The 57,671-nt window shown below is 60.9% G+C and carries 51 protein-coding genes and 1 pseudogene; 26 read left to right on the top strand and 26 right to left on the bottom strand.

Annotated elements, in window-relative coordinates; translation table 11 throughout:
• Positions 1–71 precede the first annotated feature (71 nt).
• From J2W40_RS16395 to J2W40_RS16380, 4 genes are all read left to right on the top strand, one after another.
• The gene (locus J2W40_RS16395; protein ID WP_310226815.1) at positions 72–2,270 is read left to right on the top strand and encodes an acyl-CoA dehydrogenase family protein; all 2,199 of its coding nucleotides are present in this window, start codon (positions 72–74) and stop codon (positions 2,268–2,270) included.
• A gap of 6 nt (positions 2,271–2,276) precedes the next feature.
• Positions 2,277–3,071 carry an enoyl-CoA hydratase/isomerase family protein gene (locus J2W40_RS16390; RefSeq protein WP_310226813.1) on the top strand — a complete coding sequence of 265 codons (795 nt, stop codon included), beginning with the start codon at positions 2,277–2,279 and terminating at the stop codon, positions 3,069–3,071.
• Between the two features lie 23 nt (positions 3,072–3,094).
• A complete protein-coding gene (locus tag J2W40_RS16385) occupies positions 3,095–4,201 on the top strand; it encodes an amidohydrolase family protein (RefSeq protein WP_310226811.1) in 1,107 nt (368 codons plus the stop codon).
• Positions 4,202–4,281: 80 nt separating this feature from the next.
• Positions 4,282–5,049: an SDR family oxidoreductase gene (locus J2W40_RS16380; RefSeq protein ID WP_310226809.1), complete on the top strand. Its 768-nt coding sequence runs from the start codon at positions 4,282–4,284 to the stop codon at positions 5,047–5,049.
• 46 nt (positions 5,050–5,095) lie between these two features.
• On the opposite strand, the gene J2W40_RS16375 is transcribed toward J2W40_RS16380, so the two are convergent.
• From J2W40_RS16375 to J2W40_RS16350, 6 genes are all read right to left on the bottom strand, one after another.
• Complete coding sequence (locus J2W40_RS16375; protein ID WP_310226808.1) at positions 5,096–6,253, bottom strand: acyl-CoA dehydrogenase family protein; 1,158 nt, start codon at positions 6,251–6,253, stop codon at positions 5,096–5,098.
• On the bottom strand, positions 6,246–7,367 hold the full coding sequence (locus tag J2W40_RS16370) for an acyl-CoA dehydrogenase family protein (protein ID WP_310226806.1): 1,122 nt from the start codon (positions 7,365–7,367) through the stop codon (positions 6,246–6,248). The genes J2W40_RS16375 and J2W40_RS16370 overlap by 8 nt, the downstream gene beginning before the upstream one ends.
• A gap of 1 nt (position 7,368) precedes the next feature.
• Positions 7,369–8,157, bottom strand: a complete 789-nt coding sequence (locus J2W40_RS16365; RefSeq protein WP_310226804.1) for an SDR family oxidoreductase — start codon at positions 8,155–8,157, stop codon at positions 7,369–7,371.
• A gap of 79 nt (positions 8,158–8,236) precedes the next feature.
• Positions 8,237–9,466, bottom strand: a complete 1,230-nt coding sequence (locus J2W40_RS16360; protein ID WP_310226802.1) for a CaiB/BaiF CoA transferase family protein — start codon at positions 9,464–9,466, stop codon at positions 8,237–8,239.
• Positions 9,467–9,651: 185 nt separating this feature from the next.
• On the bottom strand, positions 9,652–10,701 hold the full coding sequence (locus J2W40_RS16355) for an NAD(P)H-dependent amine dehydrogenase family protein (protein WP_310226799.1): 1,050 nt from the start codon (positions 10,699–10,701) through the stop codon (positions 9,652–9,654).
• 161 nt (positions 10,702–10,862) lie between these two features.
• Positions 10,863–11,687: an SDR family oxidoreductase gene (locus J2W40_RS16350; protein WP_310226797.1), complete on the bottom strand. Its 825-nt coding sequence runs from the start codon at positions 11,685–11,687 to the stop codon at positions 10,863–10,865.
• A 63-nt stretch (positions 11,688–11,750) separates the two neighbouring features.
• Here J2W40_RS16350 and J2W40_RS16345 point away from each other — a divergent pair, with 63 nt between their 5' ends.
• The gene (locus tag J2W40_RS16345) at positions 11,751–12,683 is read left to right on the top strand and encodes an SDR family NAD(P)-dependent oxidoreductase (RefSeq protein WP_310226795.1); all 933 of its coding nucleotides are present in this window, start codon (positions 11,751–11,753) and stop codon (positions 12,681–12,683) included.
• Positions 12,684–12,782: 99 nt separating this feature from the next.
• On the opposite strand, the pseudogene J2W40_RS16340 reads toward J2W40_RS16345, so the two are convergent.
• From J2W40_RS16340 to J2W40_RS16300, 9 genes and pseudogenes are all read right to left on the bottom strand, one after another.
• Positions 12,783–13,037, bottom strand: a pseudogene (locus J2W40_RS16340) (SDR family oxidoreductase); the annotation flags it as partial.
• A 12-nt stretch (positions 13,038–13,049) separates the two neighbouring features.
• The gene (locus tag J2W40_RS16335) at positions 13,050–13,625 is read right to left on the bottom strand and encodes an SDR family NAD(P)-dependent oxidoreductase (protein ID WP_310226793.1); all 576 of its coding nucleotides are present in this window, start codon (positions 13,623–13,625) and stop codon (positions 13,050–13,052) included.
• 77 nt (positions 13,626–13,702) lie between these two features.
• Positions 13,703–14,767 carry an NAD(P)H-dependent amine dehydrogenase family protein gene (locus J2W40_RS16330; RefSeq protein ID WP_310226791.1) on the bottom strand — a complete coding sequence of 355 codons (1,065 nt, stop codon included), beginning with the start codon at positions 14,765–14,767 and terminating at the stop codon, positions 13,703–13,705.
• Between the two features lie 44 nt (positions 14,768–14,811).
• Positions 14,812–16,593: an FAD-binding protein gene (locus tag J2W40_RS16325; protein ID WP_310226789.1), complete on the bottom strand. Its 1,782-nt coding sequence runs from the start codon at positions 16,591–16,593 to the stop codon at positions 14,812–14,814.
• Positions 16,594–16,712: 119 nt separating this feature from the next.
• A complete protein-coding gene (locus tag J2W40_RS16320) occupies positions 16,713–17,819 on the bottom strand; it encodes a phosphotransferase (protein ID WP_310226787.1) in 1,107 nt (368 codons plus the stop codon).
• 43 nt (positions 17,820–17,862) lie between these two features.
• Complete coding sequence (locus J2W40_RS16315; RefSeq protein ID WP_310226785.1) at positions 17,863–18,465, bottom strand: TetR/AcrR family transcriptional regulator; 603 nt, start codon at positions 18,463–18,465, stop codon at positions 17,863–17,865.
• Between the two features lie 53 nt (positions 18,466–18,518).
• The gene (locus J2W40_RS16310) at positions 18,519–19,307 is read right to left on the bottom strand and encodes an SDR family NAD(P)-dependent oxidoreductase (RefSeq protein ID WP_310226783.1); all 789 of its coding nucleotides are present in this window, start codon (positions 19,305–19,307) and stop codon (positions 18,519–18,521) included.
• 12 nt (positions 19,308–19,319) lie between these two features.
• Positions 19,320–20,747 (bottom strand): aromatic ring-hydroxylating oxygenase subunit alpha, encoded by a 1,428-nt coding sequence (locus J2W40_RS16305; RefSeq protein WP_310226781.1) that lies wholly within the window; start codon positions 20,745–20,747, stop codon positions 19,320–19,322.
• A 328-nt stretch (positions 20,748–21,075) separates the two neighbouring features.
• Positions 21,076–21,898, bottom strand: a protein-coding gene (locus J2W40_RS16300) for an IS5 family transposase (protein WP_310226780.1) whose coding sequence is annotated in 2 segments (ribosomal slippage) — positions 21,076–21,720 and positions 21,722–21,898 — 822 coding nt in all. Because the reading frame shifts where the segments join, the coding sequence is not laid out codon by codon here.
• A 104-nt stretch (positions 21,899–22,002) separates the two neighbouring features.
• Here J2W40_RS16300 and J2W40_RS16295 point away from each other — a divergent pair.
• The 5 genes from J2W40_RS16295 to J2W40_RS16275 are packed head-to-tail and all read left to right on the top strand — an operon-like array spanning position 22,003 to position 25,820.
• On the top strand, positions 22,003–22,500 hold the full coding sequence (locus tag J2W40_RS16295; protein ID WP_310226778.1) for a VOC family protein: 498 nt from the start codon (positions 22,003–22,005) through the stop codon (positions 22,498–22,500).
• 26 nt (positions 22,501–22,526) lie between these two features.
• Positions 22,527–22,940 carry an MBL fold metallo-hydrolase gene (locus J2W40_RS16290; RefSeq protein ID WP_310226775.1) on the top strand — a complete coding sequence of 138 codons (414 nt, stop codon included), beginning with the start codon at positions 22,527–22,529 and terminating at the stop codon, positions 22,938–22,940.
• A complete protein-coding gene (locus J2W40_RS16285; protein ID WP_310226773.1) occupies positions 22,831–23,748 on the top strand; it encodes an alkyl sulfatase dimerization domain-containing protein in 918 nt (305 codons plus the stop codon). Before J2W40_RS16290 ends, J2W40_RS16285 begins: the two co-directional genes overlap by 110 nt.
• Positions 23,745–25,037, top strand: coding sequence for a sulfotransferase family protein (locus J2W40_RS16280; protein WP_310226771.1), 1,293 nt, complete (start codon positions 23,745–23,747; stop codon positions 25,035–25,037). The genes J2W40_RS16285 and J2W40_RS16280 overlap by 4 nt, the downstream gene beginning before the upstream one ends.
• A 6-nt stretch (positions 25,038–25,043) precedes the next feature.
• Entirely contained in the window at positions 25,044–25,820 is a 777-nt protein-coding gene (locus tag J2W40_RS16275) for an SDR family NAD(P)-dependent oxidoreductase (RefSeq protein ID WP_310226769.1), read from the top strand.
• A gap of 30 nt (positions 25,821–25,850) precedes the next feature.
• Here the strand turns inward: J2W40_RS16275 and J2W40_RS16270 are convergent, their stop codons facing one another.
• The 6 genes from J2W40_RS16270 to J2W40_RS16245 all read right to left on the bottom strand — a co-directional run bounded on the left by J2W40_RS16270 (position 25,851) and on the right by J2W40_RS16245 (position 33,202).
• On the bottom strand, positions 25,851–26,252 hold the full coding sequence (locus tag J2W40_RS16270; RefSeq protein ID WP_310226767.1) for a nuclear transport factor 2 family protein: 402 nt from the start codon (positions 26,250–26,252) through the stop codon (positions 25,851–25,853).
• A 49-nt stretch (positions 26,253–26,301) separates the two neighbouring features.
• Positions 26,302–27,774 (bottom strand): aldehyde dehydrogenase family protein, encoded by a 1,473-nt coding sequence (locus tag J2W40_RS16265; RefSeq protein WP_310226765.1) that lies wholly within the window; start codon positions 27,772–27,774, stop codon positions 26,302–26,304.
• A 35-nt stretch (positions 27,775–27,809) separates the two neighbouring features.
• The gene (locus tag J2W40_RS16260) at positions 27,810–29,006 is read right to left on the bottom strand and encodes a cytochrome P450 (RefSeq protein ID WP_310226763.1); all 1,197 of its coding nucleotides are present in this window, start codon (positions 29,004–29,006) and stop codon (positions 27,810–27,812) included.
• 132 nt (positions 29,007–29,138) lie between these two features.
• Positions 29,139–29,933, bottom strand: coding sequence for an SDR family NAD(P)-dependent oxidoreductase (locus J2W40_RS16255; RefSeq protein WP_310226760.1), 795 nt, complete (start codon positions 29,931–29,933; stop codon positions 29,139–29,141).
• Positions 29,934–30,013: 80 nt separating this feature from the next.
• Complete coding sequence (locus J2W40_RS16250; protein ID WP_310226758.1) at positions 30,014–32,323, bottom strand: arylsulfatase; 2,310 nt, start codon at positions 32,321–32,323, stop codon at positions 30,014–30,016.
• 84 nt (positions 32,324–32,407) lie between these two features.
• Complete coding sequence (locus J2W40_RS16245; RefSeq protein WP_310226755.1) at positions 32,408–33,202, bottom strand: SDR family oxidoreductase; 795 nt, start codon at positions 33,200–33,202, stop codon at positions 32,408–32,410.
• Between J2W40_RS16245 and J2W40_RS16240 the strand changes: the two genes are divergently transcribed.
• From J2W40_RS16240 to J2W40_RS16190, 11 genes are all read left to right on the top strand, one after another.
• Positions 33,090–35,525, top strand: coding sequence for a 3-hydroxyacyl-CoA dehydrogenase NAD-binding domain-containing protein (locus tag J2W40_RS16240; RefSeq protein WP_310226753.1), 2,436 nt, complete (start codon positions 33,090–33,092; stop codon positions 35,523–35,525). The two genes, J2W40_RS16245 and J2W40_RS16240, sit on opposite strands and share 113 nt — an antisense overlap.
• A complete protein-coding gene (locus J2W40_RS16235) occupies positions 35,518–37,641 on the top strand; it encodes an acetate--CoA ligase family protein (RefSeq protein ID WP_310226748.1) in 2,124 nt (707 codons plus the stop codon). Before J2W40_RS16240 ends, J2W40_RS16235 begins: the two co-directional genes overlap by 8 nt.
• Positions 37,642–37,716: 75 nt before the next feature.
• Positions 37,717–38,559: an SDR family NAD(P)-dependent oxidoreductase gene (locus J2W40_RS16230; RefSeq protein WP_310226746.1), complete on the top strand. Its 843-nt coding sequence runs from the start codon at positions 37,717–37,719 to the stop codon at positions 38,557–38,559.
• 6 nt (positions 38,560–38,565) lie between these two features.
• Positions 38,566–39,363 (top strand): enoyl-CoA hydratase/isomerase family protein, encoded by a 798-nt coding sequence (locus tag J2W40_RS16225; protein WP_310226744.1) that lies wholly within the window; start codon positions 38,566–38,568, stop codon positions 39,361–39,363.
• A 61-nt stretch (positions 39,364–39,424) separates the two neighbouring features.
• Complete coding sequence (locus J2W40_RS16220) at positions 39,425–40,459, top strand: glycerol dehydrogenase (protein ID WP_310226742.1); 1,035 nt, start codon at positions 39,425–39,427, stop codon at positions 40,457–40,459.
• A 77-nt stretch (positions 40,460–40,536) separates the two neighbouring features.
• Positions 40,537–41,397 carry a MaoC/PaaZ C-terminal domain-containing protein gene (locus J2W40_RS16215; RefSeq protein WP_310226740.1) on the top strand — a complete coding sequence of 287 codons (861 nt, stop codon included), beginning with the start codon at positions 40,537–40,539 and terminating at the stop codon, positions 41,395–41,397.
• A gap of 25 nt (positions 41,398–41,422) precedes the next feature.
• Complete coding sequence (locus J2W40_RS16210) at positions 41,423–41,800, top strand: Zn-ribbon domain-containing OB-fold protein (RefSeq protein WP_310226738.1); 378 nt, start codon at positions 41,423–41,425, stop codon at positions 41,798–41,800.
• Positions 41,797–42,954 carry a thiolase gene (locus tag J2W40_RS16205; protein WP_310226736.1) on the top strand — a complete coding sequence of 386 codons (1,158 nt, stop codon included), beginning with the start codon at positions 41,797–41,799 and terminating at the stop codon, positions 42,952–42,954. Before J2W40_RS16210 ends, J2W40_RS16205 begins: the two co-directional genes overlap by 4 nt.
• Before the next feature lie 13 nt (positions 42,955–42,967).
• Positions 42,968–43,738 (top strand): enoyl-CoA hydratase/isomerase family protein, encoded by a 771-nt coding sequence (locus tag J2W40_RS16200; protein ID WP_310226735.1) that lies wholly within the window; start codon positions 42,968–42,970, stop codon positions 43,736–43,738.
• Positions 43,739–43,855: 117 nt separating this feature from the next.
• Positions 43,856–44,602, top strand: a complete 747-nt coding sequence (locus J2W40_RS16195; RefSeq protein ID WP_310226732.1) for an enoyl-CoA hydratase/isomerase family protein — start codon at positions 43,856–43,858, stop codon at positions 44,600–44,602.
• Between the two features lies 1 nt (position 44,603).
• A complete protein-coding gene (locus J2W40_RS16190) occupies positions 44,604–45,365 on the top strand; it encodes an SDR family NAD(P)-dependent oxidoreductase (RefSeq protein ID WP_310226730.1) in 762 nt (253 codons plus the stop codon).
• 22 nt (positions 45,366–45,387) lie between these two features.
• Here the strand turns inward: J2W40_RS16190 and J2W40_RS16185 are convergent, their stop codons facing one another.
• The 3 genes from J2W40_RS16185 to J2W40_RS16175 form a co-directional block, all read right to left on the bottom strand.
• Positions 45,388–46,635: an MFS transporter gene (locus tag J2W40_RS16185; protein ID WP_310226727.1), complete on the bottom strand. Its 1,248-nt coding sequence runs from the start codon at positions 46,633–46,635 to the stop codon at positions 45,388–45,390.
• A gap of 82 nt (positions 46,636–46,717) precedes the next feature.
• On the bottom strand, positions 46,718–47,428 hold the full coding sequence (locus tag J2W40_RS16180) for an SDR family NAD(P)-dependent oxidoreductase (RefSeq protein WP_310226724.1): 711 nt from the start codon (positions 47,426–47,428) through the stop codon (positions 46,718–46,720).
• A gap of 86 nt (positions 47,429–47,514) precedes the next feature.
• The gene (locus J2W40_RS16175; protein WP_310226721.1) at positions 47,515–48,351 is read right to left on the bottom strand and encodes an acyl-CoA thioesterase; all 837 of its coding nucleotides are present in this window, start codon (positions 48,349–48,351) and stop codon (positions 47,515–47,517) included.
• A gap of 202 nt (positions 48,352–48,553) precedes the next feature.
• On the opposite strand from J2W40_RS16175, the gene J2W40_RS16170 reads away from it, so the two are divergent.
• Positions 48,554–49,363 carry a crotonase/enoyl-CoA hydratase family protein gene (locus tag J2W40_RS16170; RefSeq protein WP_310226719.1) on the top strand — a complete coding sequence of 270 codons (810 nt, stop codon included), beginning with the start codon at positions 48,554–48,556 and terminating at the stop codon, positions 49,361–49,363.
• 19 nt (positions 49,364–49,382) lie between these two features.
• Positions 49,383–50,828: an aldehyde dehydrogenase family protein gene (locus J2W40_RS16165; protein ID WP_310226716.1), complete on the top strand. Its 1,446-nt coding sequence runs from the start codon at positions 49,383–49,385 to the stop codon at positions 50,826–50,828.
• Here J2W40_RS16165 and ribB read toward each other — a convergent pair.
• Positions 50,813–51,925 carry a 3,4-dihydroxy-2-butanone-4-phosphate synthase gene (ribB, locus tag J2W40_RS16160; protein ID WP_310226713.1) on the bottom strand — a complete coding sequence of 371 codons (1,113 nt, stop codon included), beginning with the start codon at positions 51,923–51,925 and terminating at the stop codon, positions 50,813–50,815. The two genes, J2W40_RS16165 and ribB, sit on opposite strands and share 16 nt — an antisense overlap.
• Before the next feature lie 7 nt (positions 51,926–51,932).
• The gene (locus J2W40_RS16155) at positions 51,933–54,161 is read right to left on the bottom strand and encodes a molybdopterin-containing oxidoreductase family protein (protein WP_310226711.1); all 2,229 of its coding nucleotides are present in this window, start codon (positions 54,159–54,161) and stop codon (positions 51,933–51,935) included.
• Positions 54,162–54,366: 205 nt separating this feature from the next.
• On the opposite strand from J2W40_RS16155, the gene J2W40_RS16150 reads away from it, so the two are divergent.
• From J2W40_RS16150 to J2W40_RS16140, 3 genes are all read left to right on the top strand, one after another.
• Complete coding sequence (locus J2W40_RS16150; protein WP_310226709.1) at positions 54,367–55,245, top strand: IclR family transcriptional regulator; 879 nt, start codon at positions 54,367–54,369, stop codon at positions 55,243–55,245.
• 93 nt (positions 55,246–55,338) lie between these two features.
• The gene (locus J2W40_RS16145) at positions 55,339–56,478 is read left to right on the top strand and encodes an acyl-CoA dehydrogenase family protein (RefSeq protein WP_310226707.1); all 1,140 of its coding nucleotides are present in this window, start codon (positions 55,339–55,341) and stop codon (positions 56,476–56,478) included.
• Positions 56,475–57,464, top strand: a complete 990-nt coding sequence (locus J2W40_RS16140; RefSeq protein WP_310226704.1) for an acyl-CoA dehydrogenase family protein — start codon at positions 56,475–56,477, stop codon at positions 57,462–57,464. The genes J2W40_RS16145 and J2W40_RS16140 overlap by 4 nt, the downstream gene beginning before the upstream one ends.
• The last annotated feature ends 207 nt before the right edge of the window (positions 57,465–57,671 follow it).

Genomic DNA, 57,671 nt, shown 5'->3' with positions numbered 1-57,671 from the left:
GTGATTAGGAGGAACAGACATTACGCGGTAAGGTTTTCTGACGTTAGCAGGTAAACAACGGAGAGACAGCGTTGAATTTGGAATTGGCCGACGAGCAGCAGATGCTCAGGGACAGCCTTGAGCGGTTACTCCTAAAGGAGTCGACGACCGCCCGTGTCCGTGCGGTCGAGTCTCTCGGGTTCGATGGCGATCTCTGGAATGAAATCACGCAAATGGGCCTGCCCCTGTTGCGCGTGCCCGAAGAATGGGGCGGCGCGGGGCTTAGCCTAATCGATGCGGTCCTCATCGCCGAAACGGCCGGTACTCACCTCGCCTCCGTACCCTTGATCGAGAGCATTGTCGCCGCACGCATCGTAGCGCAGATCGGGCATGACGCCGCAGAACCTTATCTTGCGGCCCTCGCCGAGGGCGAGAAAATCTTCACACTCGCGCTTCAGCCCGTACGCAGCGGCGTGCCGCAGATCATTCCCGCAGGGGCGATCGCCGACTGGATAGTATGTCGAGAAGACGAAGCGGTCTTTCTGGTTGAAAACCCGGACAAGTCGCTACTTCAGAACACGGGCGCGCTGCCGCTCTCCTCTCTGGCGATTAACACGACGGGCGCAATCGAATTGGGGCGCGGCCCGGCGGCGATCGCGAACTGGACCGCCAGCCTCGACGAATGGAAGCTGTTTGTCGCCGCGGCAACTTTCGCGATGGCACGTAAGGCGCTGACCGAAACTTCCGTCTATGCGAACGAACGGACTGCTTTCGGCCAGCCGATCGGAAGCTACCAGGGACTTGCCCACCCGCTGGCCGACTCGATTACCGATGTCGAGGGCGGCAGCCTGCTGTGCTGGCGCGCTGCGACCGAGGCTGACGACAACGCCCGTTCGACGTATATTTCTGCGGCTTCGTGGTGGGTTAGCGAGGCCTGCACGACCGCCGCCATCCGCGCGATGCGCACATATGGCGGCTACGGCATGTCGATGGAGCACGACGCCCAGCTTTATCTGCGCCGCATTCGTGCCATCATGCTGCTGACGGGGGATCCGGCCGAGGAACTGCAAACATTGGGCGATCGCCTGTGGGGCGGCCGCAGCGACCCTTCTCCCGAACCCGGCGAAAGCGCAATCACGTTTGATTACGACGACAAGGCCAAGGCCTTTGCCGCCGGGGCGCGCGCCTTCTTCGCGGAGCGGATGACGCCTGAAATGTGGACCTTCACCCATGACACGGACGACGGCAATCATCCCTTCATCGCGGATTTGGCCAAGGCCGGTTTCCTCTACGCCGACTGGCCCGAAGCCTATGGCGGAGCCGGACGCACGCCCTATGAGATGACGGCTCTCGCCGGAGTCTATACCGAGTTTTCCTGGCCTCGCATCCCGTGGACGGTGACGCACATGATCGGCAAGATCATCATGCATTTCGCCGACGAGAGCGTGCAGCGCGAGGTCCTGCCCCGTATGGCGTCGGGCAAGTCGTTCGCTGCGCTGGGCTATTCCGAGCCTTCGTGCGGGTCCGATATCTTTGCTGCGGCGACGCGCGCGGTACGCGACGGCGACGATTGGGTGGTCAACGGACAGAAAATGTTCACCAGCCAGGGTCACCTCGCCGACTATGTCCTGCTGATCGCGCGGACCGATCCGGACTTGCCGAAGCACGCGGGGCTTTCGCTGTTTCTCGTGCCTACTGACCTGCCCGGCTTTGAAGTGCAGCAGATCGAGACACTTGGCGGCGAGCGAACCAACATCACCTACTACACTGATATGCGCGTTCCCGACCGCTATCGCATCGGCGAAGTTAACGGCGGCACGCGCGTACTGGGGACCGCGCTCAAGCTCGAACAGGGCGGAGCGGAATTTTTCGTGAGTGCGCTGATCATCATGCTGCGCCATGTCGTTAAGTGGGCCGAAACCTCCGGCGCCGACGGTACACGCCCTATCGACCGCCCAGTCGTGCGCTCACGCATCGCCGCGGCGCAAGCGCGGATGCTTGTGGCCGATGTGCTCGATCGTCGCTGCCAGTGGGCTTTCGTAAACTCTGTGCCAGGCAAGCATTTCGGCTCGATGGCGAAGCTATTCGCGTCCGAAGCGCTGGTGACGTGCTCGACGGATCTTGTGAACCTGGCTGCACCGTATTCGCTGCTGCAAGCGCATTCCGACCTCGGGGTGGTCGAATTGGAAAGCCGCAAGGCGATCCAGGCTACAATCTACGGAGGGACGAGCGAGATACAACGCAGCATCATAGCCGAATCCGCCCTTGGCCTGCCGCGAACCCGGAGTTGATGCCAGATGGAAGATGACCTCCTCCGTTCCGAGCGCGGCCCTGTCCTTCAGGTCAGGCTGAACCGGCCCGCCAAATACAACGCGATGAATAATGCTATCAACGATGGTCTGATGGCTGCGGTGGCGGAACTTCGCGACCGGTCTGACCTGCGCCTGCTGCTGATCCGCGCCAACGGCAAGTATTTCTCGGCTGGCGCAGACCTGACCGACGTGGTCCGTCCTGATGCGAAAGGCAGCACCTCCGCCGAGCGCACTTGGTACCGTCAGGGCAAGGGCAGTTTTCACCCGATGTTCGACGAGATCGAGGCGGTCGAGAAGCCGATCGTCGTCGCGCACCAGGGGCCATGTTTTGGCGGGGCGTTTGAAATGTCACTTTCGTGCGATTTCCGCCTTGGATCGTCCGCAGCGACCTATCGCATGCCCGAGATTGATATCGGTTGCCTTCCTGGTTCTGGCGGGACCAGTCGGCTCACCCGCTTGGTCGGCCCGCACTGGGCACGCTGGTTCGTTATGGCCGGCGAAACCGCCACCGCCGCTCAAGCGCTGTCGATGGGCCTTCTCCACGACGTCTATTCCGAGGCAGATTTCGACGAAAAGGTCGATGCATTCTGTGATAGACTGGCATCGCGCCCGCCCGAAGCCGTCGCCCTGTCAAAGCTCGCGATCGAGTTGGTCGCGGATCTCGACAAGCAGCAGGCCCGCAATATCGAGCGGCTAGCGAACAGCCTGCTGTTCCAAGGGGACGAGCACACAGGATTGATCGCCGCGATGATCCAGAAACTTTCGAAGAACAACAGATAGAACAGGCAAGCGAGGAAGATGACATGAACGATCTGACCGAATTCTGGCCGAAGAATAGGGTGCTGAACAAGGGCGAGTGGACGCCACCAGTTGGCACGCGCTTCATTTCGTCCGATGACCACCTCATGGAAGCTGCGCATCTGTGGGAAGAACGTCTGACCGGCCCCGACAAGGACCGCGCGCCCAAGTATTGGCAAGACGAGAACGGCATCTTCAATCTGGAGGTCGATGGCGTTTCGTATAACACGCCAGGCTTCGACCTCTCCTTCCCCGAAGGCCGTCCCGGTTTTTGGGACACGCAGAAGCGTCTCGAGGATATGGACGCCGAAGGCATCGAGGCTTCGATCGTTTTCCACTCACGCGCTGCGGCGTTGATCCGGATGCAGGACAAGGACCTGTGGTTCAAGTGCATTGACGTTTTTAACGAGTGGATGGCCGAATGGCGCATGGCGGCACCTGACCGGCTGTTTCCGGTTGCTTACCTGCCGACCTTTTACAAGCCCGAAATGACACGCGATTACATGCAAAAGATCAAGGATCTTGGCTTCAAGGCGGTCGAAATTCCGTCGGCTCCGCGTGGCGTGCGTTACAACGGCAAGGAAATGCTGCCAATGTGGGAAGCGATCGCCGAAGCCGGGCTGCCCCTGTCCATTCACATCGGCGTGGCGATCGATTATACTGGCACAGGCGCGCTCGCGATCAACCTCAACCGCAATTTGCAGCCTTTTAACCCTTTGTTTGGGCAGTTGGTGTTCTCAGGCCTTTTCGACAGGTTCCCCAATCTCAAGATCGTCTTTACCGAAGGTGGCGCGAGCTGGGCGGCCTCGGCCATTACCGGCGCAGACAAGATCTATCGTGACTACATCTCGGCCATCAAGCCGCGCATTGAGCACAAGCCGAGTTATTATTGGCACCAGAACTGCTGGACCACCTTCATGGACGATCCGGTAGCGCTCGACCTCATCGACTGGATCGGCGAGGACAAGATGATGTGGTCGATCGACTATCCACACCCCGAGGGCGTATTTGGGGAATCAATGAAAATCGCCAAGCAGATCTACGACAAGGCCGGCGAAGAGCGGTTCAAGAAGATTGTTGGCGGCAACGCGGCGAAACTCTGGGGCATCTGAGACCAGAAAATACAGACAGGGGCCCGGATCACACGATCCCGGCCCCTTTTTTTCAGCACGAAATCAACGGGAGAGAAGCTTTGGATCGAATTGCTGTGGTCACCGGCGCGCTTAGTGGACTTGGCGAGGCGACCTGCGCGGCGCTGGAAGCGGATGGCGACCGCGTGATCCGCGTAGATATCGCCAACAGTGACGTTAATGCCGATCTAGCAACGCCCGAAGGGCGGCAGGACGCGCTGCGCAGGATCGCCGAACTCGCGCCTGACCGGATTGACGCTGTGGTGACTTGGGCTGGCGGAGGTGGCGAAACGGTCGCGATGCTGTGCGTCAACTATTTCGGCACCACCGACATCGTCGACGGGTTACGCCCATTGCTCGCCCGGTCGGCCGCCCCGCGGGTCGTCGTTACTAGCTCGCGCATGACCATCGAACCGGCGGACGAAACGCTCGTCGATCTCCTGCTCACGCACGACGAGGCGCGGATCGTTGCTGATTATGGCGACGAACAGGTGCCGCTATCCTACTATGTCGCCGCCAAGACGGCCGTGGCGCGTTGGATGCGGCGTAACTCAATACTGCCTGTGTGGAACGAGGCGGGTATTCGCATCAACGCCATCGCGCCAGGTTTTATCGAAACCCAGCGCACACGCACCGGCATGGAAGATGCCGCTGCGGCGAAGTGGATGATAGAGGCCCATCCACAGGCCGAGGATATTCGCTCTCAACCGTCAGAGATTGGCGTGCTGGCACGCTTCCTTGCTTCACCCGAGAATAGCCTGTTGATCGGACAATGCATATTCGCGGATCGTGGAACCGAGGCCATCCTGCGCGGCGACAGGATTTGGTAGGAGCCCGGGCGAGCGCAAGCATCGGCATCGCGCCCGCCCGAACCGGTCAGGAACTGGGTTTGCCCATCAGCATCGTCGCCACGATATTGCGCTGAACCTCGTTCGCTCCCGCATAGATCGTGGAGGGGCGTGCGATCATGTAAATTTTGCGCAAATCGAGTTCGACGCCGCCTACGCCCGCCGCATCGTGCAAGCCGGCAGCTTCGCTCGCGACGGTGAACAGTTCGTCCGAGATGCGCTGGAAGACATCGGTCGCAAGAACCTTCATCAGGCTGAGCGCAGCATTGTCGACTTCGCCGCGGATCGCCGCATCGGCCACTTGCGAATGCAGCGCGGCAAGATCCTGCACATCGCAGAATAATTGGGCTGCACGGTCGGTCTGGCCGAGGTCATCAGCCAGCCCTACCCCGTCAATCAGCTGTTCGAGCACATCGAAAGACTGCCGCGACAGGCTTGGCGCGCCATTGGCAATGCGCTCGTCGCCCAGCAGCGCCTTGGCCACGGTCCAGCCTTGATCGACTTCGCCCACGATATTACCCGCCGGGATACGCACATTGTCGAAGAAGATTTCGCAAAGTTCATCCTCGCCCGCCAGATTCATGATCGGGCGGACCGTCAGGCCAAGCGTATCCATGTCGGCCAGAAGAAAGCTGATCCCTGCCTGCTTCTTCACGTCCTTGTTGGTGCGCGCGAGCACGAAGATACGATCAGCCTCTTTGGCGAGCGTGGTCCATATCTTCTGGCCGTTGATGACCCAATCGCCACCGGCACGAACCGCGGTAGTCCGCAAGCTGGCTAGGTCGGAGCCTGCGTTGGGCTCGGAATAGCCCTGACACCACAGGTCGTCACCACGCAGGATCGCGGGCAGGTAGCGCTCTTGCTGCTCCCGCGTGCCGTAATGCATCAGAGCCGGTGCCAACAGCAGCGCCCCGCTATCGAGCACCCGCGCGCACTGATGCAGCTCCATTTCGTGATGCATGATGAGCTGCTTTTCTAGGCTGAGGCCAAGGCCGCCGTGCTCTTTGGGCCAGGCAGGAGCCCGCCAGCCCGCTTCGTAGGTCATACGGTGCCAGCGACGCTCATCATCGCCGGAGATGCGGTGAATAATTGGAATCCGCCATTCCGGAGGGTAGTTCTCCGCCAACCACGAGCGCCAGCGTTGACGAAACGTCTCGGCATCGAGTGCATCGAGATCTTCAGACATGTACAGTCCTTTCGCGGCGATGCGCGATAAGAGCGGCGCGCCGGTGCGCGGCCGCGTTGCCGAGCCAGGTCGACCAGCGCAGCGCTGAATGAAGGTAAAGGCCGACGATCGCCTCATCAGTATAGCCAAAGGCTCCGTGATACTGGATCGCCCAGCGCCCCATTTCCTGCGCCGCGTAGGAACAGCGCGCCTTGGCTGCGTGGATGGCGCTGTGTGTATGGTCGCCGCCTTCCACAACCATCGCTGCACGCCGCCAACTGGCACCAGCAAGCTCTATCTCACTGTAGAGGTCGACCATGCGGTGGCGCAGCGCTTGAAAATCTGCGAGATTCGATCCGAACTGCGATCGCTGCTTCATATAGCCGAGCGTGATCTGCCATAACTGGCTCGCAAGACCCTCCATCTGCGCGCACAGGGCGACGACGCCCCGGGCGTACGCCTTGCGCAGCGCCGCGTCGGCGGCCTCTCCCGTTAGGATCACATTAGCATCTTCAATGATGACGTCGTCAAATGACAGATCAGCAGCGAACGTGCCATCGGTCATGCGGGAGGCATGGGCGGTGAGGCCATCGGCCATGGGATCGACCACAAGCACAACCGTCTCGCCGTTGCGCATCGCTGCGACCAGTAGTCCGGTGCCATCATGCCACGCGGGCACAAGATATTTCGTCCCGCTCAGCCTCCCTTTCTTAACGGTGCAGCCGAAAGGCTCGATCCCGATACTACCGCGCCGCTCCTGCCAAGCTAGGGTGACGGTGCGCCCTCCCATCACCAGATCCGACGCCAGCGAGGTCGCGGCCTCACTATCACTGGCCGCGAGCACCGTCGCAGCGATAACAGCCGAAGCGACGAACGGTTCGGGCGCAATCGCCCTGCCCAGTTCTTCGTTAAGCGTCAGCGCCGCATCAAGACCCAAGTCCGAACCGCCGGCGCTTTCGGGAAGCAGGATGCCGGTCCAGCCAAGCTCGCCCATCTGCGACCATGCCTGGGCGTCGAACCCGTTGCCGCTCGCCCGGACCTTGCGAAAATGGCCTTCACCTCCAGCATCTTCAAGATAGTGCCTCGCACTGTCGCGCAGCATCTGCTTGAGTTCATCGTCGACGCGCCAGCCCATGTCAGCCCGCCATCTGCATGCCGCCATTGGCGGAAATACGCTGTCCGGTGATGTATGCGGCAGCGTCGGAGAGAAGGAAGCAGACCGGTCGCGCCGCCTCTTCGGGCGAACTCCACCGGCCGAGCGGGATGCGCGACAGGTAAGTGTCTGCGAACTTTTCGCTGCGCACCGTTTCGGTCATCGGCGTTTCCACCACTCCGAACGCGACGCAATTTGCGCGGATGCTGTATTTCGCCCATTCGCGTGCTGTTGACATGGTCATGCCGATGATACCAGCCTTGGCAGTTGCGTAATTGACTTGTCCGATCGTGCCCTGCACGCCCGCATCGGACGAAATATTGACGATCGAGCCGGGGTTTGCGTCTCCTGCCTGGGCGCGCTCGATCATGTGGCGACCGACTGCCTGGGAACACAGGAACGCTCCGGTCAGATGGACGCTTATTACCTGGTTCCACTGCTCCAGCGTCAGCTTGTTCATCATCGCCGGCCTAGTGATACCGGCGTTATTTACGAGTCCGTGCACGGCCCCGAATTTCTCAACTGCGCTGTCGACCAGCGACTGGACTGCATCGGCGTCGGAAATGTCAGCGGCCACGCCAAGGTAACGTCCCTCGGGATAGTCGCTTTCTGCCTTGGCGAGCGTCTCGGAGTTCATGTCGGCGATAACCGCATTCCCGCCGAGTGCCACGACCAGATCGGCGATGGCTCTGCCTATGCCCTGACCGGCGCCCGTCACGATGACAGTCCGTCCTTCAAGGGACATCGGGTTGATATTCAGTGAATTCGACACTTGCTGAAAGTCCTTTCGCGGCGATCAGGCTGCTCACCGAACCTCATCGCATGTTTGATCTTTTTCGACGCTCGTGCCTTCAGACAACGCCAGCAGCCCGCAGCGCGTCACGTTCGGTATGGGAATAGCCCATTTCATCAAGAATTTCATCGGTATGCTCGCCAACACAAGGCGGCGGTCGGCGATAATTTGGCGGCGTTTGCGACAGCCGATATGGCGATGCCACGCTCCGCACATCGCCGTGCACTGACCCGATCGTCACAAACATTTCTCTCATCACGGCATGCTCGTCGTGCTCGAGGTCACTCATCTCGTTAATAGCGCCAGCGGAGACGGTGGCATCGTTGAGGATCTTGACCCATTCGGTTCGTGTCTTCTGCTTCACAACGGCGGCGACAGCCGCCTTCAACGCGGCACGGTTGTTCACCCGTTCGCAGTTCTGACTAAAGCGCGGATCTTCAAGCCATTCAGGGTGGCCGAGAACCTTGGCCAACCGGTCAAATTCGCGGTCGTTGAATGTCGCGATAATGATGTAGCCGTCCGATGCCTCGAACACTCCGTACGGGGCGGCGCTGGGATGATCGTTGCCAGTGCGGCCAAGATTGACCCCGGCGTTTAGCCAAGCCGAAGCCGTGTTCAGCAGCGAGGCTGCCGCAGACTCGAACAGCGAGATGTCGATATGCTGACCAAGACCAGTCGCGTGACGAGACTCGAGCGCCGCAAGGATGCCAATCGCGGCGTTCATGCCTGCAAAAGTATCAGCAACCGGCACGCCAATTCGCAGTGGGCCAGCCCCCGGCTCACCATCTGGGTAACCCGTCACCGCCATCAAGCCGCCCATCCCTTGAACCAGGAAATCGTAGCCAGAGCGCCCGCTATAAGGCCCGCTCTGTCCGAAGCCGGTGACCGAACAATAGACAAGCCGCGGATTGATAACTTTAAGTTCCTCGTAGCCCAGCTGATATCGCGCCAAAGTACCGGTACGATAGTTTTCAATCAGGATATCGGCATCGACGACCAGCTTGCGGATTAGCGCCTGACCCTGTTCGCTGGCAAAGTCCACCGAAAGCGACCGCTTGTTGCGGTTGACTGAGTGGTAATAGGTCGATTCACCAGCAGCATCAACGGTCGGCTCGCGGAACCAGGGCGGCGCTACGCGGCGACTATCGTCACCTTCGCCCGGACGCTCAATCTTGATGACATCGGCGCCCAGATCACCAAGTATCTGGCCACAAAGAGGACCGGCGATCACTCGCGTCATGTCGATGACCTTCAGGTTCGACAAGGGTCCGGTGGCTGTTGCGATCATCAATCAATCTCCGAGAACGTCGCCTTTGCGTTATCCAATCCCAATCAAAGGCACCATGCGCGTCCGGCCTCTCTTTCGAGAAATCAGTTGTGTGATACCTGATTGGGTTCGCGGAGCACTGCCCACCGGCATCGGCAAAGCGACTGGCTTGCCGACGGCTCCCCCTCTGCTGACACCTTAGCTGTTCACCGAGCAACGCGCTTCGAATAGAAGATTGGCAGGTCGAGCTGGCCGTAGATTCCCGGAGCGGCATCGCAAATCACGTTGATCGCGTTGATCGGGTGGAGCGCAGTTATCGAACAGCCGTCGTAGAGCGTCATCGCCATTTCTGTCCGGATGTCCGGCGCGCCGGTAATGACTATCTGGTAGGCGCCTTCCGCCCCGTGCAAGGGCTGTTCGAAATTCGGGCCGGCATCGGGGTGAAGACGCTCGATCTTGCGATAGATGACGAGTGGTTCGCCCTTGCACATGCCGATCATAGTCCAGCGGATCGCAGCGGTCATCCCCGCTTTGATAGTGCCGAACGCCGCCTCCACATCGTTGTCCAGGGCGGCTGTTTCCCAGCTCGACGTGATCTCATCAAGCTGCACACCCAAATAGTCGCCGATCGCCCAGAGCGTGCTTTCATGCCACGCGCGGCCCGTTTCGCCCGTGTACATCTCGGGCAGGTAATCGAGCGGCTGGTTAAAGCCGTATTGCGCGAGCGAATCCAGCCCCGCATATTTGCCCAGATCGGCCATCTCCGCCACCTTGACCGAACGAATCTGACCGGCACCCGCCAGCAGCGAGAACAGGTGGCCGATCGTCATGTAGCCGGGATCGGTGCCGCCGCAAAATATCGATGAGCCGCCCTTGCGACAGGCCTCCTCGACGGGTTTCACAAATTCGGGACGCCCGTATTTCGGCGCAACAAGATCCATGAGGGCAGGCGTCACGCAGTTGGTCCCCGCCGCAAGAAACGGAAGGACATCGGCGATGCATTTTGCCTCGCGCTGGGCGTAATTGCCCTGGTAGACCAGACAGTCGGCCTCAAGCGCAAGCAACTCATTGACATCACTGGTTGCAATCACGCCCGTGTCGTCCATACCCGCGATCGCGCCTGCGTCCTTGCCGATCTTGTCGGGCGACCACGCATGAAGCCCGACCAATTCGTATTCGGGATGCCCGATCAGATGGCGAAGCCCCGGCATACCGATCGGACCAGTGCCCCAGACAATCACGCTCCTCTTCGACATAGCTTTCTCCGTTGCGACCATGGGGCGGTTGCGATCTGTTCTGACGGCAACACGGCCCGGCCTTTCCGCGCCATTCCTAATACTGTTGGGGCGGACGTCGAGCCGCTTGCAGCATCATTTACCAGAAATTACGGACATAATGACTGGGTGCGTATTGGACACTAATGGGGCTCGGGCCATCCGAACGGCACGTCGCAGATCGATCCCGCTAATCCGCCGTCGACCAGAATGTCGGTTCCAGAGATGAAGGAGGCGCGGTCAGAGACGAGAAATTCTACGACGTCGACGATCTCCTGAACTTTCCCCTCGCGACCCAACGGCCATGCCTTGACCAGCTTGCGTTTTGCCGGGTTGGTCGCGGTTTCCCGCGCCCCCATTGGCGTGGCGATAAGGCCGGGGGACAGCGAAACGATGCGGGCATTGCGCCGACCCCAGAGCTTCGCGCTCCGCCGAACAAGCATCAGCAAGCCGTATTTCGAAAGCCTGTAGGCGCTGTTCGCGTCGTCGCTGCCCGGATCTAGCACGCTGCGAAGGCGTGCCGGAAGCTCATGTGCAGCCGCATAGTCGCGCAGTACGGGGATTGCCGCCGCCGGAATTCTGCCGAGGTTCGCCGCCAGAGACGAGATCATCACCGCTGACGCTCCTGAATTGGCCAGCGGCAACAATGTATCCGTCACGAGCGCAGGACCGACCATGTTGACCCGCACGATACTGTCAAAATCGCCAGCCGCAGGTGACAGGCCGGCGACGTGGACAAGCACATCAAGCTTACCGCGCTGGGCAACCGATTCGGCTAAAGCCTTCACCGATGTGGGCGAGGTTACGTCACATTGTACCGGCTCCACAGGGCCGCCGAGGTCGCGCGACACCGCTGCGGCGCGCTCGCCATCCACATCCGCCAATAGGAGTCGTCGTCCCCTCATCAGGCCGCGCGCGAGAGCGGTACCCAGTCCACCCACGCCAATGACGACAGCCAGTTGCTCCATTCCCCACCTCATCGGGCGGCAAGCCTCGCTTGGGCGTGCCAGCAAACATTCCATGCCACCGGGATGGCCTTTGCAACCGCGCATTCGGCTGCGCCCCCGTACATCACAACCAGGATTTATTGCTGCTCAAGTCAATTCCGATTCGTCACAAACAGAGCGATCCGCCATTCAGGAATTCGATCGGCCAGCGCCAATAATGTCGCCGGCATCGGACAACAAAAAGGAGAGATTGATATGGGGATTCTTCAAGACCGCGTCGCGATCGTGACGGGTGCCAGCTCGGGCGCGGGTTACGGCGCCGCAAAGCGCTTTGCCGAAGAGGGCGCAATCGTCGTCGCCACTGCTCGTCGTAAAGACCGGCTAGACGCGCTCGTGGCGGAAATCGAAGTCGCCGGAGGCAAGGCGATCGCCTTGGAGTGCGATCTCTTCAAGGAAGAGGACATCGACAAGGTAGTCAACACGACGATCAAACAATTCGGCAGGATCGACATCCTGGCCAACATCGGTCAGGGCTCGCTCGACAAGCATGCCTATCTCGAGGGCATCGAAGTGGCGAACGCCGTCGAAGTCTATATGGGCGGTCCAATCCAGTCGCTACTGTTCATGCAGAAATGCTTCCCGCACATGAAAGAACGCAACTATGGCCGGATCATCAACTGCGGCTCGCAGTCCTGCCTCAGTGGTCTGCCCGGTTTTGGCGGCTACGAAATGGCCAAGGCCGCAGTCCAGGCCCTGACCCGCACCGCATCGCAGGAATGGGCGAAATACGGCATCACGACCAATGTCTTCCTGCCCGCGCACTGGTCCGATGCGTTCAAGCTCTCGGCCCAGGGGATCGAAGCCGGTAATTCCGCGGCCGAACGCTCGCCGATGGGCAAGCTCGGCGAACCCTACGAAGACGTATCGCCGATGGTGGCATTTCTCGCCAGTGAAGGCGCCGGTTACATCAACGGACAAGCCATCGCCATCGACGGTGGCGTACAGCTGATCGCTTGATTTTATAGGATAGACCGCCCTGCATTAAACATGCGAGCGGTCTATCATCTCGGTAGGAAAATGCGGGTTTTTGTAGGACTTGACCGACAGTTCGCAGCTTCAGGACGCAGCCCGATCGGCCATGCTGCGCTCCACTGCAATCGAACCGCCGTCCACCCGGATGTCACTGCCCGAAATGTAAGATGCCGCATCACTTGCCAGAAATTGCGCGACCCGGGCAATGTCCATCGGCGTACCCACACGTCCGACTGCTGCCGATCTCCCATGCGCCGCCGCATCGGGCGAACGCGCCATCTCATGGCGGCCCATCGGGGTCATGATGAGACCCGGCGAAATCGACAGGATCCGTGCGCCCTTCCGCCCCCATCATGCGGCATACCGCTCGGCCAGTTTCTGCACCCCATATTTGCTGATGACATAGGCGATGGCACTATCTGTGACCGCACCGCCATGCTGGCACATCTGCTCCACGACAGGCGCAACATTATTGAGAAATCCTGCTGCCATGGGATTCTGGATTAGCTTGTCGACCCCGGACATCGCGGGCATCATATAGCCTGCGGTCGATGCAATCAGGATCGCTACCGAACCCGCAGAGGCCCTTACACTTGCGGCGCGAGCCATCTGCTCAACCGCGATCAGGTTGACTTGTATGATCGTGCGCCAGTCCGCATGCGAGGGACCAAGCCCTGCGGCGTGGATCAGCGTAAAGCGCTCTCCAGCACTAACCCGCTCCATGATCGAACCCGACAGGTCAGAATTCGTGACGTCGCCGGAACAGAGGTCGTAGCGGTAACCGTCATCATCGAGTTCCTGCACGAGGCTGTCGAGTGCCGGTGAAGGCCGGTCTGTCAGGACCAGATCGTGCGCATTGCCAAAAAGCCGGGCGCAGGCACGCCCCATGCCCCCTGCGGCACCAGTTATGATGACCTTGTCAGCCAAAGGCGTGCTCCTTCCGCTCCTGGCCGGGACGGCCGTTTCGGGATCGCTCCCGAGACGGTCCGCCCCGTCACGATCCGTCAGGCGCGCTTGGCGTCCGCGCGAATGTTACGCGACCAGTAACGCGGTATCTCAAGCGGATTTTTTAGTCCAGGGGAAGCATCACATACTGCCGGGATCGAATTGATTACTGCCATCGCACAGATTTTGCATCCATCATAATGGCTGAAATTCTGTTCGATGGTGAAACTCGGATCACCCTGCACCTCAATTCGATAAGCCATGTTTTTCGGGCCATAGGGGCGCGGCCACTGCTTTCCGGCATTCATGTCGACAAGGTCGTTGTGCTCAACGATAACGATGGGTTTACCGCCCGAGAAGCCCTGCAGCATGAAATGTACAGCGGACGCCTCGCCCGCCTTGATCTCACCGATGCCGACGTGGATGTCATGGTCAAGACTGTCGGTTTCGTAGACCATCTTGATTTCTTCGAGTTCCACGCCGAGCACGTCGGCGATTGCATAGAGCGTAGGCGCCCACATTTCTTTCATGAACCCGCCGGTGACGAGGAGCGGCTGGTGTCCCGGTTCCTTTCCAAAGCCGAAATATTCGCGGAACACGTATTCGGCGGTGTATTCCGCCATACTGCCCAGTTCCATCACGCGGACGCAGTCCACCCGATTCGCGCCGGCAAGCGCCGCGATGGCAAGGTCGGTTGTGGCCCAGCCGGGATCGATCCCAGTGAAGAACGCGCTCGAATTTCCCTTGAGGCATGCCTCCAGCACATTGTCGCGATATTCGGGCGGGCAAGTTTCGGGATGGGCCCAAGCGAAGACCGAAGGCGTCACCGCGTTAGTCCCGCGTTCAAGGAAGCGGCAAACGGTCGCCGCGGTTTCCTTTTCCTTGCCGATACTGTCTCCGAAGAAGGAAACACAGTCTGCATTGAGCGCCAGAAGTTCATCCCAGTCGTTGGTTGCCTTTACACCAACGGGATCAACGCCGACCAATTCGCCCGAATCTTTGCCGACTTTGTTTTCGGACCAGACATAGTGGCCAACGAGTTCGAGGTCCGGGTGTTGCAGGATGCCCCGAAGCCCATCAGCCCCGATGTTACCTGTGCCGCAGTGGACGACGCGCTTCTTCATATATTTAACTCCCGATATTGTTTGCTTTGCTACTTTCACGCTTGTCAGCCAGCAGCCCTGTGTTTTTCAAATACCGCGCTCTTTCCTTGGGATGGCGCGTCATGCTCAGCAGCGGCGGTCGCAGCGTGCCGCCCGGCGCGGCGGCCGGAAAAGATGCAATCACCCGCCGAAAGTCCGCTGAGATACAGATAAGTGCATAGGCCAATCGCAGTCCGTCCGGCGGCGTAGAGCCCGGGAATTGTTGTGCCGTCCGCGCGCATGACCAGGCCGCTATTCTCGTCCACCAGCAGGCCGCCGACAGTGATCGAGAAGATCGGGTTCATCGGATTGTCGCCGTTCATGTTAATGGCGTACCAAACCCCCTCGGCCAGCTCGTCCATGTCCTCGCTGGCCTTCTCAAACGGGTCGGGTGCCAAGCCCTTGGCGGCGCGCCTGTAGTCCTCCAGAGTTTGCTGAAGCCCTGCAGCATCGATACCCGTCTTGCGTGCGAGATCTTCGATCGTGCGTGCCCGCTTGGTGCTGAACTTCATCGACAAAACTGCAGGCAGCTTCTGGAACGCCATCAGGTTGCCGTTCTTTATGTTGTCCTTTGCCTCAAGCCAGAGCTTGTGGTTGATGATCAACCAAGCGCGCCCGCCATTTTCCGGCGTCATCGTCTCGCGGCCAAGATCGGCGCCGTATGACGCTTCGTCGACGAAGCGCTTGCCCTGCATATTTACGAGCATACCCTTGGGCCACGACAAAGGGGGATTGATGAAACGCCAAGCGGACACCTGGTCCATTTCGCTCATGTGGCCGCCGGCCGAATGGCCCAGCAGGATGCCGCTACCATCGTCAGCGGGCGTACCCAATTGCATGGTCTTGAGGTAGGCCGGGGCGTAGCGCGCCACCATCTTCTCGTTGAAAATGAACCCGCCGCTCGTCAGGCAAACGCCTTTGCGAGCCCTGACGAAAAAGTCGCGGCTGTGCTCGGCTTCAATCCGGGCGGCTTTGCGTCCAAAATACTTGCCGAGCGCGGTCGTAACCTGCCCCCCCGGCGCCGTACTAGGGATGATAAGTAGCCACTTGCTCATTGCCTGCTGAGCCTTGACGAGTGCCTTGTGGGCCGGCGTTCCGGCTGGAACCCGCCTCGCCTTTAGGCCGATGACTTTGCCATTCCGGTCGACGACTAACTGGCGCACGTCGCACTGGCTCAAGACTCTCACGCCAGCTTGGTTTGCAGAATTGCTTTGCGGATCGAAGATGCCGATGCCCGCGCCTACCGGGGTGTTGCCAACGTTGACGGACACCTTGTGTCCACGCGGCGAGGGTCGTTTATTAGTGCGAAAACGCTTCAGCAGGCTGTTGTCAGAGTGATAGAGATAATATTGCGGGCTGGGGTAGCTGATCTTCTTGGGATAAGCATTAGCCTTGAAGCGAACGCCATGCTTTTCGAGCCACTCGATCGTTTCAGGACCAGTTTCACAGAACTGGCGCAGCGTCTCATCAGTAACGGCACCTTTCAGCTCACGCGCGAGATATATATACATCTCTTCAGGCGTATCGTCATAACCCGCTTCCGACTGCACGTGCGTACCGCCGCCGGCGTATATGATGCCACCGTTCATGCGCGTCGCGCCCCCGCCTTCGTAGCGGTCGAGTGCTATGACATCGAGTCCGTCGTCTCGCGCCTGATTGGCTGCGGCGACACCTGCCCCACCATAGCCGACGACAACGAAGTCGGCCGTTTCGTCCCACATGATCTCGTTGCTGTCGGCAACGATACGGGCATCTTCTACACGGCTGAATTCACGCGCAAACGCAAGCGAGTTAGTATGTTCAGGCACAATGCTCTCCCTTTCGCATGCAGTGTAAATGCCAAAGGAACGATGTCAACGCGCTCAGCAGGTTTGAACGGGGCCGACGATCGCAGTATTGCGCGCATTCTCACTGGGCGGTGACGATATCAGATGACTGATGGTGCAGATGGCAGTTCCTTGGCGAGCGCAACCGAATCCAGGTCCGCCACGGCGGTTGCCAGGCGGATGATGTTGCACACGCTGATTTCCCAGCCGTAATGGGTGATCGGCGTCGTCAGCCAGCCGATGTAGAGGCACCAGTTCGCTGCCAGACGATGTTCGTACCATGCCTCGTCAAGGTCCGGCCCATCGGTCACGCCATGATGCGCGAGGCGATCCAGATAATATGAGATCAAGTCCCGCTCGACCTCTCGCCGCTGCTCGACGGCAAGCGCTGTGATGATCAGATAGGTGACGTCATGGATGTATCGCCCCCACGCGGTCAGTTGCCAGTCGAGCAGACCGCCGCCATCCGGTAGCAGATAAGTGTTCCCGATGTGACAGTCGCCGTGACAGAGCGTGTAATCGAGGCTCGACTGATAATGCTGTGTCCGCAACACGGCATCGTAGAGCCCCGAATCGTTCGTACCGATCGCTTCGACTATCTCGCGCTTGAACTGTTCGGTGCGGATTTCCGATGTGACAAGCGCAGGCACGGCATCGAGCACCATGAAGAAGCGGTGCAGTTCCCCCTCGGTATGCGGGCGGATCGCGGCCAAACGCCCGGTCAGTTCGCTGCTTTGCCAGTAGCGTGCGTGCAACATGGCGAGCTGGTCGAGCAGGGCGTACAATTCCTGCAGGGAAACGGGGCTCATGACATTGGCAAAGCGCGCGCCACGCACGCGCAGATCCTCGAGCGCGAGCGCGAAAGTGCCCGACATCTCATCGAACTCCGCGCCCAGACATTGTGGTGCTTCCACCTCCAGGCCGGGCCGGGCAAGCAAGTAAAAAGCGACCTCATTACGATAGAGCGGCTGAAGGGCAATGTCCGGACGGCACAGCTTGATGACGGTACGGCGCATCGTGCCGTCGGCAAATGTCAGGTCGAGTTCGGCCCTGCCAGCGGTCGAGACTTTGTTGGCCCCGTCTCCGAATGCCTGTCCGCCGACCACGGAAAATCCGATCACTTCAGCTTGCTGGTCGACCGTGCGGCACAGGCGGGTCAGGATATCGCAATCGAAACCAGCTGCCGTGGCCGGGTAGGCATTGCTCATTATTCACTCTTTCTATCAGGGCCATGCCGCACCGCAACTCCCCTCAGTCGGTCGGTACTCCGCCGATGGACGAAAGCATCGAGATCATGGCAATGACGACATCTTCCGGGTCGACCCCGAGGTCGTCCGCGTTGAGGACCATCAGTGATGCCTCCTCGACGACCGAAAGGATCAGGTAGGCCAATGCACGGACGGGCTGTTTGGCAATCCTGCCCTTCGCAATGCCGTCCTCGACCCCCATTTCCATCAGACGCAGGCCATAATTTGCCTGCAAACGGCGCCATTCGGCCCAGCCGAGAACCGCCGGCCCATCGACGAAGGAAATCCGATAGTCGTCGAAGCTCTTCAGCGTGAGGATATAGTTGCGAAAGCCATCGAGGAGCGCGTCCCAACCGCCGATCTCGACACGCCTGACTGATTCCTCCACCAACTCGCGCCCGGTCTGCTCGAACACCGCCTGGAACAGATCTTCCTTCCGAGCAAAATAGTGCTGCAGTGCCCCGCGCGTCACGCCAGCCTTGCGCACAATATCCATCGTCGGTGTCGCGTGAAAACCGTTCTCGGCAAACAGCCTGCGCGCGGCGTGCACCAGCGCGGCGCGCGTCGCCTCGGCCTGAGCCGCCCTGATTCCCCGGCCCTTTGGCATTCAAGCATTCCCCGTCAGGCACGACCCAGAATGCGGCCCTCCTGCCGGCCATGCTAACCGGCGCTCCATCCCCCGTCTACCGGCAGAACCACGCCATTAACAAAACTGGACTGGTCCGAAGCCAAGAACAGAGCAGCGTCGGCGATCGAAGACGGCCTGCCCGGCTCGCCTGCGAGCGACATGACCGGCATGCAGCGTGCCGCATTGACCGGATCGAGCGCCGTGTCATCCATGATGCGGGTATCGCCAATCGCTCCAGGACAAAGCGCGTTGCAGCGGATGCCTTCCTGGGCATAGCTCCATGCGACAGACCGGGTGAGTCCGATCAGACCATGTTTCGATGCTGTATAGGCAGCCCCACCCGATCCGCCGCGGATGCCGGAAACCGATGCGATGTTGATGATCGAACCGGAAGCTGCCTTCTGCATATACGGCAACACGGCACGGATCAGCATGAAAGCGGCATCGAGATTAACGGCGAAAACTCGCCTCCACAGATCAGTGGGCGTCCCGTGCGCCGACTTGAGCTCGTCGTAGATACCGGCGCAGTTGATCAAAACGTCGATGCCGGCCCCACCCTTTGCCACGGCTGCGACTGCCGAGTTGATCGAGCTCTCGTCGGTAATGTCGACAGTGACGCCAACGGCAGACCCCTTTGTAGCGGCAATTTCCTCGATCACCGCGTCGATCCGGTCGCGTGCGCGGTCGACGATAGCGACGTGCGCGCCATGTTCGGCCAGCGTAAGCGCAATCGCTCGTCCAATGCCCGCGCCTCCCCCTGTCAACAGCACAGCGCGCCCGCTGAGATCGGTCCTGTCAGCCTTCTCGCGTCCTTCACCCATGACCTTGTCCCCTCATTTTATTGTATGGTTTGAGAGTTCGCCCGACAGATACTTGTCCAGCGTCTGGTGGTAATGGCGGATGCGCACTTCCTGATATTCGGACAGGGTCAGTCGGTTCGTCAGACTTGCCTTCATGCCCTGCTGCATGGCCTCCAGATTTTCGACATCCTGCTGCAGGATCAGGCCAAGGCCGCCGAGTTCCGGCACACTCGCCAGCGATTCGCCAGGATTTACTACGACAGTACGGCCCGATGGCGGTCTCTCGCCCTCGAACGGCAGGAAAACCTGTGTTTCGAAAATACAGTGGTCCGCGTCTTCGCCCGGCAAGAAGCGATAGACAATCGGTGCACCCAGCGACGACCATGGCCCGAAATTCGGGAACAGCGTGTATTGGATCGGATCAACCAGCAGTGAAACCGGCTCGGCGCTGAGGTCGACGCCCATGCGCTGTTTGTAGACGAACGACGCCAGACGTTGCATCGCTTCGCGAGGAGTCTCGCCTTCGCGCAGCGTTGTGTCGGGATGGCCAGACAGTTCCGCCGCGAAGCCCCCAACCCAGCTGTCGACCGTTTCCTGAGGCGTCGGACGCGGCACACAATGCGGCGAAGCCACACCCATAGGCGTGTGCATGCGGCTGAAGTGGGGCTCGTCTTCCCAGATGTCATACTGCGTCTGGACATCACCACCGCCGGTGCGGGTATGGGTGTGGGATTCGAAGGCGTGCAGCACTTCGATGAAGGCATCCATGCACGCCTTCCAGTTGACGGCTATCGGACGGATCACCGAGACGAGCCGATAGCGCTTGTGGAAGTTCCAGCTGTCGACGCTTTCCCACTGTTCGACCATCTTGCCCATGTATGTGGCAAGGCTAGACGCATCATTTTTGAAATTGATGAAGACGAAGCCGTTCCACTCCTCGCAGCGGATCTCGGGAAGCTTGTGCGTGTCGGGCTTCACGTTGGGGAAATCCCACTGGCAAGGAACCCACTTGAGCGATCCGTCGATGCTCCAGGTAAAGCCGTGATACGGGCACTTCAACTCGTCCTTGTGCTGCACCGCATCGGTGCACAATTCTCGCCCGCGATGCAGGCAGGAATTGGCAAAGGCCTTGATGGATTTGTCCTTTTGGCGAACGACCAGCACTGACCTGCCAGCATTGCGATAGACCGCGACATCGCCAGGGTCGGGGATGTCGTAAGACCAAGCCGCATATTGCCACACGCACGGCCACATACGCTCAATCTCGAGCTTGAAAAACTCTGGCGAATAATAGCGCGACGCATCAACCGGCGCGGTGCCAAGGCGATTCTCAGTGCTGATCAAGAGGGTGTCGCTGGCCGCGATCGCGTCGCGGCGCAAGATGTCTTCCACCCGCTCGGGACGCACGTCCTCTACAGGTGGGGCTTCCGGTTCGCGGAATTCTGCGATTCTCGAATCCATCGGGCTCTCTCCGGCTGTGCAATACTTTGACATACCGAATGCATGCGAAGGGATATCATGTCAACAGCCTGGTCAAATATCAGAAATGTAACACCGCTGAATGATGGCTGGCGCTCGATTGACTGACAATCAAGCGATCGATAGGTTCAATGTTCCAGAAAGATCCGGCCGCGGCTAACGACGCTGGATCGCAGCCTCCAAGGCATGCGAATCCGAAGTGCGGTAGTACAGGAGACCGGTCTGGCATACGGGGAGAGGCCGGTGCAATTTCCATACCCGACAGGCTTTTCGAATCTCAGAGACTGATTCATAATTATCTGGTTATATTTCATAATCTTGCGATGCGACGCGCGAATAGCTGGATGGAAGCTATGAACAGCCAGGCAGTTGCCGATGCGATGGTCTGTTCAAAGTCCTTGGCGAGCCGGCGATTGCGGTTTAGCCAAGCCAGTGTTCGCTCGACGACCCAGCGGCGCGGGAGAAGCACGAAGCCTTTTGCAACATCGGATCGCTTGACGATCTCGACGGTCCATTTGCCGATACGCCGAAGTGCATCTCTTAGCTTGTCGCCAGCATAGCCGCCATCGGCAAAGACATGGCGCAGCCATGGAAAGCGGCGGATTATTTCACGCAGGACCAGCGGCGCGCCGTCGCGGTCTTGAATGTCGGCGGTGTGGACCACCGCATGTACCAGATTGCCCTCGGTGTCGGTGAGGATGTGGCGCTTGCGGCCCTTGATCTTCTTGCCCGCGTCATAGCCGCGAGGGCCGCCACTTTCAGTCGTTTTCACGCTCTGGCTATCGATCACGCCGGCACTGGGCGAAGCTTCGCGACCAGTCGCTTCACGAGTCATCAACAGCAGGGCATGATTGAGCGAGAGCCATAGTTTGTTATCGCGCCACAAGTAGAACCACCGCCGTACCGTCGAGACCGGCGGAAAGCAGGGCGGCAGCATTCGCCACGGCAGTCCCCCCGCGCAGCAGATACAGGATTGCCTCGACAATCCGCCGCAGCGGCCATTTGCGTGGGCGACCAACGTGAGAGGCTGGTGGCAAGAGCGGTTCAAGCACCGACCATTCGGCATCAGTCAAATCGCTTGGCAAAGTCAGCCCCTCGCGGGCATATTGCGCTCGAGTGGTATCGGTCCACATCGTTGATCTCCGGAAGTTTGTTGCAAAACCCCTGAATCAACGACTGCGGCAAGCGTCAAGCTAACCCGCTGATACCACTCAACTTAGTTTCGGATCGGGTTCTCATGCAGGTTGCGTGGGTTACTCCCGATCTCGATCGCACGATGGATCAGTTCGGTCAGCGATATGGTATCCCTGAATTCTTCGCGACCGAAGTGACGTTTCCGGCATGCTATTTCGATGAGACCGGCGACATCAGGATCCGCATGGCGCTGGCCAATATCGACAATATGCAGATCGAACTGATCCAGCCGGCAGGCGGTCTCGATCGCATTTATCGCGACGCCTTGCCGCGCGACGGCAGCCACGCCAACATATTCCATCATGTCTGCGTCAGAGTATGCGGCTCTCTCGCCGACTGGGGCACTCACATCGCCAGGGCCGAAGAAAAGAGCCCCGTCCGCTACACGGGTGATGCGGGCACCGACGTGCGGTTCGCATATACCGATGAACGCGCCAACCTTGGCATATGGCTTGAGCATGTGTGGTACGAGGAGGCCTATTTCGCTCATTTCGCCGAATCTATTCCCACTTACTACTCGGCACAGGGCATAGCGCAATGATGCGGTATCGAACGCTGGATCACCCGATGGTTGCTATGATCCACTGGGATCCAGCGCGGCCTGCCGAGTGGATAAATGACCATATCGCGATGGTCCACGCGATCTCGAACGTGTATCTGGTAGCAGGCGAAGACGGCGATGTCGTGATTAATTCCGGCACCGAGCAGCAGGGCGCGCGCATTCGCGAGAAGTTCGAAGAACTGCTGGGCCGTCCGCTCGATATCCGCAAGCTCGTCTTCACCCAGAACCACACCGATCACATTGGCGGCCGGCGCGCCTTCGCCGATCCTCAGACTGAGGTCCTTGCCCAGGCGATGACCCGGCAGCTGGTTGACGAAAGGCGCATGCGGGAATTTCTTCACCCGCCGCTATACGAACGGCATTTCGGTCAAGATGGCAGGCGCGAACCAGCAGGTGGGTACGCCCGAAATCTTCCCTGACGACATAACCTCGTTCAACGATCGGCACGAGTTCACTGTGTCGGGGCGGCGCTTCGTGATAGAGCGCCTGTGGGCAGGCGAGACGCTCGATTCCGTGGCCGTCTGGCTACCGGAGCAGCAGACCGTCTTCACCGGCAACTGGGCCGGTGCGATCCACGGTGCCATGCCGAATTTCTACACTGCGCGAGGCGATCGGCAGCGCTCGCTGCCAGGCTGGCTGGTGCAGTGCGACGCGCGGCTTGCACGCGAGCCGGAATTGCTGATTACTGGCCACGAACAGCCGATCAGCGGCAAGGATCGCATCCGCGCCGAACTCGGCAAAGTGCGCGATGCCGTCCGCCACCTCCACAACGAAACCGTGCGCGGGATGGACGAAGGACGCACGCTATCCGAGATGATGGCGCAGATCTGCCTTCCCGCCGAATTGCAACTGCGTGACGGTCGCTCGCGCGAACGCTGGGTCGTGCGCGCGGTGTATGAGGAATACGCCGGGTGGTTCCGGCACGAACGTACGAGCGAGCTCTACGCCTCGTCGCAAAGTGAAATATGGCCCGACATCGTGGCGGGGCTGGGCGGCGCCGAAACGGTCGCGGCGATGGCGTCGCAGGCCCTTGCGAAGGGCGACGCCGAACGGGCGCTGCACTTCATCGAGATGGCAACCCATGTCGCCCCCGACAGCGTACGAGTGCGCGAGGTCGAGATCGCTGTGCTGGAAACGCTCGCCAATGCCAGCGGCCTGCACGCATTTGACCTGCTTGGCTGGCTTGAAGGTCGCATCGCTATCGCGTGCCGGGTAGTCGCCCAATGATGACCATCCAACCTGCAACACAGACAGCGGAGTTGACGGGATTGGGCAACAAGGTGCGCATCACCGACATGAAAGCACCTGTGCTGATCGACGCGCAGAACCAGTTGCTCGAATATACGAACGCAAATCCCGTGACCCTCACCGCCGATGCCGTCGTCGCGGCCGCGATGGCGCAGACGGGGCTTGACGATCTCGGCGACAGCGGCTTTCGGCCTCGTCTCGACCTCATCATGTCCGCTTGCGAAGCAGACGTAAACCTATCTTCGGCAGGTCGGGCTGCCGTCTTCAGCTTGGCGACGCGGTTCGTGCGGGCAAGGCTGGAGCTTGAGGATTTTATCCGCCGTCACCCCGAGGTAGAAGACATCGAACTGGCTCCGCCGCTGATCGACGCCGGCCTGCCTCGTTCGGGCACCACCTACACGCTGCAACTGCTGGCCGCCGACAAGCGGCTGCGTTCGCTGCAACATTGGGAAGGACTACGCCCGGTCGGCGACCATTATCGGAAGGACGGCCTCGACACCCGCTACGCACTGGCCGAAGCGGAATGGATCGAGGCTGATGCGATCTCGCCGATCGCCAAGCTGACCCACGAATTCACGCCCGATCACATCACCGAAGATATTGAGCTGACCGGGATGGATTTCGGCGGGTATTATTTTGAATGGTTCGCCAATATCCCGCAATGGCGCGATTACCAGTGCACCCACGATCCAGCTCCATGGCTCGGCTATCTGCGCCGCGCGATTAAGGCTCTCGTCCATCAACGCGGGCCGAACCGCTGGGTGGGCAAATGTCCACAACACATGGAACAGCTTTGCGCCATAGCGGAAGCCTTCCCCGGCGCATTTCTCATCCTCAACCACCGCGACCCTGTCGCCTCGATCCAGTCCGGCATCACGATGATGGGCTATGCCGCGCGCTTCACGCAGCGCACCCTCGATCTGGGCCAGATCGCTGATTACTGGGTCGACCGCTACGAACATCTTCTGCGCCGCTGCGTCGAGGATCGGGATCGGCTCGACCCGGAGCGCACGTACGACCTAAACTTCCATAAGTTGATGGCCGACCCGATGGGCGAGATGGAATCGATATATGAACGTGCAGGCCTCAGCTTCGACGAGGCAACGCGGGGCGCCATCCAGGCCACTATTGAGGCCAACAGCCGGGGCAGGCACCGGCAATTGCAATATGACTTGCGCGGCGATTTCGGCTTTGACCCTGCCAGGTTGCGCGAGCGGTTCGGATTCTACTTCGACCGTTTTCCCGAAGTCCGCATCGAGGTGGAGTGAACCCACATGGCCCGCAACCTATTCGATCTAACCGGCAAGGTGGCGCTGATTACCGGCGGCAATGCCGGGCTGGGTTTGGGCATGGCCACCGGACTTGCCGAAGCCGGTGCCGACATCGTGATCTGGGGCCGACGCGAGGAGATCAACCTCGAGGCGGCCGAACGATTACGCGTGCATGGCGGCCGGGTTGGGCATCTCGCCGTCGATGTGGCGAACGAACATGAAGTCGTGGACGGCTTCGCGTCTGCAACCGCACAGTTCGGCCGAGTCGACTGCGTGATCGTTAACGCGGGCATTGCCGACATCACGCCGTTTCACGAAATGACGACCGACATTTGGGAAGGCTTGCTCGGCGTAAATCTGCACGGCGCTTTCTACACTTGCCGGGAGGCAACACGCCACATGCGCGAGCGGGCGCAAGCGGGGGACCCGGGTGAGTCGATCATCCTCAACGGCAGCCTTGCGGTTTTCGCCGGAGTGCCTGGCATGGAGCATTATGCCACGGCCAAAGACGGCCTGAATTCGATGTCGAAGGGTCTGGCGGTGGAACTTGCTCCGCATGGCATCCGTGTAAATATGATCTGCCCGGGCTATTTCGCTTCTGACCTGGGTGAAGCCGATTCACCCATGGTGGAAATGCTGCTGCAAAAAACCCCGGCTGGACGTGTCGGGCGGCCGGAGGATCTCGCCGGCATCGTCGTCTATCTCGCTAGCGACAGGTCTAGCTATCACACCGGCGACACTATCACCATCGACGGCGGCATTATGGCACAATGCTTCTAATCCCTGCGACATCGCCCGATCCCGCTGCGTTCACAGGCGGGGCGTGTAGTCCGGTCCTGGAACAACCTGTCTGCACTTCATCTGCCATCCTTTCGACGTCCGCACGACATGGTCACGATAGGTAGCGCCAGCCGTCATCGTGCCGTCCTGCCAAGCGCCAATGATCATGCTAACAACATTGGCACTGTTGGCATCTATCGGCCGCACAACCGTGTTGGTCGTGTAGTGCGCAAGTGGATGATTGGCCGATTTCATGTGCTTTCGCAAGGCGGCCTGCCCTTCGATCGAGGCATATCCGACGAGCGAGGCGTCAAATATCCCATCCTCCGTATAAAGCCGTTCGAGATCGTCCCAGTTGCGCTCGTCGACCATGTAGGTGATCTCTGACACCAGTTGCTGGATATCGAATATGTCTTCGGCAGATAGGCGCATCGCAATTTTTCCCGGTTTCAGAACCTAGCAACTCGATTTCGGCCGCGTCTCAGCGGACGAGTACCGTTTTCAGGTGCATGAACTCGTCTATCCCTGCGCGTCCGCCTTCCTTCCCGTAGCCGCTGAGGCCGAGGCCACCAAACGGCGCGTTGTAGGTCAAGGGATCGCCGCCATTGACCCCGACAGTGCCCGATCGCAACTGCGTCACGAGCCGCCGGATGCGCCGCTCGTCGCGGGTCTGAACGTAGGACGACAGGCCATATCCTGTACCATTGGCAAGCGCGACGGCTTCCTCTTCCGACCCGAAACGCATGACTGAGATGACAGGGCCGAAGATTTCCTTCTGAGCGACTGAACTGTTGGGATCGACGTCGGCCAGCACCGTGGGGGCAAGGAACCAGCCATCGGCAAGGTCGCCGTCCAGCCGCCGTCCACCGACGACTATACGACCTTCGCCCAAAGCCGACGCCTCGTTCACGATGCCGAGAATGCGTTCGCTCGCCGCCCAGCTGATGACTGGACCGATCACGGTCGCGTCGTCCAGCGGATCCCCCACCGCCATCGACTGCACCGTCGCGCCAAGCATCTCCACAAACCTTCCGTAGACCTCATTCTGCACCAGCACCCGCGTCGGCAGTGCGCAGCCCTGTCCAGCGTTGGCCAGTCCGACCAGCGTGGTGTGAAGGCATGCAGCCTCAAGATCCGCATCGGCAAAAACAAGGTTGGCCGACTTACCGCCCAGTTCCAGCACCGCTGGTGTCAGGTTACGCGCCGCCGCTTCAAGGATGCGGTGCGCGGTGGCCGGGCCGCCGGTGAAGGTGATCTTCGCGATGCCGGGATGTCCAGTGAGCGCGGTGCCCGCCTCCGACCCGCCATGGATGAGGTTCAGCACACCGGGAGGAAGTCCGGCCTGCTCCGCCAACTGGACGAACTTCTGCGAGGTGAACGGCGATATTTCAGCAGGCTTGAGAACCACGGTATTACCGGCGGCCAATGCCGGAATGACCTTCATGCCCAGCGATATCAGCGGCCCGTTCCAGGTAACGATCACCGCGATGGTGCCGAGCGGTTCGGGTACCGTGTAAACGAAGCCCGACTCCTGATCGTGCGTTACGACTTGGCCTTCCAAACGATCCGCCCAACCGGCGTAATAGTTGGTGAACTTTTGCGCGATCATTCCAAGGTGGCGGCTGAAGCCGATCACCCCGCCGAATTCGAGCGACGACAGCGTGGCGAGCGTTTCAGCATTTTCGCCGATCAGGTCGCCCAGCCGTTGCAGGATGCGCCGCCGCTCTTCGGGTGCCATGCCGCGCCATGCGGGGAACGCAGCGTTGGCGGCGGCGACTGCCGCCTCGACCTCGCTTGCGCCGGCCATCGGCACGACCGCCTGGACCTGTCCAGTCGCGGCATTGACATGTTCGTGCGAGTCGGCCGTTCCTCCGCCAACTTCCTTTCCGTCGATGATGTGCGTCAGTGCAGGAATCTGCACGGCAGCCTCAGCATGCCGTTTGTGGAATGACATCGATGTTGCTCCTGAAAAGGTGGCTTAGTCCAACGTCACCAAGCGAGGTGAAGCGTATCGAGTGAGAAAATATTTCCGACCCAGTGCGGCATACCGTCGTCGGGATCGCCGGCCGGTCGGATGGATGGGACAAGATCGAACCAGCTGTTCATCGCGATTCGCAGTTCTCGCCGGGCAAGCGGCGCGCCGAGGCAGTGATGCAGGCCGTAACCAAAGCCAAGGTGGCGGTTCGGCGATCGGTCAATGTCTACTTCATCTGGCCGGTCGAACACCTGCGAATCCCGGTTGGCGAGTTCGGTGCCAAGGGTGATCATGTCCCCCTTGCGGATCTCAATTCCGTTGATCTCAAAATCGGCAATCGCCGTACGTGAACTACTGACTACCGAATAGACACGAAGCAGTTCCTCGACCGCCGCCGGTATCATCGACCGGTCGGCGCGCAACCGGTCCTGCAAATCAGGGTTCATCGCGAGATGGCGGAAATGCCAGCCGAGCGACGCCGAAACCGTGTCCATGCCGCCCACAAATACATTGAACGAAAGAGCGAACTTCTCTTCTTCGGTGATCGGACGATCGCCGATATGTGCCGTCGCGATATGCGAAATGATGTCGTTGCGCGGAGCAGCTTCGGCGTGCCTGATCTGGTCTTCAAGATAGTGCTTAATATCGCGCAGCGCGCGCGCCTTCTCTCCGTATTCCGGATGATAGGTGATCGTGCAGGCCAGATCGTTGAGATGACCAAGATCGCTTTCAGGCAGACCCATCAAGCGCAGGAATACGCCGACTGGGAAGCGGCGCGCGTAATGCGCCATGAATTCGCAGCTACCCTGATCGCGCACCGACTGAACCAACTCATCGGACAGCTGACGGACCGATGGCTCCAGATTGTCGAGCGGCGTGTTCGAAAAGAACCGCCGAAGGACGCCGCGATAGCCCGAATGTTCCGGCGGGTCGGCCTCGGTCGGGACCATGCGCAGTGCCTCGCCAAGCAGCGCGCCGACCCCCGTCTGCTCTTTCACCGAAAGTTGCTCGATGCGCGTGTAGAGTTCCTTGATGTCGCCGAAGCGGGTGAACACCCAAGAGCCCGCGCCGCTGGCATGGCTGTCCGGAGCATAAAACACCTCGTCTCCGTCGCGCAGCGCCGGGATCAGTTGAAACGGATTGGTGCCAGGGGGAAGCGCACCCCACAACGGGAACGGCTTGATGAGATCCTCGCGGTCACGAACCGGCATTGCCTCGATCCTCCTTGCGCCCCGTTCGTTGCGGGTGCCACTTTCATTTTGATGGCTGATGCGTTTGTCGTCGCTTCCTATCCGACACGCATGATACTGTCTAGCGTCCGATAGATTAGATCGGGTATCATTTCACAGTATTGTCGTGATACCGCCCCCCTCGACGCGCAATGCCGAACCGGTCGTAGCCGAAGCCTGCGGCGACGCGATATAGGTTACCATGTTCGCCACCTCCTCGCTGGTGGCCAGTCGTTCCAGCAATTGGGTCGGGCGGTACGTCGCAGCGATCTGACGCTGGATATCCATTACCGGCATTTTCTTTTCCTCAGCCGCACGGGCGATATCGCGCTCGACGTGCTCGGTCATGGTCAGGCCGACAATGACCGAATTGGAGGTAACAGCGGTGCCGCGCGCCTGTTCCGCCAGTCCGCGCGCTACCGCCAGCACGGCCGACTTTGTCACTGCGTAGTGCATACGATCGCGCGGCGTCGTCACGCCGGATTCGCTGCTGATGAAGATTAGTCGACCCCAGTCTTTTGCAATCATGCCGGGCATATACCGCCTCGCAAGGCGAACGCCGCTCATCACATTGGTTTCGAAGAAGCGGAGCCATTCGGCATCCGTGATGTCGAAAAAATCGACGCGCTCGTAAATACCCAGGTTGTTTACCAAAATGTCAATGTCACCGGCGGTATCGATAAACCGGTCGACCCCGTCGCTTGTCCCCAGGTCAGCCGAGATACCAAGGATGTCACACGCTGGATGGCTTTCCTTGAGCCGCCCTATGGCAGCTGCGGTCACTTCCGGATTTCGACCGTTGATCACCACATCGGCCCCGGCCCCCGCCAGCCCTCTTGCAATGGCAAAGCCTATGCCGCTGGTTGAAGCGGTGACAACGGCACGACGTCCCTTCAGTTCAATCTTCAAAGTTATTTCCTTCGCAAACAGGAAACCGCTGGCAATGCGATATTCCGAAAATCTATCCGATTTCGTGACGCCTTGCCCGACTATCGCCCCGACTTTTGCCCTGCCGGGCCAAGGGCGACGGTTACCTTGTCCAAGCTCCCCTTGAAAACGGAGGAGCCGGGCGGCGCTTCTAGCACCGGCACGCCACTGTCCAGACCGATGTCGAAGCTCTCGGTATGCGGATCGGCATAGGAGATCGACCGCTCCAGACGGCCATTGGCGACTTCCTTGCCGTCGATGGTGATCCTGACCGTCCCACCCTTGCCGTAACCGCCGCCGTCGTAATCGAAGGCGAACCCGACCTCGGCCATTTGCCCTGGCGTCAGCGCTACGGGTGATAGGAGCGTAAAGAGATCGTCCGGCACGGGCGTCAGCGAATGGTGAACTGCCGGGCGGCCGTTCTCAATAGCGAACCTCCATCCGCCCAGACGGCTGCCAAGCGCAGCAATCGTCCCCTCACCCGCGCCGAGTTTGGCGGTCACGGTGAACCCGCGCCCCGTGATCGGCGGGGCAGCGTCGAGCGGTATCGACAGGCCGCTGCCCCAATACTCGTAACGATCGCGAGTTTTGCCAAGCGCTCTCGCGGCACTATTGGAGCGGACCGGGTCGGTCCGGTCATTCACAGGATTGACGTTGTAGAGTGCAGCCTGCTCGGCAAAGACCTGTTTCAGGACAGCCAAGCGCTCCGGGTATTTCCTGGCCAGATCGCGTGTCTGGTTAAAATCCTTGCCAAGATCATAGAGCGCCCATTGGTAGGTCGGGGCCAGATTCACGCCTGGCCTCGACACCATCTCCCACGGCTTCACCTGCGGCAAAGTCGCTGCAAGCCAGCCATCCTTGAAGATGGCACGATTGCCCAACATTTCATAATATTGCACCGTTCGCTGCGAAGGGGAGTCGCCTTGCGCGAAGGAATAGGAGAGATCGATGCCGTCGACCGGCTGCTGCGCAACGCCGTTGGCTGATTCGGGGGCCTGAAGACCAGCGGATGCGAGCAAGGTCGGGAAAAGGTCGATCGCGTGACTGTATTGCGAACGCAGTCCGTAATCCTTGATCCTGTCCGGCCAGGAAATGACCATGCCGTTCCGCGTTCCGCCAAGATGCGACGCAATCTGTTTGTAGAACGGAAAGGGCGTGGCCATCGCCAAGGCCCAGCCGCTTCCATAGTTGCTGTTGACCAGCGGGCCGCCAATCCGGTCGGTCAGCGTCCAATGCTCTTCGCGGGACAGGCGGCGGTTCGCCAATTCGCCCGCTTCGGCCAGGGAACCGTTTGGTGATGCAGCGGCATCAGGCCCGTTGTCACCTTCGATGAAGACAATCAAGGTGTTGTCGCGCAAGCCCATCCGCTCGAGTTCCGCAAGGATGCGGCCGAACTGGGCATCCTGAAACGCCAGTTCTCCGGCGAATGTTTCTGCCGCTCGTTCCTGATACTGCTTTTCCTGCGGAGGAAGGCTAGCCCAACGCGGAAGATCAGCGAGCCATTCCGGCAACTTAGTCCCCTTGGGGACGAGGCCCCTGGCGATCTGCCGAGTAAGTGTTTCCTCGCGAATAGCCTCCCATCCTTGCGCAAATCGGCCGCGGAAGCGCGCAATCCATTCAGACGGCGCCTGATGCGGCGCATGTGCCGAACCGGGCGCGTAATATACGAAGAAAGGCTTGTCGGGAGCGTTCGCCTGTTGCTGATGGATCCATGCGATGGCATCGTCGGCAAGGCGCTGATCAAGGATCGGCTGCGGCCTATCGTCGGTAACGCGCACTCCATTGCGGTACAATGTCGGCCGCCACTGATCCGTACTCGATCCGACAAAGCCGAAGAAATACTCGAACCCCATGCCATTGGGCAGGTAATCTTGCGGACTGGATCCCTCGAGGCCCTTGGGCACGTTGTGATGCTTGCCGAAAAAGGCAGTATTGTAGCCGTTTTGGCGAAGAACCTCGCCGATTGTGACAGCGCTTTTCGGCATCATGCCCGTGTAGCCCGGCGCGCCCATCGCAAGATCGGTGAGCGCACCCGTGCCGACCGCGTGCGAATTGCGACCTGTGAGCAGCGACGCGCGGGTTGGCGAACACATCGCCGTGGTGTGAAAGCGATTATAGGTGAGCCCCTTGGCCGCGAGCCGTTCAAGGTTGGGCGTGGGCACTGGCCCGCCGAACGCCGAAGCGGCGCCAAAGCCCACATCGTCTGTCAGGACCAGCAGGATGTTCGGCGCGGCCTTCGGCGCTTGCGGCACCGCCGGGTAGCTCGATGGAATGGTCCCGGCAGGGTCGGCGTTCGCGCTCTGGACCTGGGCACAGAGCGGCATAGCGAGGGAAACGGCAATGGCAGCTGTCGAACTCAGGAACTTGAGCATTTGAGTTCTCCCACTCTTATCAGGTCAACTTCGTCCGCATGCATTTGTGAGCAACGACTAACAGCAATTTTTGCTTTGGCGCGGCTACTTCGGCGGCATCCGTATCGCCCCATCAAGACGGATGCACTGCCCATTCATGTAGCTGTTGCGGGCCAGTTCAAGCACCATGCTGCCGAATTCAGCAGGCAAACCGAGGCGCTTGGGAAACGGTACCGCCTTGCCAAGACCTTCGAAGACTTCGGGATTAGTTTCCTTGACCTGAAGCATCGGAGGTGTGGCGAACGTGCCGGGCATGATCGCGTTGATCCGGATGCCCAGATCCATAAGGTCGCGCGCCATAGGCAGGACCAGCGCATTGACTGCACCCTTGCCTGAGGCGTAGCCGATCTGACCGACCTGCCCATCCTGCGCGGCCACGCTAGAGGTCAGGACGATTGCGCCGCGCTCGCCGTCCTCGTTCAGCGGTTCCGACCCGGCCATGCCAAGAGCCGCTACCGACGCCATGCGGTAGGTTGCGACTGCAACGCCGAGCATAGCCTTCTCGAATTCCTCGGTCGCGGTGCGCTGATACGCACCGGTCTTCTTGTCGAAACGGACCGTCTTGCCTCCGGTCGCCACCACCGCGCAGTGCACCAGTAGCCGCTCTTGCCCATGCCCGTTCCGGGCCTTTTCGAAACCGGAAAGGACACTCTCTTCCGACATGATGTCGACGTGGCAGAATTGTCCGCCGACTTCTGCTGCCAGCCGCTCACCGGACTCATCGGAGATGTCGAAGATCGTCACCTTCACACCCGCTCCCGCTAGGGCGAGAACGCTAGCCCGCCCCAACCCGGACGCACCGCCTGTCACGATTGCCGAAATTTCGCTGCCGATCTTCACTGCCGGTTTCCTCTCTTTGCGACGTATCGCTGCCCTCCGGTGCATTTCAACGGATCGGCAAAGAAAGCGCCTGCATCGATTATTGTGTAGAAACGACATGCTTTACGACGTCATCGAACGAAAGTCCGTATCGTCCGACCGGCCCATCAATCACATCCGTGGTTGCATCCCCCGGCCCCGAAATGGTGAGACACGACTATATCACGCCCTCGATGCTGGAAGGACCTTTGCGGAGATTGCCATGAGCGCGGTGCGTTACGAAATGGACGGGGATGTCGGGATCGTCATTGTTGATTATCAGCCCGTCAATGCGCTGAGTGCGGCGGTCCGCACCGGCCTCGGCAGTGCCTTTACCAAGGCCCGCGACGATAAAAACGTCAAGGCTCTCGTCATCACGGGCGGGGGCAGGACTTTCATCGCCGGGGCCGACATCACCGAGATGGGCACCGAGAAATCGAAGGTCAAGCCGGATTTGCACGAATTGCAGAAGATGCTGGAAGAATTTCCAAAGGTTACGGTGGCGGCGATCCACGGCACCGCGCTCGGCGGCGGCTACGAACTCGCGCTGGCCTGCCATTACCGCGTGGCGGTGAAGTCGGCAAAGGTCGGCCTTCCCGAAGTGAGCCTCGGCCTGCTGCCAGGTGCAGGCGGCACGCAGCGCCTGCCACGGCTGGTCGGTATAGATGCAGCGATCGATATCATCACGAGCGGTCGGCATATTTCCGCGTCGAAGGCGCTTGACCTAGGAATGATCGACGCGGTCGTCGACGATCTACCCGGCGGGGCGGTGGCCTTCGCTCGCGACATGGCGGCTGGCGGACAACCGCCCCTGCCCGTCATCGCCCGGAACGACAAGATCGTGTCGATCGACCCGGCAGTTTTTGTCGAAGCCCGCCGGAAGGTCGCCGCCAAGGCCCGCGGCAAAAATGCGCCGCTGGTCATCATCGACTGCATCGAAAAGGCCTGCAATGCGCCAGCCGAAGAAGCGCTCGCATTTGAGTTGGCAGAATTTCGCAAGCTCTACGCCAGCGACCAGAGCGCGGCACTAATGCACTACTTTTTCGCCGAGCGGGAGGCGCGCCGTGTCCCCGGCCTGTCGGCGGAACCGAATGACATTGCTTCTGCCGCAGTCATCGGCGCGGGAACAATGGGTGGCGGTATCGCAATGGTCTTCGCCAACGCCGGCATCCCGGTCTACCTTACCGATGTCAGCAATGAAGCGGTGGAACGGGGCATCGCTCTGATCCGGAAGAACTATGAAACTTCGGTCGCTCGCGGATCGATGCCGCGCGCTGCCGCCGACAGGGCACTGGCGTTGATCTCGACCACAACCGACTATGCGGATCTGGCCGATGCCGATATCGTAATCGAGGCCGCGTTCGAACGGCTCGACATCAAGCAAGACATCTTCGCGCGCCTTGACAAGGTGATGAAGCCCGGCGCGATCCTCGCGTCGAATACTTCCACGCTCAGCATCGATGCGATTGCGGACGCGACGAAGCGGCCCGAAGACGTCGTGGGCGTACATTTCTTCTCGCCCGCCAACGTCATGAAACTGCAAGAAAATATTCGCGGCGCGCGGACATCTGATCAGACGGTCGCAACGGTCATGGCGCTGGGCAAGACACTTGGCAAAAACGTCGTACTGGCCAGAAACTGCGACGGCTTCATCGGCAACCGCATGTTGCAATATTATACCGGCGAGGCAGAATTTTTGCTCGAGCAAGGGGCAACTCCGGAACAGATTGATCGCGTGGCGATGGCCTTTGGGATGCCGATGGGTCCGATGGCGATGCGCGACATGAGCGGGCTGGACGTCGGCGTGCTGGTTCGAGAGGCGCGACGCGCGTCCTTGCCCCCCGACGAGCGCTTTTCGCCGATTCTGGCGCGGCTGGTGGACGGGGGGCGGTTGGGCATGAAGACAGGCAAGGGCTTCTACCGCTATGAGGGTCGGGACAAGTTTCCCGACCCGGAGACTGCCGCGATCATCGAAGACGTGGCCCGCGAACTTGGCATCGAGCGCCGTGAATTCTCTGACGAGGAAATCGAGTTCCGCCTTTTCGCGCCATTGGTGAACGAAGGGGCCAAGGAAATTGAGGACGGGACCGCCCTGCGCGCAAGCGACATCGATGTCGCCTGGGTCAACGGCTATGGCTTTCCGGCACACAAGGGCGGACCAATGTTCTGGGGCGAGCAGGTCGGGCTCGACCGGATCTACGCCGCCGCGCTCGAAGCGGCCAAGCGCAACGGTTCGCGATGGGGTCCGGGCAAGCTGCTCGAGCGGTTGACCAACGAAGGCAAGGGGGGCTGGAGAGATGCCTGACCCGCACCAGTTGGATGCCCTGCTGCGGCCAAAGTCGGTGGCGATGGTCGGCGCGTCGGCCGATGTCACGCGCATTGGTGGGCGGGCGCTGCGTCACCTGAAAGAAGTCGGCTTCCCCGGCGAGATTTATCCAATCAATCCGGCTCGCAGCGAAGTTCAGGGGCTTCGGGCCTGGCCGACGATCGAGTCCCTGCCGGTTGTGCCCGACTGCGCCGTGCTGACGCTCCCTGCCGAAGCGGTGTTGCCAACGATTGAGGCCTGTGCGAGCCGGGGCGTAAAGGGGGCGGTGATCTTCAGCGCCGGTTTCGCCGAGATGGGTGCCGCAGGTGCTGAGCTTCAGTCCCGCATTCGCAATGTCGCTCGCAAGGCCGGCATGCGCCTGCTCGGGCCCAATTGCCTTGGCCTTTACAATATGCACGCAAATACTTTTCTTTCGTTTTCGGGAATTTTCGACGACGTAAAGGGAACCGCTGGCCGCATCGGCCTCGTCAGCCAGAGTGGCGGTTATGCGGGCGAAGTTGTGAAGTCGGCGCTGGACATCGGACTTCATTTCGGAACGTGGATAACCACCGGCAACGAAGTCGACGTCGGGCTGGGCGAAGCACTGCAGTTTCTGGTCGAAAGCGACGAAATAGACGTTGTTGTCGGCTACATCGAAGGGGTGCGGGACCGCGATTCCTTTATCGCTGCTCTGGCTACAGCGCATGCACGCCGCAAGCCTGTGATCCTACTAAAGGTCGGTCGTACCGAGCAAGGGGCCATGGCGGCGGCATCGCACACGGCGTCGCTGGCGGGATCGGATCCGGTTTATGACGCTGTTTTCGAGCGCTATGGCGCCTATCGCGCCCGCACGACGGAGGAAATGCTCGACGTCGCCTATGCCGCAAGCCTAGGGCGTTACCCCCGCGGGCGGCGGCTTGCGATCCTGACGAACTCCGGGGGCATTGGTGTGCAGGCGGCCGACTTCGCAGCGGACGAAGACCTTGTCGTCAGTCCGGCCTCGCCGGCCTTGCAACAGGCTATAGCGGCCCTCGCTCCCCATGGCGCGACCGAAAATCCGATTGACCTCACCGGTCAGGTGGCAAACGATCCGCCGTTGTTTGCCAGGGCACTCGACGCAGTGCTGGCTTCGGGCGAGTTCGACATGGCCTATTGCAACGTCGGCCTGATCGCCGGACTGCCCTTCATCCGTGATCCACTGCTCACCAGCATGCAGGACGCAGCAAATCGTCATGCGCAGGCAACCGTCGCGTTATCTGTCACCGCACCGCCGGACATGGTGGCCGCCTATTCCAATGCAGGCTACATCTGCGTGCGAGAGCCCGCGCGGGCAATTGCGGCGATGGCAGCGCTCGCTCACTTTCCGGCAGCCTGGGATCGTGCGCTGCCGGGCACGACAGCACTGAACGACGTGCCGCGCATCTCGGCCGGTTCCGCATTTTCCGAGAAAGAGGCAAAGGCGCTGCTGTTGCAAGTGGGCATCGTCAGCCCCGCCGAATATGTGGCGACGGATCGCGACAGCGCGATGGCGGCGGCCAGCGCGATTGAAGCGCCGCTTGCAATCAAGATCGTCTCTCCAGACATCCTTCACAAGTCCGACGTGGGCGGCGTGGCGCTCTGGATTCATCCCGACGACGCTCCAGAAAGGATCGAGCGAATGCTCCGCGAGGTAGCAGCCGCTCTGCCGGATGCGCGAATCGAAGGCTGCCTTGTTTCGCCGATGGTCGCGGGCGGAATCGAGTGCATCGTGGGCATCAACGTCGATCCGGTGCTTGGACCCGTCGTGCTATTCGGACTGGGCGGCGTTACGGTGGAACTGTTGAAGGATGTTGCCACCCGTCTCGCTCCTGTCGATCTGACCGGAGCGATAGAAATGATCCGCTCGATCCGCAGCTTTCCCCTGCTCAATGGATATCGCGGCCGTCCTCTCGCCGATGTCACCGCACTGGCTGAGGCCATCGTTGCACTCTCTCGCTTCGCCGTGGCCAATGCCGGAGTACTCACTTCGCTCGAAATCAATCCGTTGCTGGTGCGCGAACAGGGAATCGGCGTCCTCGCGCTCGATGCGGTCATCGAAACCCGCGACAGCGAAGCTGCGGCATCAGATAGGCAATAAACCGGTGACCAGCTTGTCATGGCTGGTCCGATGCCCGACGCTCGGGTGTAACGAAAACCTCCGGAGGGACTGCAGATGGTAGAAGCGCGGCGATGGTTTATTACCGGTGTATCCAGTGGGTTCGGCCGACTGCTCGCAGAAGCTGCCTTGGCACGAGGCGACAGCGTCGCGGGCACCTTGCGCAGTGCCGGACAAGGATCGGAGTTCGAAGCCCTGGCTCCCGGCCGGGCGCATGCGATCTTGCTGGACGTGACCGATCGCAAACGCATCGGTGATGCGGTTGCCGAAGGCGTTGCCGCTCTTGGCGGAATCGACGTCCTGGTCAACAATGCCGGCTATGGCCTTGCCGGTACTGTCGAGGAATTGGACGAGGACGAGATCGACCACGTCATCGAAACGAACCTTGCCGGCACGATCTACGTGACCCGCGCCGCACTCTCCGCTTTGCGTGAAAGCCGCGGACATGTCGTTAACTTCTCGTCCATGGCGGGGCTGGTCGGCCTTCCGGGCATGGCCGCCTATTGCGCGGCCAAGCACGGCGTGGAAGGTTTCAGCGAATCTCTGGCTGCGGAAATGAAGCCGCTGGGCGTAGGTGTCACTATCGTCGAACCAGGCGGTTTCCGGACCAATTTCTTCAAGGGTTCGGAACGCATCGCCCGCAATCCGATGGCGCTTTATGACGATACGCCGGGGGGCAGGACTCGGTCGCACCTTTCCGGCGCGGGCGACATGATGCCCGGTGATCCGGCCAAAGCCATCGCAGCCGTCTTGACCGCCGTTGATGCTCCCGAACCGCCTCTGCGTCTCGTGCTGGGCGCGGACGCATTGGCGGGCTATCGCGCCAAGCTCGACAGTGTGGCCGCAAACCTCACCACGTGGGAAGCCGTCACCGTCGGCACCGCATTCTCAGAGAATTGAGCAAAAATGTCCGAAGACATCCCGACCGGTCACATCATTTCCGAGCGTAGAAACGATGTTTGCATCATCACGTTAAACGATCCCGAACGACTCAACCCCCTGTCCGACGAGATGCGGGGCGCTCTCGTGCCTGCGCTCGAAGCTGCTATGTGGGACAACAGCGTACGGGTCGTGGTGCTAACGGGCGCAGGCGGCAATTTCACCGCAGGCGCCGACATCCGGCAATTGTCGGTTTCCGGCCATCCGGATCCGCTCCGGTCCCGTCGCCGTCTGGTGCCGCTGCATCGTGCGGTCGAACTAATTGCCGCAGGGCCAAAGCCTGTTATCACCGCGGTCGAGGGCGCCTGCTTTGGTGCCGGTTTGTCGTTTGCGGCAGCCAGCGATTTCGTGATCGCCGACGAAACTGCGCGCTTCGGCGCGGCTTTCGGCAAGATCGGCCTGACAGCGGATTGCGGCCTGATCTGGTCGCTGCCGCAGCGCGTGGGCCGGACACTCGCCCGAGATCTGATGTTCACCGGCCGACCTGTCAAGATAGAGGAGGCAGAGCGTATTGGTCTTGTCGACCGACAAGTCCCGGCCGGTATCGCGCTGGCATCCGCGTTAGAAAAGGTTGCCGAATACCGCTCAATCGCGCCGCTTTCGATCGCCGCGATGAAATCAGCGTTCGCGCAAGGTCCTGGCTCGCTGGCAGAGGCACTTGCGCTCGAGCAGCAGCAGCAGCCGATGCTCAGCATGACGAGTGATCATGCCGAAGGGATCAACGCATTTCGCGAAAAGCGCTCTACGTCGTTTACGGGCAACTGATGCCTTCGCGCGACAGCAAGAAAGCCTTTTGGTGAGAATCTTTGCATCCACGCCCTACTATGTGCAAGGTCCAGGCACGCTCCGCGAGATCGGCCCCGTCGTCGCGAAGCTGGGCGAGGTTCCCGCGTTGATCGTCGACGCACAAGTGGCGCACCTGTTCGATGCGCTGCTGACCGACGAACTGCTGCAACCCAGCATCATCTGGCATTTCAGCGGCGAAGTCACCGACGCGGCTATCGAGGAACTGGCCAGCCAGTGCGCGGCCTGTGACGTGGTCATTGCGGCAGGAGGTGGTAAGGCGCTCGATGCCGGTAAGGCGGTCGCCTTGCGGCACAAGGTTCAGGTCGTCTCAGTACCCACTATCGCATCGAACGACGGCCCGGCCAGCCGCGGGATCGCGATTTATGAGGAGAGCCATCGCCTTGTCCGCGTCGACCAGATGCCCTCGAACCCGGCAGCGGTGATCGTAGACAGCGCGGTCATCGCGCGCGCACCGGTTCGCTTGCTGCGCGCAGGCGTAGGGGACGCGATTGCCAAGACGTTCGAAGCTAACGCCTGCTGGGCGGGAAGCGGACTTACTAAGCACGGGACCCGGCCGACCCATTCAGGTCGCGCTATCGCCAAGGCCGCGTACGACCTTCTTCGGGCGCACGCACACGCCGGTATCGCGGCGGCCGAGCGGCAGGAGGTGACCGAGGATCTGGAAGCTACGATCGAGGCCTGCGTCCTCCTCAGTGCCATGGGGTTTGAGAACGGGGGACTCTCGATCGCGCATTCGGTCACGCGCGGACTGATGACGCTGCGTGGCGCGAAGGATCGGCTGCACGGGGAGCACGTGGCCTATGGCGCGCTGGTGCAGCTTGCCGCAGAGGGCCGACCTAATGCGGAAATCCAGGACCTAGCTGCGTTCCTCACCGGCGCGGGGCTCCCTGTATCGCTAGGAGAACTTGGCGTGTTGCGGCCTGGCCCTGCCGACATGGATGCCATCGCAGTAGCCACGATGACCAGTCCGCACATGCACGCCCTACCCCGCCCGATTCAGGCTACCGGCATCGCAGCCGCCATCGCCAGGATCGAGGCACTCGGATCGGTATAACCACGGATATAATATCTTTCGAGGCCCAGTTCCCCGCGGGATGAACGTAGATTATGCCGACCATCCAGGAGAACTGCATGGCTATCGATTATTCCAGCCTCATGGTGCGCCCGTTGCCCGAGCGCACGCATCGCTATACTTGGCGGGACAGCGTACTCTACGCGCTTGGTCTCGGCATTGGTACCAACCCGACTGATGCGGACGAGTTGCAGTTCGTCTTTGAGAGGGGTCTGAAGGCTCTGCCGACGATGCCTGTTATACTGGGCCATCCCGGGTTCTGGATCAGCGAGCCGGATACCGGGATCGATTATCGCAAGGTGGTGCATGGCGAACAATCGCTGGTCATCCACACGCCCCTACCGGCGGAAGGCAGCTTCGTCGCCAAGAACACAGTCGACGAGATCATCGACAAGGGTGAAGGTCGCGGCGCGATTCTGCGGGTGCGACGCGACTTGTTTGACGAAGCGACCGGTGTGTTGCAATCGACACAGATAATGTCGATGTTCTGCCGCGGCGACGGTGGCTTTGGCGGACCGTCGGCGGGCAAGAGCCAGCCCGAGATCTCCATTCCCGAAACCACGCCTGACGTTTCGATTACGCGGTTCATCCCGGCTCAGGCTGCATTGATCTACCGGCTTTCGGCCGACCTGAATCCCCTCCATGCCGATCCGGCGGTTGCCGAGGCGGCTGGTTTCCCGCGCCCCATCCTTCATGGCCTGGCGACATTCGGCGTGGCCGGCTTCGCGGTCCTGGCGGGCGCCGCTGGGGGCAATCCCGCCGCGCTCAGGGAAATCGGCTGTCGCTTTTCGGCGCCGGTGTTCCCAGGCGAGACCATACGCACCGACATGTGGATCGACGACGCCACCGTCGCCTTCCGTTGCACCGCGATCGAGCGCGACAAGGTCGTTCTCGACCGCGGCCGTGCCGTGATCGCGTGACCGCCCGAGCCGAGGAGTTCTGCCTTTGACCCAGCCGCCCCCAACCAAGATGTATTTCGATTACCTCGCGAACGGGAAATTCATGATCCAGCGTTCGGCCAGCACGGGCGAATGGGTGTTCTACCCCCGCATGTTGGCACCGAAATCGGGCGCAAACGATCTGGAATGGGTCGAACCGAGCGGGTTCGGCACCGTCTATGCGACGACGGTGAAGCGGGTTAAGCCTCCCGCACCGAACATTAATATCGCCATCGTCGAGCTGGACGAAGGTCCGCGCCTGATGACGCACGTCCAGTCGATCCCGGCGGAGGACGTTGCCGTCGGGATGAGGGTTCGCGCCAAAGTCGTCGACGGGCCGGACGATGGCAAGATCGTCGTCTTCGAACCGGAGAACGCGCAATGACCCGCGGTCGCGAACTGCGCGGCAAGACCGCCTTTGTCGGCGCTGCTACGTTCGGATGCGGCGAGGCTCCCGGCTATACCCCGATAGAGATCGCGGCCGAAGCGGCGCGGTTGGCTATCGCAGACGCCGGGCTTAAGCCCGCCGATATCGACGGTTTGTCAATCTGCCTGCCATCGGACTTCCTTTCGGGCCTCAGCATTGCCGAATATCTCGGCATCCGGCCGAAGATGACCAACAATAGCCGCACTGGCGGATCGGCCTTTCTGACGCACGCGGAATGGTCGATGCTCGCGCTCGACGCCGGGCTGATCGACTACGCGCTCATCTGTTACGGCGCAAACCAGCGGACCGGTGCGGGCAAGCTGGTTTCAGCGCAGGCACCCTCGCCGTTCGAGTTTCCCTATCGGCCCAACAACCCGGTGGCGTCCTATGCGCTCGCGGCGTCGCGCCACATGTACGAGTACGGGACGACGTCCGAACAGTTGGCATCGGTCGCCGTGGCTGCCCGGCAGTGGGCCAACCTCAATCCGGAGGCGTTCCGGCAGGGGCCGCTTTCTATCGAGGATGTGCTGGCGACCCGCCTCGTTGCCGACCCGCTCCATGTCGCCGACTGCTGCCTCGTCACCGACGGCGGAGCGGCAGTCGTCATGACAAGGGCGGATCGGGCAAAGGACTTGCGTCATACGCCCGTTGCCCTGCTCGGCGCGGCCTCGGCGACCTGGCACAGCGAGATCGCGCAACTGGCCGACCTTACCGTGTCGGCGGCGAAGGAATCGGGTGAACGCGCCTTTGCGCAGGCCAGTGTTACGCAAGCCGATATTGACGTAGTCAATCTCTACGACGCGTTCACGATCAACACGATCATGTTCCTCGAAGATTTGGGCTTCTGTCCCAAGGGCGAAGGCGGGCCGTTCGTAGCTAGTGGCGCGATCGCGCCTGGCGGCACCCTGCCTGTTAACACCAATGGCGGCGGGCTCTCGTTCTGCCACCCGGGCATGTATGGCCTGTTCACCCTCGTCGAATCGATCCGCCAGTTGCGCGGCGAAGCGGGCGAGCGGCAGATCGCGGGGGCAAAGCTTGCCCTCGCGCACGGTAATGGCGGCACGATGTCTAGCCAGGCGACGTGTATTCTCGGCCTGCCGGAAACCGTGTGATGAGGATCGCTGCATGACCGTATCTTTCACCCGCAACGGCCCAGTCGCCACGATCACCTTCGAACGCGCCGAGAAGAAGAACGCGCTCGACCGGCCAATGCGCGAACTGATCCCGCGCCTGTTCCAGCAGGTCCAGGACGACGTCTCGATACGCGCCGTGGTCATGACGGGTAGCGGCACCGATTTCTGCGCGGGTGCCGACGTGCGCGAAATGGGCGGCGGCGGCATCGCGGATTCCATGGCTCGGGTGGAGATCCTTCACCGCATGGTCCGGTCTGTCGTGCGCACCGATATCCCGGTGATCGCGGCGGTGCGCGGGGTGTGCATTGGCGTCGGCTGGTCGATGGCGCTGGCCAGCGACTATATCATTGCTGCGCCGGACACCCGCTTCCAGTTCGCCTTCCGCCACATCGGCCTCGCCCCGGATGGCGGGGCGGTCCACCTGCTGTCGCAGAACGTGGGACCGATCCGGGCCAAAAGGCTCGTCTATTCCGGACGTTTCGTATCCGGAACAGAAGCGAACGAACTTGGCCTTGTCAGCGAACTTGCTCCTGCCGAGGATGTCCTTGGACGGGCCCATTCCATCGCCACAGAACTCGCCGCCAGCCCGACACTCTCGCTCAAGATGACGAAGAGGCAGTTCGCGGCAGCAGAGAACCAGACATTCGAGGAAGCGCTGTCCACCGAGATGGTGATGCAGCCGCTGATGATCCGATCCGAGGATTTCCTCGAAGGGACATCCGCTTTCAAGGAAAAACGCAAACCAAGTTTCAAGGGGCAATAAGCGAGCGGGCAAGGCGCAAGCGCCCCGATCGCGAACGTGACGACTATTTTGATGAAAGGCTTTGCAATGGATTTCTCGACATATCCCGATGAGTTCAAGTTCGACCTCACCGACGGCGTGCTGACCGTGACGATCAACAACCCGGCGCAGCTCAACGCCATCGCCACCCACATGGACGATGAACTTCCGCGCATCTTCTTCGAGGCCGATCGCTGTGCCGAGGTGGAGATCATCGTACTGACCGGCGAAGGGCGGGCCTTCTCGGCCGGCGGCGACCTCGAAGGAATGAAGAAGAACCTCGACGGGATCGAGAACTTCCTTGCCGGTTATCGCAACGGCAAGCGCTTCATGCAGATGATGCTCGACACCGAAAAGCCCATCATCGGCAAGGTCAACGGCGATGCAGTGGGCATGGGCTGCACGCTGGCCCTGTGCTGCGACATCGTCATCGCCAACGAGACCGCCCGATTTGGAGATCCGCATGTCCGCGTTGGGCTTGCCGCGGGCGATGGCGGCGCGATTTTCTGGCCCAAGAACATTGGCATGGCGTTGGCCAAATATTTCATCCTCACCGGCGATCTGGTGAGTGCGACCGAAGCGCGCCAGATGGGCCTGATTGCTAAGGCCGTTCCCGCCGACCAGCTCGATGCCGAGGTGGAGCGCGTAATCAATCGCCTTCGCAGCAATTCGATGGTTGCTCTGCGTTTTTCAAAGTCCATCGCGAACATCCCGCTGCGCCAGGATCTCGCCAGCATGGTGGATGCAGGCTTCGCTCTCGAAAGCATCTCCAGCCAGCTTGCCGACCACAAGGAAGCGGTTCACGCCTTCGTCGACAAGCGCAAGCCGCAGTTCCGGAAGAACTGACATGACCGCGCCGGAAAAACAGCGCCGCGTCGCGGTGGTGACCGGCGCGGCCAACGGCATCGGCCGCGCTATCGCGTTGCGTTTCGCACGCGAGGGCGCGGACCTTGCCTTGCTCGACATCGACGAGGCGGGACTTGCCGCCGTGGCTAAGGAGGTCGAGGCACTGTCGTGCGATGCCTTGTTACTGCGCACCGACATGACCGATCGCACTTCGATCAGCGAAGCCTTCGCGCAAGTCGCCGAAAAGTTCGGCAACGCGGACGTACTCGTCAACAACGTTGGACAGAGCGCACGCGAACGCGCCGCATCTTTTTGGGAAGCGGATCCGGAAGTAGCCGATTTCCTGGTCCGCATCTGCCTGCACAGTACGATGGACGCATGCCGCGAGGCGATACCTATAATGCGCTCCACGGGAGCGGGGCGGATCGTCAATATCGCTTCTGATTCCGCTTTCATCGGCAGCAAGTCGGCCTCGGCCTACGCGGGTGCCAAGGCCGGGGTGATCGGCTTCACTCGCTCGCTGTCGCGGGAACTCGCCGAATTTGGTATCACCGTGAACGCCATCGCCCCAGGCTACATTCGGACTCGCGCAATGGATCAGTTGCCGCAAAGGTTCGTTGAGCAGGCAATAGCCGAAACGCCCATGCGACGGCTCGGAGCACCCGAGGATATCGCCCACGCGGTTGTCTATTTCGCGAGCGAAGAGGCTGGTTTTGTCACCGGCCAGACGCTTATCGTCAATGGCGGCCGCTGGATGAACTGACTGCGGCGGCCGCCGACCTCCATCACGCCGAATTGGCGAGGGGGTGAACCTTGATCACACCATCGCTTGGCTTGCCCAATGTCACCGCAAGCATCGCGGCGAGCGTCAGGGTCGCAATTAGCAAGGGATAAATCGACGCATAGCTACCCGTATTCTCGCGCAGCAGACCCGCGACCACTGGGGAAATGCCGTACCCGAGCGAAAAGGTGCCCATCAGCAGGCCGAATATCGCCGGGTAGTCGGCTAACCCGAAATAGCGGCTGGTGAGATAGGCCAGTGCATTTGTCGTGCCGCCGGCTCCAAAACCGAGACAGAACGAAACCATGGCACCCAGAAAGGCGCTGCCGGTATATACGGTGGCAAGCAGACAACTCGCGAGAATGAGCAGGATCGAGACACCGAATACCGGGATGGGCAGCGTGTGATCGAACAGCCAGCCGGTGGCAAGCCGTCCCCCGATCATCGAAATGCCCATCAATCCGGTGGTCCATGCCGCCTCCGCAGGCGGAAGGCCTCCCTCGTTCAGGATCGGGAACAAGTGCACCTGCAGCGAACCCTCGGCCAGCGCCATCAGCGTCGAGACCGCCACGAATTGCCAGAAATGCCGCATCTTCACCGCCTGCCGTAGGCGAAAGCCGGCAAGCGCCACCTTGGACCTGCTTTCACCAGTGCCAGCGAGATTCACGCTGTGCACATCGCGAAACCACAGGACTACGATAGGCAACAGGATCACCAGCATCAGTGCCATGATGCCGACGTAGACACCGCGCCAGCCGTAGTGGCTTAACATCAAAACGGCGAGCGGCGGGAAAAGAAAAAAGGCAATTCCGGACCCGCTGAATGTGATGGCCAGCGCCATGCCTCGTGAGCGGTCGAACAGTCCGGCGACCGCACCCATCCAGACCATCGGGCTAATGCCGACCTGGATCACCGCGAAGACGAGCCAGGCGCCGATCCAGGTCCAGATGCTACCGCCTGTCATGGCAATCATCATCAGTCCGGGAAGGGCCGCACCGATCGCGATGAGCGCGCATCGCCGCGCGCCGTACCGGACGACCATCCTCCCCAACAAAGGAGCAAGCAGCAGTGACATCGTCGCCCCGATGAATACATTTGCGGTGATCAGCGCCCGCGGCCAGCCGAACTCTTCCACCAACGGCGCTATGACCACGCCTGTAACACTTGGAATGCCAGTCATGAACATGATGCCGACCGTCGCACTGGCGACGGTCTTCCAGCCGCTTCTCCATTCGCTCATCTGACGTGCCATGCCGGTTCCTGTCGTCTTGCCGTGCGTTCTTGCGCCCGGTTGATTATGTTCAATCGGCTCTCCGTCCGCCCGCCGGGCGGGTTCAGATATCGCGCTGCGGCTGGCCCACCTGTTTTCGCGATTTCAGTGCCAGGATCGGGCCGGGGAAAATGTCAGGCTGGTTCACGATCGCCATTATATGGTCGCCCACCTCGTCGGCCCGCACCTGGCGCGGGTCGGCATTCGCCTCGTCGGCCGGATCGACGATCAGCGAATAAAGCATGAGCTCTTTCACCGTTGGCCCCCTGCCTGCGTTTTCCAATGCGATGTGGCGGAACAGATTGCGTAACGCAGCCTGGCACATCGACACCCCGCCCTTACGCTCGACCATCACGTCGGCCATGCCGCCGCCGAGGCCGATGTAATGACCAGTCGGCGCCAGCAGAGGCAGAAAAGCCTTCGCGGCGATTAGGTGCGACATCACATTGTGACGGAAAAGTTCGACCAAATCCTCGATCGGCTGGGTCATGACATGGGCCAGCTCCGGCGGAGCATTGACCGAGGTGATGACCGCGTCGAGCACTGGTTGGTGCCCTGCGACCGCTTTTGCGAGCGCCAGTGCAGATGCGTCATCGCCAACGGAACCCGCCACCGGAATGACTTCACCTTCGCATTCACCGACCAGCGCGCTCAATCGTTCCGGATCGCGCGCGACAGCGATCACCGTCCATCCCATCTTAGAAAACACACGGGCTATACCCCGGCCGACGGTTCCGGTCGCACCGATAATCGCTATTGCTTGCTTTTGCACCATTCACTCATCCCCTTTATGCGGGAATGGTAACAGGCTGCCCGGCCACGGCGACCGGCAAGGCCATCAGATCGGTGATATCAGTCCGTTCAGGCGCGCCGACGGATCAGCGCTTCCTGCGTGATCGAGGCAAGCACCCGCCTGTCCGGCCCAAACATGGAGCCGCGATTAAAGCCGAGCCCGCCGCCTGCAAACGGGCTGTCGACGACATATAGGACCTCGTCAATGTTCGTCGGCGTCGCATGGAACCAGATCGCGTGGTTGAGCGAAACCGACGATAGTTCTCCGTCGTGCAGATGCGGTGCGTGCATGATGCGCGCGGCAAAGTTCGCGCAGGCATCGGTCATGTAGGCGATAGTTGCGTAATAGGCGACGGCATCGCCAGGCGCGGGCACCACTGACGGTCGCAACCATGCCATCGTCTCTGGCCGTGCGCCCGGCACGCCCAGTCCCTCGTCGGGATCGCGGAAGTAGGTTTCGAACGCGACCCGGTTCTTAACCCGGCGCACGACAAGCGGGTCAAGCTCATCGGCGCGGTCGATCACGCACTGGCGATGCGACTTGAGCAGGGCAATGTCGGGCGCCGATGGCGCCGCCACCGCGTGCGCGGGCTGCCCCTCCTCGGGCTCGTGAAAACTGATCTCGGCGCAAAAAACTTCTTTACCGCCTTGCCAGGCGATGACCCTGCGGTGCGCGAAGGCGCGCCCGTCGCGAATAGGGTCGACCCTATACTCGACCGGCTCCGACGCCTTAGCGCTACGGAGGAAAAAAGCGCTCATCGCGTGGGGAAATCGTCCCGGCGCGCTGAGCATCGCAGCCGATGTCGACAGGGCGAGATATTGCCCGCCGAACACTTCGCCCCCCGCATTGGTATCGGGCGATACCGAGCGCCATATATTGGCGCCACACTCGGCAAGTTGGAGCAAGGATCGCAGGTCGGACAACTTCGCCTCCGGTAGCTTGGCACGTTGATCGCGCAACGGTTCGATGGGTTGACAGAGCCGCACAGGCAACCGCTACTTGCGAATATCTTGGCTCCATCCAACGTTAATCACATAGCGGATGGACAGGTTTCGGCGGGTGCCATACCACCGGCCGCGAACTCATGCAGCACAGGACCCGACCCTCATGGCGACCGACGATCAGGCCGTTCTCTACCGCCAAGACGATCACGTCGTCACGCTCACCCTCAACTTACCCGAGCTTCGCAACCCGGTTTCCGAACAATCAGTAATCGAGGGGCTGGTCGCCGCGATGGAGCGTATGAACGCAGACAAGAGCGTTCGCGCGGCCATCCTCACCGGAGCCGGTTCGGCCTTTTCGTCGGGTGGCAATCTGAAGGCGATGGCCGCGCCGGGCGGCAACGCCGATGCTCCTCCCATTGAAAATCGGCTGTGGTATGTTGATGGCATCCAGCGCATCCCCCTCGCCTTCGAGCGGCTCGAGGTTCCGATCGTTGCAGCAGTAAACGGCCCGGCGATTGGCGCGGGATGCGACGTGGCCTGCATGTGCGACATCCGGGTTGCGGGGAAAAGTGCAACATTTGCCGAAAGCTTCGTGAAAGTCGGCCTGATCCCTGGCGACGGCGGTGTCTGGTTGCTGCCGCGCGCCATCGGGCAGTCGCGGGCACGCGAGTTGGCGTTTACCGGCGATGCGATTTCGTCCGACACGGCGCTCGAATGGGGCCTTGTGTCCTATGTGGTCGATGACGACCAGCTGATGGACAAGGCGCGGTCGATCGCACAGCGCATTGCCGCTAATCCACCGGCAGCGGTGCGCATGACCAAGAAGCTGATGACAGCGGGGCAGGACATGACGCTCGACCGCGTGCTCGACATGTCCGCTGCGATGCAGCCTCTTGCCCATGCCACCCGCGACCATCGCGAGGCGCTCGATGCGTTCGTCGCTAAGCGCAAGCCCAACTTCACCGGCAATTGATGCCGCGCCGGAGCCCGCAATGATCGATCAGCCAAAGGTCTTCCGCAACTGGATCGCGGGCGGCTGGGTCGAAGGCGACGATGTCTCGCGCAACGTCAATCCGTCCAACCTGGACGAGACGATTGGCGTCTATGCCCGTGCCGACAAGGCTCAGGTCGAAAGGGCAATCGCGGCAGCTTCCGAGGCACGCGAGGGCTGGCGAAGCGTCGGCATCCTGTCCCGATCCGAAGTTCTCGATCGCGTTGGCAGCGAACTGCTTGCTCGGAAGGACGAATTGGGCCGCCTGCTGTCGCGCGAAGAAGGCAAGACGCTGGCAGAAGGCATCGGTGAAGTTGCGCGCGCCGGTCACGTGTTCAAATGGTTTGCGGGCGAGGCGTTACGGCCCGGCGGCGAGTTCGTCGAATCGGTTCGGCCGGGACTATCGGTCGAAATCACGCGCGAACCGGTCGGCGTCGTAGGCCTGATAACGCCCTGGAACTTCCCGATGGCGATCCCCGCATGGAAGATCGCGGCGGCCTTGGCCTATGGCAACACCGTCGTCTTTAAGCCCGCCGATGCGGTCCCGGCCTCGGCGTGGGCGCTGACCGAAATCATCGCGCGATCCGGAGTGCCAGCTGGGGTGTTCAACCTCGTGATGGGGCGCGGGGGCGTGGTGGGCGATACCATCGTCGGGCATCACGATATCGATGCGGTAAGCTTCACCGGCTCGCAGGCAGTGGGGCAGCAACTGGCAAGCCAGCTTGCCGGGCGCCTTGCCAAAGTGCAGCTCGAGATGGGCGGCAAGAACCCGCTGATCGTGCTCGATGATGCCGATCTCGGCGTTGCCGTAGAGGTCGCCGCTCAGGGTGCCTACTATTCGACTGGACAGCGTTGCACTGCATCGTCACGCCTTATCGTCACGCGCGGCATTCATGACGCTTTCGTGGAAGCGCTGATCGGACGACTGCAGGCGATCCAGGTGGGCGACGCGCTCGATCCGCGAACCGTCATCGGCCCCGTCGCCGAAGCGAAGCAGCTGCAAAGCAACCACGACTATCTCGATGTCGGCAAGGCGGAAGGCGCCGAGCTCGTCGTCGCTGGCGAGATCTGCGAGAGCCAGCGCGGCCATTTCATGCGACCGGCCCTGTTCGTGGGCGCAAGCAACGACATGCGTATCGCGCGCGAAGAGATATTCGGCCCGATCGCCTGCGTCATCCGCGCCGATGATTACGACGAGGCAGTGGCATTCGCCAACGACACCGATTTCGGGCTGTCGTCAGGTATCGTGACGACTTCGCTGCGGCATTCCTCCGATTTCAAGCGGCGTTCGAGCGCCGGGATGGTGATGGTCAACACGCCGACGGCAGGGGTTGATTTCCACGTGCCGTTCGGCGGACGCAAGCAGTCGAGCTACGGTCCGCGCGAACAAGGTCATTACGCGGCCGAATTCTATACGACGGTCAAAACGGCCTATACCGCCGCCTGATCGCCATCGGGCGCTTCGATCAGCATTTCGTCGACGATATCCAGTCCATAGCCGCCAACGCCGGTGATCGTATGACGCTTGCTGGTGCGCAGCAAGATCATATCGCGCACGCCAAGGTCGGCGAGGATCTGCGCGCCGATGCCAAAACTGCGAGAATCTGCAGGGTTTCCGTCGGGGCCCACGCCGATGCCGATATCGGGTGACGGTAACAACACGAGGATGATGCCTGAGCCGTGTTCGACGATGCGCTGCATCGCCCGCGGAATGAGGCCCCGCCGGTGTCCAGGTACGTTTAGCATGTCATAGAAGGCCGACGCGACGTGAACGCGCACTAGAGTCGGCTGATCTGAGTCGATTTCTCCTTTCACCAAGGCATAGGCCCGTGTGCCGTCGATCTTGTTGCGATAGACAAGCATCTTCCATTCGTGTCCGTCTTCGGACTGAAACGTCGATTGGGCAATCGTCTCAACCAGATGGTCGAAGCGTAGGCGATAGGCTATCAAATCCTTGATCGTCCCAATCTTCAACCCGTGATGGGCGGCGAACTTCAAAAGTTCGGGAAGGCGCGCCATCGTGCCGTCTTCGTGCATGATCTCGCAGATCACACCGGCCGGCATCAAGCCCGCAAGTCGCGCTACATCGACCGCCGCCTCGGTATGGCCCGCGCGTACCAGCGTACCGCCATCTCGCGCGACCAACGGGAACACGTGTCCGGGCGTTACGATCTCGTCCGAACCGACCTGTGGATTGATCGCCACGGTTATCGTCCGCGCGCGGTCGGCGGCCGAAATACCGGTCGTGACCCCGTGCCGTGCCTCGATGGATACAGTAAAAGCCGTTTCGTGGCGCGTTCCGTTGGCCTTGGACATCATCTCGAGGCCAAGCTGGTCGGCCCTTTGCCGAGTCAACGCAAGGCAAATGAGGCCGCGGCCGTGCATCGCCATGAAGTTGATCGAAGCCGGGGTTGCCATCTGGGCCGGGATGACCAGATCGCCTTCGTTTTCGCGATCCTCATCGTCGACAAGGATAAACATCCGGCCATTGCGGGCTTCGTTGATGATTTCCTCGGCGGTTGCGAGCGCGGCTTCCTGCGACATAATTTTTTTACTCCCAATCACGACCGCTAGTTGTCAGATGCTTGACGACGCCCTTGTTCGCCAGCGGAAAATCGCTCGGCGCGATATTGACCGGGATGCCGCTCATGCGCGGCTGGCCGCTGTAACGCTCCGCCTCGTCGTCAAGTCCGCTGAGGCGCGACGTCGGACTGCCCTTCTCGAACAGGTCCGCATCGTCATCCGGCCCGCCGCCGTAGCCATGCGACATCGAGATGAGCCCAGGTCGCAACGCAGCATCAACCCGAACAACGCCCGGGATCGATCCATAGCGGGAAGTGATACTAATCACTGAACCTTCCGTCAGATCGTGCGCGGTCATGTCGTCGGGGTGCATGAAGGCCGGATTGTAGGGCAATCCCCTAGTCGCCGGATCGTGCGATATCGAATTGAACGTATGCCGCATGCGTCGACTGATCAGGCGAAACGTGAAGCCTGCTCCATCATTGCTACTTGCTAGAGAATATGCGCGCAGATCCGCCATCATGTCGGCATCGGCCAGTTCGAGCCGCCCTTCCCAGCCTTCGTCTTGGGGCAGGACGCGAGCGTTCTCGTCTGGAAACACGGCCCCATGCGGATAACGCTTCAATTCGGCGAGCGGGATGCGCGATCCTGCCATGAACTGTTCCAGCAAAGTATCGGTATCGGTATCGGGTCGGTCGTCCAGGTCGACATCGAATGTCGTTCCGTTCAGCCCGTGCATTGTGAACTCGCGACCCATTCGCTTGCACAAACCGTAAAAGAACTCCCACTCCTCTATGACCTGCGAGCCCGGCGGCGGCGCAACGATCGCGGGCGTGTACTGCCCAAACGATTCGGCCACGCCGACCCCGGTCGAGTAAAAGGCGAGTCCTTCCGAGAGGTAAGAGATGCCCGGCGTCTCGAGGTGCTGCTTGCAAGCGATGACATAATCGGCCAGCGCCGCCGAAGGGGTCATCTTGACGTCCAGCGCGACACTCACTTCCAGGCTGCTCAAGGCCTCTATCGTCTTGTTCTGGTCCGGCCAGGCGAGCACCGGATTGCCGGCACAGTTTATGAAGGCACGAACTTGTCCTTGACCGGGCAGCAGGATCTCTTCGGGCAACGCCGCAGTCGGCATCGGCGCTGATCCGGCGAAATAGGCGCCAAGCCCGCGGACACGAGTGGCGTGACCGCCAAACGAATCGCCCCATGCCGGAAACGGCGGAGTAGCCTGTGCCTTGGCGGATGGAGGGGCCATGGTGACCCCTGCCACCGGCAGGACTTCACCCTCGCGCATGTAATGGCCGCATAGTGTCTCGACGCACATGCGCAGATACTCGACCAGAGTGGACGAACCACTCATGCTCGGTCCTGTGCCGCAGATTGCGTAGCCGCGACGCGCAGAAGCATAAGTCCGCGCCGCCAGGACAAGGTCGGCAGCACCGATGCCAGCTGCTTCCGCGACCGCCTCGGGCGAGAACTCGGCCAGTGCCGTGCGCAATTCGGCAAGGCCGCGGGTGTTCTTTGCTACGAAGGCACAGTCGTACAGTTCCTCGTCGATGATCACCCGGACCATCGCAGCCAAGATCGCGGCATCGTGGCCCGGCAATGGCTGCACGAACTGAGTCGCCTTCCTTGCCGTTTCGGTGCGACGAGGATCGATAACGATCAGTTGCGTACCTTTCGCCAACCGGTCGTTAATCCATGCCGCAGGGTTGCCGAAAGGAAAGCCGTTGTGGCTGACCAGAGGATTCATGCCAATGATCAAGATCGCCTGGGGGTCGATCCAGCCATTGCCGGGTGCCTGCCACATGCCGTGCAGCCCCTTGGCGACCGACTTGCCGGGCTGATCGATTGATTCGTTGCTGAACACCATCGGCGACTGAATCGCTTCCATGAAGGAATGGGTGCCCGCCATGGCCAGCGAATGCGCAACGATCCCGGTTCCGTGGTAGGAAGCGATCGCACGCGGTCCGTCGCGTTCAAGGATGGCGGTCAGCTTGGCGGCGATCTCGTCCATCGCCAGTTCGACGTCAATCGGCGCGAAACTGTTATCCGGCTGCCGTTTCATGGATTGCAGCAGCCGGTTCGGACTGTTGTGCACGGAAGGCGACGCACGCCCTTTCATGCAACCATAGCCCCTGTACAACGGATTGTCCCGGTCGCCGGTCATCGACACCGCACGCCCTTCATCGTCGACTTCGACCACGGCACCGCATAAATGGTAGCAAACCCGGCAGAAAGTCGGATGGGCAGTCATCGTTCTATCCTCTCCAAAAAACATGCGCTGCCATTCTGACAATATAGTTACGCAGCCCCGCAGGTTCACCCGGCTTTGTGCCCCCAGCAAAATAATTCTGTCAACCGATAGATCGACCCACAATCTAGCCGCTCGCCGCACTCGGCGGCAATCCTGCTTGACAAAAAGCCTTTTCTACTGTCTGTTCGAAAATAGGAGAGCAGATATGCAATTAAGACGACTTTCGAGATCGTTGGGCGAGCTCAATGTGGTCGGTTGGAGCGGCACCGAAACCGATGGTGTCGTGAAGTCGGCTGGACGCGCCCTCAAGATACTGGAACTTTTTGACGTGCTCCGGCGCGAGGCTCCGGTGTCCGAGGTTTCCGACCTTCTGGACTTGCCGCAATCGAGCACATCGGTCCTGCTGCGCAGTATGGTCGTGATGGGCTATCTTCATTTTAATCCCAATACCCGCGCGTTTGGACCGACCATTCGCGTCGCGTTGCTCGGCAACTGGGTAAATGGGCCTATGATCAGTGACGGGCTATTGATGCGCCTGTTGCAGCGCGTAAACGCACGTACCGGCGAGGCGGTCGTGGCTGCCGTGCGCAACCAGATCTGGTCGGAATATGTGCACGTCGTGCAGTCGATGAATCCCGTCCGCCTCTTTGTAGTGAAGGGATCGCGGCGCCCCCTTATCCGGTCGGGAACCGGCCTTGTGCTCTTGGCCGACTTGCCGGACGCGGTCATAAAGCGGATCGCGATGCGCACCAACGCCGAATCCGGCGTTGGCGAACCACATCAGTCGATCCAGACGTTGATGGATAACGTCGCCGGAGTGCGCGAACAGGGGTGGGCCTGCACGCTCGACACAATCACCAAGGGCGGCGGCATGGTGGCCATGCGACTGCCGCAGATCGGCGAGGAAGAACCGCTCGTCGTCGGCATTCCGAGCATGACCGCGGACTTGCGCGAGAACCGCGATCGCTACCTCGAAATCCTGCGCGAGGAAATCAACCGGTACTCCGAGTCGCGCCAAGTGCATGCCACATCGGAGAAGGACAGCTTGGAAGCTTGGGCCGAGGGCGGGGTATTACACCTGTAATAGATCGTCGCTGCCGGGCTTGGCAGGGCTGAACGCCATTGCCAACCCCGCAGAACGGATACAGGTCTGACGGCGACACAATGGAGTTGCCGCGTGCAGACATTTACGGCGCAACCAATTTCCTGGCCTGAATCCGCCGCAGAACTACGGCAAAGGGCCCGACGACTGGTTGCCGAACATCCGCCCCACCCCGATCCCGCGACGCGTGCCAATTGCTGGACTTTCGCAGACCCAGCGTTCAGCAAGAATCTGGGCGACGCAGGCCTGATCGGCATGACTTGGCCGCGCGAATACGGCGGTCATGAACGCTCAAGTCTCGAGCGTTATGTCGTCCTTGAGGAATTGCTGGCCGCGGGCGCGCCGGTGGGCGCTCACTGGATTGCTGATCGCCAGACTGGCGGCATGTTGCTGCGTTATGGACAGCGTGAAGAAATCGAGCGCTGGGTTCCCGGCATGGCCAAGGGCCGCGTATACGCCTGCATCGGCCTGTCGGAACCAGATGCCGGCTCAGACCTTGCCTCGGTCAAGACGACAGCACGGCGTGACGGGCGCAAATGGATCGTCGACGGCCAGAAGGTTTGGACCACTGGCGCGCACTTCTGCCACGTGATGATCGCGCTCGTCCGCACCGAGCCGGGATCTCAGCGCAATGCCGGACTCAGCCAGTTCGTCATCCCGATGGATGCGCCGGGAGTAACCGTTCGCCCAATCATCGACCTGACCGGCGGGCACGACTTCAACGAGGTCTTTTTCGATTCGGTCGAGCTCGAAGAACACGCGCTGGTCGGGGCCGAGGGGCAGGGTTGGCATCAAGCCACAGCCGAGCTCTCGCTCGAACGTTCGGGACCGGAGCGCTACCTGTCGTCGACCGCGCTTTTCCTGGAATTGCTGCGCTACGTCGGCCCTTCGCCCGATGCGCATGTCAGGCAACTGGTGGGCCGTCTTGCCGCGCAGATGTGGACCTTGCGGATGATGTCGGCGACGGTTGCCGCCAAGCTGGCTGCCGGCGAGGACCCCGCGCTCGAGGCGACGATCGTCAAGGATCTCGGCAACAGCTTCGAGCAGGCAATGCCCGAACTGGTCCAGGCCGCGATCGACCTGGACCTTTCAGGCGAGGTACCGCTGGCACGGATACTCGGCCATCTCCTGCAAGTCTCGCCGTCATTCTCGCTGCGCGGTGGTACGCGCGAAATCCTCAAGGGCATCATCGCAAGGGGGCTCGGTCTCAGATGAACGAACACCAGTCCATGCTTGCCGACATGACGCAGTCACTGTTTGAGGAAATCGGTCATGCCGCCGATCCTGCGGCGGACTGGGACAGGGTCGAGGAACTTGGCTTACCCGGCCTCTTGGTCCCCGAAAATGATGGCGGCTTCGGCGGGTCGTGGCAGGATGGGCTTATCGTCTTCCGCACGGCCGGCTATCATGCGCTCGACCTGCCGCTGGTCGAAGCGATCATCGCCGCGCACATCGCCAGATGTGCCGGTCTCTCGGGACGCGGAACCATCGCGATGGCAGCAACTGGCTCGTTGTTGGACAATTGCTTTACCGGTTCAGTAAGTGGCGCGGCTGCGGCTGACGGCGCGGCCTTCGTTGTCGCCCCTTCGCCCAACGGCAATGGCAGCATGATCGTCGACCTTGCTGGTCAAAACTCCCCGTCGCGCACCGCGATTTCCGGCGAAAGGCGCAGCACACTCCTGTTGGATGGGGCACGCACGGTACAGCATGAGTCGGACATCTTCATGCTCGGCGCTTTCGCCCGTTCCGCGCAAATCGCCGGGGCGCTCGACGCGGCATTGGCCATGGCTACCGAGTACGCAAACCAGCGTAAGCAGTTCGGTCGGGCCCTCTCCGCTTTCCAGGCGGTCCAGCAGAACCTCGCCACTTTCGCGTGCGAGGCTGCGGCAGCGAACTGTGCCGCCCATGCCGCAGCTCAGGCGCTGGATCATGGCGATGCGACTTACGAGGTCGCTGCTGCGAAGATGCGGGCAGACATGGCAGCCGGTGTCGGCACCGCGATCGCGCATCAGGTGCATGGTGCGATCGGCTTTACAGAGGAATACGACCTGCACTGGCTGACCCGTCGGCTGTGGACTTGGCGCAGCGAGTTCGGAAACGACAGCTATTGGGCCGACAGGCTGGGTCAGCGCACTTGCGCCCGCGGTGCGGACAATTTTTGGCCCGACCTAACCAATTTAAGTGACCGGCTGGTCAGCTGACGCCTTTCTGGAAGTCGCTATCGGATAAGTGTCTGCCTGGGCACCGCCATCGGCGAACGCGGTTATGTATTAGCCGATCTCGGCTAGGTTTTCTGTTAGAGCCCGAACCGAAAGTTATTGAGCAATACCAGCATGTTGTGATTCACACCTCTTTGCGAAGAGATGGAGTGAATGGTGACATGGACTGGTATTGCCCGGCGCGAGCAT

It is taken from the genome of Sphingobium xenophagum, from assembly GCF_031457465.1.
GTDB classification, from domain to species: Bacteria; Pseudomonadota; Alphaproteobacteria; order Sphingomonadales; family Sphingomonadaceae; genus Sphingobium; species Sphingobium xenophagum_A.
The sequence above is the reverse complement of the archived record's forward strand: the minus strand, read 5'-3'. Positions and strand labels throughout refer to the sequence as shown.

Bases quoted from the DNA above. Each gene is read 5' to 3' on its own strand.
- J2W40_RS16390 (WP_310226813.1), top strand. From the start codon at position 2,277: ATGGAAGATGACCTCCTCCGTTCCGAGCGCGGCCCTGTCCTTCAGGTC.
- J2W40_RS16385 (WP_310226811.1), top strand. From the start codon at position 3,095: ATGAACGATCTGACCGAATTCTGGCCGAAGAATAGGGTGCTGAACAAG.
- J2W40_RS16375 (WP_310226808.1), bottom strand. From the start codon at position 6,253: ATGTCTGAAGATCTCGATGCACTCGATGCCGAGACGTTTCGTCAACGC.
- J2W40_RS16370 (WP_310226806.1), bottom strand. From the start codon at position 7,367: ATGGGCTGGCGCGTCGACGATGAACTCAAGCAGATGCTGCGCGACAGT.
- J2W40_RS16360 (WP_310226802.1), bottom strand. From the start codon at position 9,466: ATGATCGCAACAGCCACCGGACCCTTGTCGAACCTGAAGGTCATCGAC.
- J2W40_RS16355 (WP_310226799.1), bottom strand. From the start codon at position 10,701: ATGTCGAAGAGGAGCGTGATTGTCTGGGGCACTGGTCCGATCGGTATG.
- J2W40_RS16350 (WP_310226797.1), bottom strand. From the start codon at position 11,687: ATGGAGCAACTGGCTGTCGTCATTGGCGTGGGTGGACTGGGTACCGCT.
- J2W40_RS16345 (WP_310226795.1), top strand. From the start codon at position 11,751: ATGGCCTTTGCAACCGCGCATTCGGCTGCGCCCCCGTACATCACAACC.
- J2W40_RS16330 (WP_310226791.1), bottom strand. From the start codon at position 14,767: ATGAAGAAGCGCGTCGTCCACTGCGGCACAGGTAACATCGGGGCTGAT.
- J2W40_RS16320 (WP_310226787.1), bottom strand. From the start codon at position 17,819: ATGAGCAATGCCTACCCGGCCACGGCAGCTGGTTTCGATTGCGATATC.
- J2W40_RS16315 (WP_310226785.1), bottom strand. From the start codon at position 18,465: ATGCCAAAGGGCCGGGGAATCAGGGCGGCTCAGGCCGAGGCGACGCGC.
- J2W40_RS16310 (WP_310226783.1), bottom strand. From the start codon at position 19,307: ATGGGTGAAGGACGCGAGAAGGCTGACAGGACCGATCTCAGCGGGCGC.
- J2W40_RS16305 (WP_310226781.1), bottom strand. From the start codon at position 20,747: ATGGATTCGAGAATCGCAGAATTCCGCGAACCGGAAGCCCCACCTGTA.
- J2W40_RS16295 (WP_310226778.1), top strand. From the start codon at position 22,003: ATGCAGGTTGCGTGGGTTACTCCCGATCTCGATCGCACGATGGATCAG.
- J2W40_RS16290 (WP_310226775.1), top strand. From the start codon at position 22,527: ATGGTTGCTATGATCCACTGGGATCCAGCGCGGCCTGCCGAGTGGATA.
- J2W40_RS16280 (WP_310226771.1), top strand. From the start codon at position 23,745: ATGATGACCATCCAACCTGCAACACAGACAGCGGAGTTGACGGGATTG.
- J2W40_RS16275 (WP_310226769.1), top strand. From the start codon at position 25,044: ATGGCCCGCAACCTATTCGATCTAACCGGCAAGGTGGCGCTGATTACC.
- J2W40_RS16270 (WP_310226767.1), bottom strand. From the start codon at position 26,252: ATGCGCCTATCTGCCGAAGACATATTCGATATCCAGCAACTGGTGTCA.
- J2W40_RS16265 (WP_310226765.1), bottom strand. From the start codon at position 27,774: ATGTCATTCCACAAACGGCATGCTGAGGCTGCCGTGCAGATTCCTGCA.
- J2W40_RS16260 (WP_310226763.1), bottom strand. From the start codon at position 29,006: ATGCCGGTTCGTGACCGCGAGGATCTCATCAAGCCGTTCCCGTTGTGG.
- J2W40_RS16250 (WP_310226758.1), bottom strand. From the start codon at position 32,323: ATGCTCAAGTTCCTGAGTTCGACAGCTGCCATTGCCGTTTCCCTCGCT.
- J2W40_RS16240 (WP_310226753.1), top strand. From the start codon at position 33,090: ATGTCGAAGATCGTCACCTTCACACCCGCTCCCGCTAGGGCGAGAACG.
- J2W40_RS16235 (WP_310226748.1), top strand. From the start codon at position 35,518: ATGCCTGACCCGCACCAGTTGGATGCCCTGCTGCGGCCAAAGTCGGTG.
- J2W40_RS16230 (WP_310226746.1), top strand. From the start codon at position 37,717: ATGGTAGAAGCGCGGCGATGGTTTATTACCGGTGTATCCAGTGGGTTC.
- J2W40_RS16225 (WP_310226744.1), top strand. From the start codon at position 38,566: ATGTCCGAAGACATCCCGACCGGTCACATCATTTCCGAGCGTAGAAAC.
- J2W40_RS16215 (WP_310226740.1), top strand. From the start codon at position 40,537: ATGGCTATCGATTATTCCAGCCTCATGGTGCGCCCGTTGCCCGAGCGC.
- J2W40_RS16205 (WP_310226736.1), top strand. From the start codon at position 41,797: ATGACCCGCGGTCGCGAACTGCGCGGCAAGACCGCCTTTGTCGGCGCT.
- J2W40_RS16200 (WP_310226735.1), top strand. From the start codon at position 42,968: ATGACCGTATCTTTCACCCGCAACGGCCCAGTCGCCACGATCACCTTC.
- J2W40_RS16190 (WP_310226730.1), top strand. From the start codon at position 44,604: ATGACCGCGCCGGAAAAACAGCGCCGCGTCGCGGTGGTGACCGGCGCG.
- J2W40_RS16185 (WP_310226727.1), bottom strand. From the start codon at position 46,635: ATGGCACGTCAGATGAGCGAATGGAGAAGCGGCTGGAAGACCGTCGCC.
- J2W40_RS16180 (WP_310226724.1), bottom strand. From the start codon at position 47,428: ATGGTGCAAAAGCAAGCAATAGCGATTATCGGTGCGACCGGAACCGTC.
- J2W40_RS16170 (WP_310226719.1), top strand. From the start codon at position 48,554: ATGGCGACCGACGATCAGGCCGTTCTCTACCGCCAAGACGATCACGTC.
- J2W40_RS16165 (WP_310226716.1), top strand. From the start codon at position 49,383: ATGATCGATCAGCCAAAGGTCTTCCGCAACTGGATCGCGGGCGGCTGG.
- ribB (WP_310226713.1), bottom strand. From the start codon at position 51,925: ATGTCGCAGGAAGCCGCGCTCGCAACCGCCGAGGAAATCATCAACGAA.
- J2W40_RS16155 (WP_310226711.1), bottom strand. From the start codon at position 54,161: ATGACTGCCCATCCGACTTTCTGCCGGGTTTGCTACCATTTATGCGGT.
- J2W40_RS16150 (WP_310226709.1), top strand. From the start codon at position 54,367: ATGCAATTAAGACGACTTTCGAGATCGTTGGGCGAGCTCAATGTGGTC.
- J2W40_RS16140 (WP_310226704.1), top strand. From the start codon at position 56,475: ATGAACGAACACCAGTCCATGCTTGCCGACATGACGCAGTCACTGTTT.